The sequence below is a fragment of the Rhizobium sp. R711 genome (assembly GCF_002211365.1).
GTDB lineage: Bacteria > Pseudomonadota > Alphaproteobacteria > Rhizobiales > Rhizobiaceae > Rhizobium.
On the sequence record NZ_LOKZ01000035.1, the window covers coordinates 1 to 54924 of the forward strand.

60 protein-coding genes and 2 tRNA genes are annotated in these 54924 nt (G+C 61.1%); 28 read left to right on the plus strand and 34 right to left on the minus strand.

Annotation, left to right across the window (positions count from 1 at the left end; all coding sequences use genetic code 11):
* Positions 1 to 233 precede the first annotated feature (233 nt).
* Positions 234 to 1055 carry a bifunctional allantoicase/(S)-ureidoglycine aminohydrolase gene (locus tag ATY80_RS22235; RefSeq protein ID WP_088694487.1) on the minus strand — a complete coding sequence of 274 codons (822 nt, stop codon included), beginning with the start codon at positions 1053 to 1055 and terminating at the stop codon, positions 234 to 236.
* A 126-nt stretch (positions 1056 to 1181) separates the two neighbouring features.
* Between ATY80_RS22235 and ATY80_RS22240 the strand changes: the two genes are divergently transcribed.
* Positions 1182 to 1397, plus strand: coding sequence for a hypothetical protein (locus tag ATY80_RS22240; protein ID WP_088694488.1), 216 nt, complete (start codon positions 1182 to 1184; stop codon positions 1395 to 1397).
* 98 nt (positions 1398 to 1495) lie between these two features.
* On the opposite strand, the gene ATY80_RS22245 is transcribed toward ATY80_RS22240, so the two are convergent.
* Positions 1496 to 1572, minus strand: a tRNA-Pro gene (locus ATY80_RS22245).
* A gap of 271 nt (positions 1573 to 1843) precedes the next feature.
* Here ATY80_RS22245 and ATY80_RS22250 point away from each other — a divergent pair.
* A complete protein-coding gene (locus ATY80_RS22250; protein WP_088694489.1) occupies positions 1844 to 2257 on the plus strand; it encodes a hypothetical protein in 414 nt (137 codons plus the stop codon).
* Positions 2258 to 2401: 144 nt separating this feature from the next.
* Here the strand turns inward: ATY80_RS22250 and ATY80_RS22255 are convergent.
* A tRNA-Gln gene (locus tag ATY80_RS22255) sits at positions 2402 to 2476 on the minus strand.
* Between the two features lie 160 nt (positions 2477 to 2636).
* Here ATY80_RS22255 and ATY80_RS22260 point away from each other — a divergent pair.
* Genes ATY80_RS22260 through ATY80_RS22270 form a run of 3 tightly spaced genes read left to right on the plus strand, consistent with a single transcriptional unit; the run spans position 2637 to position 4305 of the window.
* Positions 2637 to 2933, plus strand: a complete 297-nt coding sequence (locus ATY80_RS22260) for a cupin domain-containing protein (protein WP_088694490.1) — start codon at positions 2637 to 2639, stop codon at positions 2931 to 2933.
* Positions 2934 to 3851, plus strand: coding sequence for an MBL fold metallo-hydrolase (locus ATY80_RS22265; RefSeq protein ID WP_088694491.1), 918 nt, complete (start codon positions 2934 to 2936; stop codon positions 3849 to 3851).
* Positions 3852 to 3855: 4 nt separating this feature from the next.
* The gene (locus ATY80_RS22270; RefSeq protein ID WP_088694492.1) at positions 3856 to 4305 is read left to right on the plus strand and encodes a DCC1-like thiol-disulfide oxidoreductase family protein; all 450 of its coding nucleotides are present in this window, start codon (positions 3856 to 3858) and stop codon (positions 4303 to 4305) included.
* A gap of 41 nt (positions 4306 to 4346) precedes the next feature.
* On the opposite strand, the gene ATY80_RS22275 is transcribed toward ATY80_RS22270, so the two are convergent.
* A complete protein-coding gene (locus ATY80_RS22275; protein WP_088694493.1) occupies positions 4347 to 5255 on the minus strand; it encodes a DUF1499 domain-containing protein in 909 nt (302 codons plus the stop codon).
* A gap of 219 nt (positions 5256 to 5474) precedes the next feature.
* On the opposite strand from ATY80_RS22275, the gene ATY80_RS22280 reads away from it, so the two are divergent.
* A complete protein-coding gene (locus ATY80_RS22280; protein ID WP_088694494.1) occupies positions 5475 to 5861 on the plus strand; it encodes a hypothetical protein in 387 nt (128 codons plus the stop codon).
* A gap of 17 nt (positions 5862 to 5878) precedes the next feature.
* Here ATY80_RS22280 and ATY80_RS22285 read toward each other — a convergent pair whose 3' ends face one another.
* Entirely contained in the window at positions 5879 to 6124 is a 246-nt protein-coding gene (locus tag ATY80_RS22285) for a hypothetical protein (RefSeq protein WP_088694495.1), read from the minus strand.
* Positions 6125 to 6313: 189 nt separating this feature from the next.
* Here ATY80_RS22285 and ATY80_RS29785 point away from each other — a divergent pair, with 189 nt between their 5' ends.
* A complete protein-coding gene (locus tag ATY80_RS29785; protein WP_088694700.1) occupies positions 6314 to 6589 on the plus strand; it encodes a hypothetical protein in 276 nt (91 codons plus the stop codon).
* Here ATY80_RS29785 and ppdK read toward each other — a convergent pair.
* The 4 genes from ppdK to ATY80_RS22310 form a co-directional block, all read right to left on the minus strand.
* Positions 6522 to 9239: a pyruvate, phosphate dikinase gene (ppdK, locus tag ATY80_RS22295; RefSeq protein WP_088694496.1), complete on the minus strand. Its 2718-nt coding sequence runs from the start codon at positions 9237 to 9239 to the stop codon at positions 6522 to 6524. The genes ATY80_RS29785 and ppdK overlap by 68 nt on opposite strands.
* Before the next feature lie 396 nt (positions 9240 to 9635).
* Positions 9636 to 13097 (minus strand): chromosome segregation SMC family protein, encoded by a 3462-nt coding sequence (locus ATY80_RS22300; RefSeq protein WP_088694497.1) that lies wholly within the window; start codon positions 13095 to 13097, stop codon positions 9636 to 9638.
* A 78-nt stretch (positions 13098 to 13175) separates the two neighbouring features.
* Positions 13176 to 13868: a DsbA family protein gene (locus ATY80_RS22305; protein ID WP_088694498.1), complete on the minus strand. Its 693-nt coding sequence runs from the start codon at positions 13866 to 13868 to the stop codon at positions 13176 to 13178.
* Between the two features lie 160 nt (positions 13869 to 14028).
* Entirely contained in the window at positions 14029 to 14517 is a 489-nt protein-coding gene (locus ATY80_RS22310; protein ID WP_088694499.1) for a DUF721 domain-containing protein, read from the minus strand.
* A 97-nt stretch (positions 14518 to 14614) separates the two neighbouring features.
* Between ATY80_RS22310 and mutY the strand changes: the two genes are divergently transcribed.
* From mutY to ATY80_RS22325, 3 genes are read left to right on the plus strand one after another with little or no spacing between them, the layout of a single operon-like run.
* Complete coding sequence (gene mutY / locus ATY80_RS22315; RefSeq protein WP_189637239.1) at positions 14615 to 15706, plus strand: A/G-specific adenine glycosylase; 1092 nt, start codon at positions 14615 to 14617, stop codon at positions 15704 to 15706.
* Between the two features lie 3 nt (positions 15707 to 15709).
* Positions 15710 to 16318, plus strand: coding sequence for an HAD family phosphatase (locus ATY80_RS22320; protein WP_088694501.1), 609 nt, complete (start codon positions 15710 to 15712; stop codon positions 16316 to 16318).
* A 2-nt stretch (positions 16319 to 16320) separates the two neighbouring features.
* Positions 16321 to 16686 carry a nuclear transport factor 2 family protein gene (locus tag ATY80_RS22325; RefSeq protein WP_088694502.1) on the plus strand — a complete coding sequence of 122 codons (366 nt, stop codon included), beginning with the start codon at positions 16321 to 16323 and terminating at the stop codon, positions 16684 to 16686.
* Here the strand turns inward: ATY80_RS22325 and ATY80_RS22330 are convergent.
* From ATY80_RS22330 to ATY80_RS22345, 4 genes are all read right to left on the minus strand, one after another.
* Positions 16671 to 17141 carry a DUF6790 family protein gene (locus ATY80_RS22330; RefSeq protein WP_088694503.1) on the minus strand — a complete coding sequence of 157 codons (471 nt, stop codon included), beginning with the start codon at positions 17139 to 17141 and terminating at the stop codon, positions 16671 to 16673. The two genes, ATY80_RS22325 and ATY80_RS22330, sit on opposite strands and share 16 nt — an antisense overlap.
* 175 nt (positions 17142 to 17316) lie before the next feature.
* On the minus strand, positions 17317 to 18447 hold the full coding sequence (locus ATY80_RS22335) for a site-specific DNA-methyltransferase (protein WP_088694504.1): 1131 nt from the start codon (positions 18445 to 18447) through the stop codon (positions 17317 to 17319).
* Between the two features lie 160 nt (positions 18448 to 18607).
* The gene (locus ATY80_RS22340) at positions 18608 to 18961 is read right to left on the minus strand and encodes an antibiotic biosynthesis monooxygenase (RefSeq protein WP_088694505.1); all 354 of its coding nucleotides are present in this window, start codon (positions 18959 to 18961) and stop codon (positions 18608 to 18610) included.
* Positions 18958 to 19287 carry an NIPSNAP family protein gene (locus ATY80_RS22345; protein ID WP_088694506.1) on the minus strand — a complete coding sequence of 110 codons (330 nt, stop codon included), beginning with the start codon at positions 19285 to 19287 and terminating at the stop codon, positions 18958 to 18960. The genes ATY80_RS22340 and ATY80_RS22345 overlap by 4 nt, the downstream gene beginning before the upstream one ends.
* A 72-nt stretch (positions 19288 to 19359) precedes the next feature.
* Here ATY80_RS22345 and ATY80_RS22350 point away from each other — a divergent pair, with 72 nt between their 5' ends.
* Both ATY80_RS22350 and ATY80_RS22355 read left to right on the plus strand, forming a co-directional pair.
* Positions 19360 to 20046: a helix-turn-helix transcriptional regulator gene (locus tag ATY80_RS22350; protein WP_088694507.1), complete on the plus strand. Its 687-nt coding sequence runs from the start codon at positions 19360 to 19362 to the stop codon at positions 20044 to 20046.
* A 119-nt stretch (positions 20047 to 20165) separates the two neighbouring features.
* Positions 20166 to 20855 (plus strand): HAD family hydrolase, encoded by a 690-nt coding sequence (locus ATY80_RS22355; protein ID WP_088694508.1) that lies wholly within the window; start codon positions 20166 to 20168, stop codon positions 20853 to 20855.
* Positions 20856 to 21015: 160 nt separating this feature from the next.
* Here ATY80_RS22355 and ATY80_RS22360 read toward each other — a convergent pair whose 3' ends face one another.
* Both ATY80_RS22360 and ATY80_RS22365 read right to left on the minus strand, forming a co-directional pair.
* Entirely contained in the window at positions 21016 to 21936 is a 921-nt protein-coding gene (locus ATY80_RS22360) for a diacylglycerol kinase family protein (RefSeq protein ID WP_088694701.1), read from the minus strand.
* A gap of 55 nt (positions 21937 to 21991) precedes the next feature.
* Positions 21992 to 22639, minus strand: coding sequence for a hypothetical protein (locus ATY80_RS22365; RefSeq protein WP_189637245.1), 648 nt, complete (start codon positions 22637 to 22639; stop codon positions 21992 to 21994).
* 228 nt (positions 22640 to 22867) lie between these two features.
* On the opposite strand from ATY80_RS22365, the gene thrC reads away from it, so the two are divergent.
* The 4 genes from thrC to ATY80_RS22385 are packed head-to-tail and all read left to right on the plus strand — an operon-like array spanning position 22868 to position 29146.
* On the plus strand, positions 22868 to 24268 hold the full coding sequence (thrC, locus tag ATY80_RS22370; protein ID WP_088694509.1) for a threonine synthase: 1401 nt from the start codon (positions 22868 to 22870) through the stop codon (positions 24266 to 24268).
* Positions 24269 to 24294: 26 nt separating this feature from the next.
* Positions 24295 to 25593 (plus strand): pitrilysin family protein, encoded by a 1299-nt coding sequence (locus tag ATY80_RS22375; RefSeq protein ID WP_088694510.1) that lies wholly within the window; start codon positions 24295 to 24297, stop codon positions 25591 to 25593.
* A gap of 29 nt (positions 25594 to 25622) precedes the next feature.
* Entirely contained in the window at positions 25623 to 26237 is a 615-nt protein-coding gene (locus ATY80_RS22380; protein WP_088694511.1) for a GNAT family protein, read from the plus strand.
* Positions 26234 to 29146 carry a sensor domain-containing phosphodiesterase gene (locus tag ATY80_RS22385; RefSeq protein ID WP_088694512.1) on the plus strand — a complete coding sequence of 971 codons (2913 nt, stop codon included), beginning with the start codon at positions 26234 to 26236 and terminating at the stop codon, positions 29144 to 29146. Before ATY80_RS22380 ends, ATY80_RS22385 begins: the two co-directional genes overlap by 4 nt.
* Here ATY80_RS22385 and ATY80_RS22390 read toward each other — a convergent pair.
* Positions 29143 to 30240 (minus strand): putative zinc-binding metallopeptidase, encoded by a 1098-nt coding sequence (locus ATY80_RS22390; RefSeq protein WP_088694513.1) that lies wholly within the window; start codon positions 30238 to 30240, stop codon positions 29143 to 29145. The two genes, ATY80_RS22385 and ATY80_RS22390, sit on opposite strands and share 4 nt — an antisense overlap.
* Before the next feature lie 121 nt (positions 30241 to 30361).
* Positions 30362 to 30967 (minus strand): YqgE/AlgH family protein, encoded by a 606-nt coding sequence (locus tag ATY80_RS22395; RefSeq protein WP_088694514.1) that lies wholly within the window; start codon positions 30965 to 30967, stop codon positions 30362 to 30364.
* A gap of 139 nt (positions 30968 to 31106) precedes the next feature.
* Between ATY80_RS22395 and ATY80_RS22400 the strand changes: the two genes are divergently transcribed.
* The 5 genes from ATY80_RS22400 (at position 31107) to ATY80_RS22420 (ending at position 35273) form a co-directional block, all read left to right on the plus strand.
* Positions 31107 to 31943 carry a protein-disulfide reductase DsbD domain-containing protein gene (locus ATY80_RS22400; RefSeq protein WP_088694515.1) on the plus strand — a complete coding sequence of 279 codons (837 nt, stop codon included), beginning with the start codon at positions 31107 to 31109 and terminating at the stop codon, positions 31941 to 31943.
* 62 nt (positions 31944 to 32005) lie between these two features.
* Entirely contained in the window at positions 32006 to 32491 is a 486-nt protein-coding gene (locus ATY80_RS22405; RefSeq protein ID WP_088694703.1) for a peroxiredoxin, read from the plus strand.
* A 256-nt stretch (positions 32492 to 32747) separates the two neighbouring features.
* A complete protein-coding gene (locus ATY80_RS22410) occupies positions 32748 to 33488 on the plus strand; it encodes an ABC transporter ATP-binding protein (protein ID WP_088694516.1) in 741 nt (246 codons plus the stop codon).
* Positions 33485 to 34357, plus strand: a complete 873-nt coding sequence (locus ATY80_RS22415) for a metal ABC transporter permease (protein ID WP_088694517.1) — start codon at positions 33485 to 33487, stop codon at positions 34355 to 34357. Before ATY80_RS22410 ends, ATY80_RS22415 begins: the two co-directional genes overlap by 4 nt.
* A 16-nt stretch (positions 34358 to 34373) precedes the next feature.
* Positions 34374 to 35273, plus strand: coding sequence for a zinc ABC transporter substrate-binding protein (locus tag ATY80_RS22420; protein WP_088694518.1), 900 nt, complete (start codon positions 34374 to 34376; stop codon positions 35271 to 35273).
* A gap of 37 nt (positions 35274 to 35310) precedes the next feature.
* Here ATY80_RS22420 and ATY80_RS22425 read toward each other — a convergent pair whose 3' ends face one another.
* Positions 35311 to 35619: a Dabb family protein gene (locus ATY80_RS22425; RefSeq protein WP_088694519.1), complete on the minus strand. Its 309-nt coding sequence runs from the start codon at positions 35617 to 35619 to the stop codon at positions 35311 to 35313.
* 237 nt (positions 35620 to 35856) lie between these two features.
* Between ATY80_RS22425 and fdhA the strand changes: the two genes are divergently transcribed.
* Positions 35857 to 37047, plus strand: a complete 1191-nt coding sequence (gene fdhA, locus ATY80_RS22430) for a formaldehyde dehydrogenase, glutathione-independent (protein WP_088694520.1) — start codon at positions 35857 to 35859, stop codon at positions 37045 to 37047.
* Positions 37048 to 37118: 71 nt separating this feature from the next.
* On the opposite strand, the gene ATY80_RS22435 is transcribed toward fdhA, so the two are convergent.
* From ATY80_RS22435 to ATY80_RS22460, 6 genes are all read right to left on the minus strand, one after another.
* Entirely contained in the window at positions 37119 to 37922 is an 804-nt protein-coding gene (locus tag ATY80_RS22435; protein WP_088694521.1) for an endonuclease/exonuclease/phosphatase family protein, read from the minus strand.
* A 90-nt stretch (positions 37923 to 38012) separates the two neighbouring features.
* Positions 38013 to 38453, minus strand: coding sequence for a ribonuclease HI (gene rnhA / locus ATY80_RS22440; RefSeq protein ID WP_088694522.1), 441 nt, complete (start codon positions 38451 to 38453; stop codon positions 38013 to 38015).
* Positions 38450 to 39415, minus strand: coding sequence for a homoserine kinase (locus ATY80_RS22445; protein ID WP_088694523.1), 966 nt, complete (start codon positions 39413 to 39415; stop codon positions 38450 to 38452). The genes rnhA and ATY80_RS22445 overlap by 4 nt, the downstream gene beginning before the upstream one ends.
* A 109-nt stretch (positions 39416 to 39524) precedes the next feature.
* Positions 39525 to 40526 (minus strand): 4-hydroxy-3-methylbut-2-enyl diphosphate reductase, encoded by a 1002-nt coding sequence (gene ispH, locus ATY80_RS22450; RefSeq protein ID WP_088694524.1) that lies wholly within the window; start codon positions 40524 to 40526, stop codon positions 39525 to 39527.
* 62 nt (positions 40527 to 40588) lie between these two features.
* Positions 40589 to 41338: an SURF1 family protein gene (locus ATY80_RS22455; RefSeq protein ID WP_088694525.1), complete on the minus strand. Its 750-nt coding sequence runs from the start codon at positions 41336 to 41338 to the stop codon at positions 40589 to 40591.
* Positions 41331 to 41714: a DUF983 domain-containing protein gene (locus tag ATY80_RS22460; RefSeq protein WP_088694526.1), complete on the minus strand. Its 384-nt coding sequence runs from the start codon at positions 41712 to 41714 to the stop codon at positions 41331 to 41333. The genes ATY80_RS22455 and ATY80_RS22460 overlap by 8 nt, the downstream gene beginning before the upstream one ends.
* Positions 41715 to 41845: 131 nt before the next feature.
* Between ATY80_RS22460 and ATY80_RS22465 the strand changes: the two genes are divergently transcribed.
* A complete protein-coding gene (locus ATY80_RS22465; protein ID WP_088694527.1) occupies positions 41846 to 42487 on the plus strand; it encodes a chloramphenicol phosphotransferase in 642 nt (213 codons plus the stop codon).
* 60 nt (positions 42488 to 42547) lie between these two features.
* On the opposite strand, the gene ATY80_RS22470 is transcribed toward ATY80_RS22465, so the two are convergent.
* The 7 genes from ATY80_RS22470 to ATY80_RS28730 form a co-directional block, all read right to left on the minus strand.
* Entirely contained in the window at positions 42548 to 43426 is an 879-nt protein-coding gene (locus tag ATY80_RS22470; RefSeq protein WP_088694528.1) for a cytochrome c oxidase subunit 3, read from the minus strand.
* 58 nt (positions 43427 to 43484) lie between these two features.
* Entirely contained in the window at positions 43485 to 44090 is a 606-nt protein-coding gene (locus ATY80_RS22475) for a cytochrome c oxidase assembly protein (protein WP_088694529.1), read from the minus strand.
* Entirely contained in the window at positions 44087 to 44227 is a 141-nt protein-coding gene (locus tag ATY80_RS29090; RefSeq protein ID WP_028747883.1) for a hypothetical protein, read from the minus strand. The genes ATY80_RS22475 and ATY80_RS29090 overlap by 4 nt, the downstream gene beginning before the upstream one ends.
* Complete coding sequence (locus ATY80_RS22485) at positions 44227 to 45183, minus strand: heme o synthase (RefSeq protein WP_088694530.1); 957 nt, start codon at positions 45181 to 45183, stop codon at positions 44227 to 44229. Before ATY80_RS22485 ends, ATY80_RS29090 begins: the two co-directional genes overlap by 1 nt.
* Before the next feature lie 69 nt (positions 45184 to 45252).
* Positions 45253 to 46956 carry a cytochrome c oxidase subunit I gene (gene ctaD, locus ATY80_RS22490; RefSeq protein WP_088694531.1) on the minus strand — a complete coding sequence of 568 codons (1704 nt, stop codon included), beginning with the start codon at positions 46954 to 46956 and terminating at the stop codon, positions 45253 to 45255.
* An 18-nt stretch (positions 46957 to 46974) separates the two neighbouring features.
* Positions 46975 to 47868 carry a cytochrome c oxidase subunit II gene (gene coxB, locus ATY80_RS22495; RefSeq protein WP_189637240.1) on the minus strand — a complete coding sequence of 298 codons (894 nt, stop codon included), beginning with the start codon at positions 47866 to 47868 and terminating at the stop codon, positions 46975 to 46977.
* A 35-nt stretch (positions 47869 to 47903) separates the two neighbouring features.
* Positions 47904 to 48206, minus strand: coding sequence for a hypothetical protein (locus ATY80_RS28730; RefSeq protein ID WP_141105584.1), 303 nt, complete (start codon positions 48204 to 48206; stop codon positions 47904 to 47906).
* Here ATY80_RS28730 and ATY80_RS22505 point away from each other — a divergent pair.
* From ATY80_RS22505 to ATY80_RS22515, 3 genes are all read left to right on the plus strand, one after another.
* Positions 48205 to 48792 (plus strand): invasion associated locus B family protein, encoded by a 588-nt coding sequence (locus ATY80_RS22505; protein WP_007793136.1) that lies wholly within the window; start codon positions 48205 to 48207, stop codon positions 48790 to 48792. The two genes, ATY80_RS28730 and ATY80_RS22505, sit on opposite strands and share 2 nt — an antisense overlap.
* Positions 48793 to 48877: 85 nt before the next feature.
* Positions 48878 to 50293, plus strand: a complete 1416-nt coding sequence (gene tldD / locus ATY80_RS22510; RefSeq protein WP_088694534.1) for a metalloprotease TldD — start codon at positions 48878 to 48880, stop codon at positions 50291 to 50293.
* A gap of 19 nt (positions 50294 to 50312) precedes the next feature.
* Positions 50313 to 50810: a GNAT family N-acetyltransferase gene (locus tag ATY80_RS22515; RefSeq protein ID WP_088694535.1), complete on the plus strand. Its 498-nt coding sequence runs from the start codon at positions 50313 to 50315 to the stop codon at positions 50808 to 50810.
* A 3-nt stretch (positions 50811 to 50813) separates the two neighbouring features.
* On the opposite strand, the gene ATY80_RS22520 is transcribed toward ATY80_RS22515, so the two are convergent.
* Both ATY80_RS22520 and ATY80_RS22525 read right to left on the minus strand, forming a co-directional pair.
* A complete protein-coding gene (locus ATY80_RS22520; RefSeq protein ID WP_088694536.1) occupies positions 50814 to 51122 on the minus strand; it encodes a pyrophosphatase in 309 nt (102 codons plus the stop codon).
* 58 nt (positions 51123 to 51180) lie between these two features.
* Positions 51181 to 52467 carry a D-alanyl-D-alanine carboxypeptidase family protein gene (locus ATY80_RS22525; protein ID WP_088694537.1) on the minus strand — a complete coding sequence of 429 codons (1287 nt, stop codon included), beginning with the start codon at positions 52465 to 52467 and terminating at the stop codon, positions 51181 to 51183.
* A 225-nt stretch (positions 52468 to 52692) separates the two neighbouring features.
* Between ATY80_RS22525 and ATY80_RS22530 the strand changes: the two genes are divergently transcribed.
* Entirely contained in the window at positions 52693 to 53745 is a 1053-nt protein-coding gene (locus ATY80_RS22530) for a polysaccharide deacetylase family protein (protein ID WP_088694538.1), read from the plus strand.
* Between the two features lie 21 nt (positions 53746 to 53766).
* Here the strand turns inward: ATY80_RS22530 and pdxH are convergent, their stop codons facing one another.
* Positions 53767 to 54387: a pyridoxamine 5'-phosphate oxidase gene (pdxH, locus tag ATY80_RS22535; protein WP_088694539.1), complete on the minus strand. Its 621-nt coding sequence runs from the start codon at positions 54385 to 54387 to the stop codon at positions 53767 to 53769.
* A 66-nt stretch (positions 54388 to 54453) separates the two neighbouring features.
* Between pdxH and ATY80_RS22540 the strand changes: the two genes are divergently transcribed.
* Entirely contained in the window at positions 54454 to 54912 is a 459-nt protein-coding gene (locus ATY80_RS22540) for an RT0821/Lpp0805 family surface protein (RefSeq protein ID WP_088694540.1), read from the plus strand.
* Positions 54913 to 54924 lie beyond the last annotated feature (12 nt).

The following is a 54924-nucleotide window of genomic DNA, read 5'->3' on the forward strand; positions in this document are numbered from 1 at the left end:
GCCCGCTCGCCCTGGTCGGCACCGCCTCATATCCGGTTCTTATTCATCGGCCCGCAGTTGCGATCCACGCTTCCTCCCCACGGTCGGTCGCCCTTCCGCAGTTGCGCTTCTCTTCGCTCGCCATGACCAGCTTACGGTGGGACTTCCACCCACAAGAGTGCGCTCATGCTGGGCGCACAACGAAAACGGGGCCAAATCGGCCCCGTTTCTCATTCTAGTTCGTCGCTCTGCGCCTACCACAACGGCATGTGACGGTTAACGTCCTTGTAGAGCAGGTAGCGGAAGCGGCCGGGACCGCCGGCATAGCAGGCCTGCGGGCAGAAGGCGCGCAGCCACATGAAGTCGCCCGCTTCGACCTCGACCCAATCCTTGTTGAGACGATAGACGGCCCTGCCCTCAAGCACATAGAGGCCGTGCTCCATGACATGCGTTTCCATGAAGGGAATGACGCCGCCAGGCTCGAAGGTGACGATGGTGACGTGCATGTCGTAGCGAAGGTCGGCTGGATCGATGAAGCGGGTCGTGGCCCAGGCGCCGTCCGTATCGGGCATCGGCTGGGGCGGATGCTGTTCCTCGTGCGTGAAGATCGCCGGTGGCGGCTCCTGCCGTTCGACCTCCTGGAAGGCCTTGCGGATCCAGTGGAACTTCACCGGTGCCGTGCCCTTGTTCCACAACGTCCAGCGGGAACCGGCGGGCAGGAAGGCGAAGGAGCCCGGGCGCATGGCATGCGACGCGCCATCGAACTCGACGATCATCTCGCCCTCTACGACGAAGAGCACGCCTTCGGCGCGCTTTTCCGGCTCCGGCCGATCGCTGCCGCCGCCCGGCTGCACTTCCATGATATATTGCGAGAACGTCTCGGAAAAGCCGGTCAGTGGGCGCGAGATCACCCAGGCACGCGTGCCTTCCCAGTGCGGGAAATAGCTGGTGACGATGTCAGTCATCACGCTGCGGGGGATGACGGCATAGGCTGTCGTGAACACGGCCTTGCTGGAGAGGAGTTCGGTCTGCGGCGGCAGGCCGCCCATGTTGGAATAGAAGTTCGAGCTGCTCATTGGTTCACTTTTCACCGGCCGGGATTGTCAATCTGCTTTAAGCGCCGCATCTCTTCTAGGCAACCTTTTGATTGCCGCGACCACGCGGCAGAATGTCCGCGGCGGCAGGCCGCCCAGGAGGACACGATGAGTCTGGAAAAACTTCGGGAAGACTATGTTCAGAAGGTCAAGGAATACGAGGACAACCTCAAATCCATGACCGAGAATGACGTGAAGCACTTTCGCGCCGAGGGAGCCGGGCCGCTCTCCGATATCACCGAGCAGATCCGCAACGAATACTACCGGCATATCGAGACCTACGGCGCGTTGATTGCGGAGATCGATGCCATCCTCGGCGTATAGGAGCAAACGCAGGCACCGGCGCGGGCCTCCGCTCAAATGGCCACAATGAAGATCGACGGCGGCAAAAGAAAAAAGCCCGCTTTCGCGGGCTTTTCGGCTGGTCGGAGTGGAGTGATTCGAACACTCGACCCCCACGTCCCGAACGTGGTGCGCTACCAGACTGCGCTACACTCCGTGACCAGCGGCGCCTCTATAGAACGGCTCATCCGGTTGCGCAAGCACCAAAATTCAAAAGCCGGCGCATTTTTTTCGAGCACGGCGGCGCAACCCCTAGCAGGCCTAAGTGGAACAAAAAGACACACTTGCGGCAAATTTTGCGTTTGCGAAGGTGGGCCGATTTTCTTTTGCCGGGTTCCGCGCTAAAGCGCTCGACGGGACAAGCGGAAACCGCTGCAGGCCAGCGATTCCCGCCGTCGAATGCGCGACAACTTTTCAGGGACGATAGAATGAAACTCCGCACCTTTGCCGCGGCTGGGCTTGCCATTGCGCTTGCCGGCTGCACGACGATTCCAACTTCCGCCGATCCGATTTCCAGCCGCTGGGTTGGCCAGTCGGCCGGCAAGTTCTTCGCCGCCTTCGGCCCGCCGATCAACGACGTCGAGAGCGGCTCCGGCGTCACCTACACCTGGAAAGGCGGCTACAAGACGGTTCGCGTCCCGGCGCAATACGCAGACGGTGCGGACGGCAAGCGCGGCAAGCAGATCTCGGCGGCCCGCACGCAGTACTTCCGCTGCCAGGCCGAAATCGTCACCAGCTCCGACTACACGATCCGCAGCATCCACGTCGTCGGCGATATCCCGGGTGTGAACGGCCCGTCCTATTGCGCCGAGTTCCTGGCGCCGGCACAGCCCGCGCAGTAAGGGGCGTCAGAGCAAGCAATTTGGAAGGCGGCCCATTGGTCGCCTTTTTTGTATTAAGTGCGCTGAGTTGATCAGGGCGCTGCTACGCGGCCTCGGTTCGCAGGGCTAATCCCTGCGGCAAAGGGCCTTCATCGTTGAAAAGAGTGGCTGGGGCGCCAGGATTCGAACCTGGGAATGCCGGTACCAAAAACCGGTGCCTTACCGCTTGGCGACGCCCCACCAGAGCTTGAAAAGCGGAGACCGCTTGCCAAATCGACGCCTGCTTAGCAAAGCTCGCCTGACGTCACAATCATTAAGTTTCGGGCCATTGCATATTTCTGTGCGCTTTTTGCGTCACCATGCTAGGTCTCGCGTCAGCCGTCAGCACGATGGAGTAACGATGAGCCAGTACCTCGCCCGCCCGCCTGCCCTCGCAACGCTGCTGCTCGACGATGCCGTGGTTCGGATCACGCGTTGGGACTTCGAGCCGGGCGCCGATACCGGTGTCCATACGCATGGCATGGGCTATGTCGTCGTGCCAATGACCGATTGCCAGTTTCTGCTGGAGGAAAAGGACGGCAGCCGCAGGGTCGATATCGCCAAGGGCGCGGCCTATCGGCGCGATGCCGGCACCGAGCACAATGTTGTCAATGCCGGCGATCAGCCGATGTCCTTCATCGAGATCGAATACAAGTAAATGGCAAGTCCCGAGTTCAATCTGGCGTTCGAACCTTCTTACGGGCAGGCCGTGCCTGTTACGCCAGGCGTGCAGCGCATCACGGTCAACAATCCGAGCGCCTTCACCTTCCACGGCACCAACAGCTACATCGTCGGACACCATTCCGTAGCGGTCATCGATCCTGGCCCCGAGGACGAAGCTCATTTCCAGGCATTGATGGCGGCGCTCGATGGACGCGAGCTCACCCACATCTTCGTCAGTCACACCCATCGTGACCACTCGCCGCTGTCGCGCCGTCTGCAGTCGGCGACCGGGGCGCAGATCGTCGCGGAGGGACTGCACCGCGCCGCCCGCCCGCTGCACCAGGGCGAAATCAATCCTTTCGCCGAGAGCTCGGATCTGGATTTCCGGCCCGATATTGCAATCGGCGACGGCGAGACGATCGAAGGCGACGGATGGAGGCTGACGGGCGTGTTGACGCCCGGGCATACCGCCAATCACGCGGCCTTCGCGCTCGAGGGAACGGGAATCCTGTTTTCCGCCGATCATGTCATGGGATGGGCCACATCCATCGTCGCGCCGCCCGATGGCTCGATGTCCGACTATATGACTTCCCTCGACAAGCTGATCGAGCGGCACGACCGTATCCTGCTCCCGGGGCATGGTGGTCCGGTCCGCAAGCCGATCTCGTTCATGCGGGCGCTCAAAACCCACCGGCGGATGCGCGAACGCGCCGTGCTCGACCGCATCCGCGCCGGCGACAGGAACATCCCCGACATGGTGAAGGTCATCTATCGCGAGACTGATCCGCGCCTGCATGGCGCCGCCGCTCTCTCGGTCCTTGCCCATATCGAGGATCTGTTGGAACGGGGCGAGATCGAAACGGACGGACCACCTGCCCAGCTCGGCTCGTACAGACCGGCGACACAGAGGTAGCGTCATGGATGGTCCCTACAGCTATCGTGCAGATCCCGACGTACCTGAATTTACCGATGACAAGCCGCTCATCGTTTTCGATGGCGAATGCGTGTTCTGCTCCGCCTGGGTCCAGTTCGTCCTGAGGCATGACAAGGCGAAGCGCTATCGCTTCCTCGCTGCGCAGTCGCCGCTCGGTGAAGCGCTCTACCGGCACTATGAGCTGGATGGGGGCGACTATGAGACCAACATTCTGATCGAAAACGGGCGCGCCCACTTCAAGTCGCGCGGGACGATCCGCATGGCTGCGGGCCTCGGCTTTCCCTGGTCCCTGGTGAAGGTCCTTCGGCTGCTGCCGCAAGGACTTGCCGACAGGGTTTACGAATTTATCGCCCGCAACCGGCTTCGCATTGCCGGTCGACGCGCGACCTGCTTCGTACCTACACCCGAGCAGAGGGATCGCTTCTTGGGATAGAGGCGCGACGGCGGTTCACCAACGGCCAAAGACGGACGCGGCTAGCTACCGGCGATGCCCAGCAGCTCGGAATCGAGAGCCTTCAGATAATCCTCGGCGATATCCGCGCTGAGGCCCAAATCGTGCGGGCCGTAGCGCGAGGCGACGCGAACATCGACGAGGGTGGTTTCCGCTTCTTCACGCAAGCGGATGACAACGTCGAAACGTAGGCCGAGGACGAGGGTGCGGGTGTCACCCTGCAGCGTCACGCCATTGGCCCGGCGAATCAGCAGCGCCACATCGTCGTCATAGGGTCGCGGCGTCGGGATCGGCACGGCCTCGGGTGCCTCGGCAACCGCGCCGTCGTCCGGCTCGGGCTTCGCAGGACGATCTTCGAGATCGCGGCTTGGCTCGCTGTCGCCGTCGGCTCGGGTGATGCGGATTCCGCTTTGCTTGGCGACCTTCTTCACGGCCTCCAGCACGCGGTCGATCGCGCCGTCATAGCGGCGGCCGGTGAGTTCCGGATAGGCTTCGAGCTGCTTTTCGCGATCCTCGGGCGTTACATCAGGTTCGCGCTTCAGCCAGTTCTGATCGGCGTTCGGCGTCTTCAGCCAATCCGGCGCGGAGACGAGATCGGTCGACACGTCATAGATGGCTGGCAGCGTGAAATAGCGCTCGGCCGCAATCCCGCTGATCGCGAGCGGAAGTGCCGCAAAAATCAAAGCTTTCAATGCGTCCAGCCCGCCTTCGGCGCCTGTCAGCCACAGACTGCGCAGCCCTGCAATCGCAAGCAGGGTTGCAAGCAGCGCGAAGCCCGCGGAGACGAGCAGAACCAACACCAGATAGGGCGTGACAAGGCCGGCGAAGCGGTGACCAACCAGAGCCGCAAGGCAGAGAACCAGTGCAAATGCGCCGAAGCGCCGCGAGAAGCGGGCAGCATTTGAAACAGGGCGGTCGAAACGGATTGCCATCAAACTTACCGGTTACTCGCAAGCGGCGCGTCCCGCATGAACGCGCAAAATCGCCCTCGACTTGTTTAGTGCAAGATTCGCCTAAATTGAAACTGTTGTGTCGATCCGAGGCACGCAATCCACGAAGAAGACGACAATGGCGTGCGTGAGCATTTTCTGATATTCCTTGATTTGCAGTTGTGTGGTTTGCGTCGCACACCGACCAACAGGAGAAGGGCAATGATTGCACCGGAGCTCGCATCGGGCACCCAGGCGCCATCGCTGGGGACAGCCGATCATGCAGATCCGCTTCTGCCGATAGAGCTTCTGGAACTGGAACTGTCGCTCGACGGATATGATGGCAAATCCGACTTCTGCGAAACGGTCCGCGTTGCTTCGGCCAAGGCCGGCGGAGAGTTTCTCTTCGATCTTCCCGCCGAAGGATTGATGGACGACTGCAAGCGGATCGCTGTGCTTCGCATCCCCTCGCCCGGCGAGCAGATGCGCGTTGTTCTTGCCGTGCTGGACCACAACGGCACGGAAATCCGCATGGAAGCGCCCGATCCCGCGACAGCCCACCTCGTCCGCTTCGCCGAAGCCTTCGTCAAGGTTCTCGAACGGTTCTGACCTAGCGTCTTTCGGGGCTAGTCGCGCTGAGCGGCTGCTTCCGCCAAACTGCGGAACGGGAATTTGCGCCCGCATTCGCACTTGATCATGCTGGTCTCCTGGTGATTGGAGGCGCGCTGGATGAAGAAGCCGCGCGGCAGATGATCGACGCTGAAACCGGGATGCTTGCGCTTCGGATCGTCGATCTCGGAGGCTTCGGCAAAGCCGCTATTGCCGCATTGCGGGCAGGTCAGTTTTTTCGAGAATCGATCACGCAGTGCCATGCTTGCTTTCCAATGTCGTCCGAACCGCCTTCTTACAGACGATCCTCCGCGGACGGAAGCCACCGACATCCAGCCATCTTGTAAACATCCAAGACCACAATCCTTCGGCGCAAGTCATTCTTTTTGTTGACTGTAAGCGGCGATTGGCGTCATCTGATGGTGCAGAATTTCGATTGCAAAGACACGCCGATGCGTATGTTCTTTTTACCTCTCGCGCTTGCCGCTGCATCAATCGGCCTTTCGGCCTGCCAATCAATGACGCCCGAAGAGCGACGTGCAGCCGATGAGGCACAATGCCTACACTATGGCTTCAGACGCGGCACGGACGCATTCGCAGGCTGCCTGCAGCGCATAGATCTCGATCGCCGTGCGCAGTCACGCTACAATAGTGACATGCTCATGTTGCAGATGTCCTATGATCTCGACCATCCTTACTACGGCCGCCGATACGGACGCCATTGGTGATGACCGCCTGCGCCGCGGCTAGCCGGGCGATCGGCACGCGGAAGGGCGAACAGGACACGTAGTCCAATCCGATTTCCTCGCAGAAATGGATGGAAGCGGGATCGCCGCCGTGCTCGCCGCAGATTCCGAGCTTCATATCATTGCGCGTTCGCCTGCCGCGCTCGGCGGCGATCCGGATCAGCTCGCCGACACCATCGAAATCCAGCGAAATGAAGGGATCGTGCTCGATGATCCCCTTACGCTGATAGGTCGGAATGAAGGCGGACGCATCATCGCGTGAGATGCCGAAGGTCGTCTGCGTCAGGTCGTTGGTGCCGAAGGAGAAGAACTCGGCCGCTTCCGCGATGATATGGGCCCGTAGAGCCGCGCGCGGCAGCTCGATCATCGTGCCGACCAGATAGTCGATCCGCATGCCGGCCTCCGCCGTGACATCCCGGGCGATGGCGTCGATGCGCTCCTTGACATAGTCCAGCTCCGAGCGGAGCCCGACGAGCGGCACCATGATCTCAGGCACGACGGCAGCACCGGTTTCATGGGCCGCCGCGACCGCCGCCTCGAAGATGGCGCGCGCCTGCATCTCGACGATCTCGGGATAGGAAATGGCCAGTCGGCAGCCGCGATGGCCGAGCATCGGATTGAATTCATGCAACGCATCGACGCGCTGGCGCAGCACCGCGGCGTCCATGCCCATCGCGGCGGAAACGTCAGCGATCTCCTCGTCCGTCTTCGGCAAGAATTCATGCAGCGGCGGATCAAGCAGGCGAATCGTCACCGGCAGGCCGTGCATGACGTTGAACAGGCTGGTGAAATCATGCCGCTGCACCGGCAGCAGGCTGTCCAGCGCGGCGCGACGGCCGGTTTCATCCTCCGCCAGGATCATCTCGCGCATCAGATGAATGCGGTCGCCCTCGAAGAACATGTGCTCGGTGCGACAAAGCCCGATGCCCTCAGCACCGAAGGAGCGTGCTGCGCGCGCGTCAGCCGGCGTATCGGCGTTGGTGCGCACGGTCATGCGGCGCGCCCGATCGGCCCATTGCATGATGCGCCCGAAATCGCCCGAAAGCTCGGGCTGGATCATCTGCACGTCGCCTTTCAGGACCTGTCCCGCAGAACCATCGATGGTGATGACGTCGCCCTTCTTCAGGGTGACGCCGACGCCGATCAGCCGCTCGTTGCGGGCGTCGATCCGCATGCTGCCGGCACCGACGACGCAGGGGATGCCCATGCCGCGGGCGACAACGGCGGCATGGCTGGTCATGCCGCCACGCGTCGTCAGAATGCCCTCGGCCGCGTGCATGCCGTGAATGTCTTCCGGGCTTGTCTCGACGCGCAGCAGGATGACCTTGCGTCCCTCCTCCGAGGCTATCACGGCTTCCTCGGCCGTGAAGACGATCTCGCCGGTTGCCGCGCCTGGCGATGCCGGCAGACCAGTACCGATGATCTCGCGCGACACGCGTGGATCGATCGTCGGGTGCAGGAGCTGGTCCAGCGACGAGGGCTCGATGCGAAGCACGGCCTCCTCTTCCGTGATGACCTTCTCGTCCACCATGTCGACGGCGATCTTCATCGCCGCGCGCGTCGAGCGCTTGCCGGAGCGGGTCTGCAGCATCCAGAGCTTTCCGCGCTCGATGGTGAACTCGATGTCCTGCATGTCGCGATAATGCGCTTCGAGCTCGGAACAGATGCGCGACAACTCCTTGAAGGCATCCGGCATCAGCTTTTCCATCGACGGTCGCTCGGAACCGGAGCTGATGCGGCCTTCTTCAGTGATGCTCTGCGGCGTGCGGATGCCGGCGACGACATCCTCTCCCTGAGCATTGACGAGGAATTCGCCGTAAAGCGACTTGTCGCCCGTCGACGGATTGCGGGTGAAGGCAACGCCGGTCGCGGATGAATTGCCGTGGTTGCCGAAGACCATCGCCTGAATGTTGACTGCCGTACCCCAGCCTTCGGGAATATTGTGAAGCTGGCGATAGGTGACGGCGCGGGCGCTCATCCAGCTGGCGAAGACGGCCCCGACCGCGCCCCATAGCTGCACCTCGGGGTCCTGGGGAAACTCCTCGCCCAGTTCCTCCTCGATGATGCTTTTGTAGAGCGAGACCACGTGCTGCCATTCGCTGGCGGTCAATTCCGTGTCGAACTCGTAGCCGAGGCGCGCCTTCTCGTCCTCGAGGATTTCCTCGAACACCTCATGATCAAGCCGCATAACGACGTCGGCATACATTTGGATGAAACGGCGGTAGCTGTCCCAAGCGAAACGCGCGTCGCCGGCGTCGTGGCCGAGCGCCTGCACGGTTTCGTCGTTGAGACCGAGATTGAGGACGGTGTCCATCATCCCCGGCATCGAAACGCGCGCTCCTGAGCGCACGGACAGCAGCAGCGGTCGATCACCCGCGCCAAACCGCCGACCGGTGATTTCCTCGATACGTTCGATGCCCGCGCGGACTTGTACTTTCAACTCTTCGGCAATCTGCCGCTCATTCTTGTAGTAGGCAGAGCAGGCTTCGGCGATGATCGTCAGACCCGGGGGGACCGGAAGACCGAGATTGCACATCTCCGCGAGGTTTGCGCCTTTGCCACCCAAGCGCTCGCCGTCGAGGGCGCCGCCCTCCGCCTCACCGCTGCCAAATGTATAGACCCACTTGGTCATATTCCCCCCAACACCAAATCCGGATCAACTTAATCCGTTGGTGTTGAAATGAAAATCGACAAATGCGGCCGAAATGTTGCAACGCACAATAACTGCGACAGACTGAAGCGGTTGAAGCGAGAAAAAGCTTTGCGGGACTGCAACAAAGTCCCGCAAAGCCTTATGTCCGTCCGGCCAGGAAAACCAGACGGGGGGTTCCGTCCATGCGAACCGTCAGAGCCAAAGCATATTGCTCCGAGCGCACCGCACAAGAAACTTTGCAGCCGATACCCTTTCGCGGTAGTTCGGCGGCGACATGAAGCAATCTCTAATACAAGATCGGTAGGAAAACATTAGCAGAATGGTGGAGACGGCCTATTCCGACAGACTTTTTTTGGGCGTTTCTCAGCCGCCTGTTCAGGCGATCTCACGCAGTTGTTCAGCCGTCTGCAGATCGACCGACACGAGCTGCGATACGCCCTGCTCCGCCATCGTCACGCCGAACAGCCTGTTCATGCGCGCCATGGTGATCGGATTGTGGGTGATGATGACGAAACGCGTTTCGGTGGAGGCGGCCATTTCGTCCATCAGGTTGCAATAGCGCTCGACATTGTGGTCGTCGAGCGGGGCGTCCACTTCGTCCAGCACGCAGATCGGGGCGGGATTGGTGAGGAAGACGGCAAAGATCAGCGCCATTGCCGTCAGTGCCTGCTCGCCACCCGAAAGGAGCGTCATCGTCTGCGGCTTCTTGCCGGGCGGGCGGGCGAGAATTTCCAGGCCGGCTTCGAGCGGATCGTCGGATTCGATCAGCTGCAATTCGGCAGTGCCGCCGCCGAAAAGATGGGTGAAGAGGCGCTGGAACTGGCCGTTGACCACGTCGAAGGCGGCGAGCAGGCGCTCGCGGCCCTCGCGATTGAGGCTCTGGATCGCACCACGCAGCTTGCGAATCGCATCGATAACATCGTCGCGTTCCTTGATCAGCGCCTCGAGCTTCCCCGTCAGTTCCTTCTGCTCCTCCTCGGCGCGCAAGTTGACCGCGCCAAGTCGCTCGCGCTCTATCTTGAGTCGTTCGAGTTCGCGCTCGACCTCACGAAGGTCAGGCGCGGCCTGCATTGCCTCCAGTCCGGCAAGCCGAAGGGCCTCGTGTGGCGCAACGTTTAGTGCCTCACGTATTCGGGCTTCGGTTTCCTGTCGTTTCTCCCGCGCCGAGACCAGCCGCTCTTCGGCGCGACCGCGGCGCTCGCGGCTTTCGGCGAGCTCGGAGAGAGCCGTCGCCGCCTTGTGGTCGGCGTCGCGCTGGACGAGCTCGGCTTCGGCTAGCACATCGGCCGCATGGCGACGCGCTTCCTCAGCCTTCTGGAGTTCGGTCAACAGCGCGCGGCGCTTGTCGTCAAACTCATCGGGAGCCATTTCGAGCTCGGCTGCTTCCTCCCGGGCTTCCTCCTCGCGGTCGCGAAGCGTCGCGATGTGATCCTCGGCGCTGGCAGCGCGCAGGCGCCAAGTCTCCCGCTCCTGCCGGATGGCAATGATGCGGCGCTGACGAGCCTCGTTCTCGCGGTTCAGGCTTTCATGGCGAGCCCGCGCTTCGGCGAGTACTCCGCGGTCGGTCGCCACTTCGGCCTGCTGCGACCGAAGCCGTTCGTCGATCGCCGTCAGATCAGGGGCATCTTCCAGCTCGATCCGGGCGTTCTCTTCCTGCACCGAAAGATCCTCAAGCTGGATCTGAAGCTGGCTGACAGCTTCCGCAATGACATCGCGGCGACGGACGAGATCGCCGGAAGCCCGCTCGGCCGCTGCCAGCGCTTCGCGCGCCTCGGCGAGTTGCCGCGCGGAGATGCGGCTCTTCTCGCGCGCCTCGGCGAGGCGCTGTTCCCGAAGGCGGATGGCATCGGCCGCGACCGCCAGGCGTTCTTCTGCTTCATCGAGTATGTCGCGGGCAAGCGCCGCTTCGCTTTCCAGTTCGGCGAGCCGGTTCTTCTGCGCCAGCTTCAGTGCGGCCGCACTCGGTGCATCGGCACCGGTGACGTGACCGTCCCAGCGGTAGACGGCGCCTTCCTTCGTCACGAGACGCTGGCCGGGCTTCAGGTCTTTCATCAGAGCTGCAGCATCCGCACCGGAGACAAGGCCGATCTGTTTCAGGCGGCGCATCAGCGCCGTAGGAGCGCGAACGTAATTGATTAGTGGCGTCGCACCGGCCGGCAGCGCCGGGTCCACGGCACCGTCACCAATGCCGGACCAATGAACCGGCGCTTTGGGATCAAGCGGGGATTCGATGTCGTCACCCAAGGCAGCACCGAGCGCCGTTTCGAAGCTGCGATCGACGCGAAGCTCATCGGCAACCGGCGCAAATTCGCCTGCGGCTGCGCCGGCGGCCAGCATGCGCGAAATGGTCCGGGCTTCCGTTTCGATGGCGTTCAGCTTTGCGCGCGCCTGATCGACCGGCGATCGGGAGAGAGCCTCGGTCTGGCGGGCAGCGGCCAAGGCCTGCTCGACGTCCTGGATTGCGGCTTCAGCCTCGGCAAGCGCCTGCTCGCCCGCCTCGACCATGGCCCGCTTCTCGTCTGGATCAGGCAGAGCGGACATCTTCTCGCCGATAGCCGACAGCTCGCGGTTGGCTTCGTCCATCTGCCGTTCAAGACGCATCTTGCGATCGGCAAGGTCGCGAATGGCGCGCTCGAGCTGGTTGCGCCCAGCCGCAGCCTCGGCACGTTCAGCCGTCAGCGCGGTGAAAATCCGTTCGCTGTCGGCGAGCTTTGCGGTAGCCTCCTCGAAAGCCTCGCGTGTTTCTTCGGCTAAGCGGCCAGAGTCGGCAAGGATCTCGGTGATCTCCGCCTGTTCGGCATCCAGCCGCGCCAGGATTTCGGCGTTGTCTGCAACCAGCCGCTCCTCGCGGCGGATATCCTCGCCGAGCTGCGCAAGGCGGCGGGTCAGCTCGTCGCGACGGCGCAGGATGCGGTTAGCATCCTCCTCCAGCTGTGTCTTGGCGATCTGCAGGCGCTGCAGCGCGGCAGCTGCACGCGCTTCGCCCTCGCGCAGTTCCGGCAGCTTGAGGCTGGCAACGCCCTGAGTCTTGGCGGCCTCCATCTGCATCTGCGCCTTTTCGGCGACGACGACAGTGGCCTGATTGAGCGCGCTGTCGGCCTCGGCTTCCGCCTCCTTGGCCTGAACCCAGCGGATATGCAGAAGCAGCGCCTCGCGGGCGCGGATATCGGCAGACAGCGACTTGAAGCGGCTTGCCTGACGGGCCTGACGCTTCAAGCTTTCGATCTGGCTTTCGAGCTGCGAGGTCACGTCGTCGAGGCGTTCGAGATTGCTCTCGGCGGCACGCAGACGAAGCTCAGCTTCGTGACGGCGCGAATGCAGGCCTGATATGCCGGCGGCCTCTTCGAGCAACTGGCGGCGGGCCTGTGGCTTTGCCGAGATCAACTCGCCAATACGCCCCTGCCCGACCATCGATGGTGAACGGGCGCCGGTGGAGGCGTCGGCGAAGAGAAGCTGCACGTCCTTGGCGCGGCTTTCCTTGCCGTTGATGCGATAGATCGACCCCTGCTCGCGCTCGATGCGGCGCGTGACCTGGATCTCGTCGCTATCGTTGAAGTCAGCAGGCGCCGTGCGCTCTGCATTGTCGAGATAGAGTGCAACTTCGGCGGTGTTGCGGGCGGGACGATTGCCGGAGCCGGAGAAAATGACGTCGTCCATGCCGGACGCGCGCATGTTCTTGTAGGAGTTTTCACCCATCACCCAGCGGAGCGCTTCGACGAGGTTCGACTTGCCGCAGCCGTTCGGGCCGACGATGCCAGTCAAGCCGCGCTCGATGATGAATTCGGTGGGTTCGACGAAGGATTTGAAGCCGACGACGCGAAGCTTGTTGAACTTCATGCCGCGTCCCCGCGCCTGATAAAGCAAACGACGGGCGCACGACTTCGGCCGTCGCCCGTCGATCGGATACGGTTCAGTTTAGAGCAGGCTGTCGATAAGGGCCGACATGGTGTCAACCGACATGTCTCCAGAATAGCGCTTCCCGTTGATGAGGAACGTCGGCGTGGCGTTGACGCCAAACTCCTTGGAACCCCTTTCCCGCGTTGCATTCACTTGATCCAGCAGCTTCTGGTTCGTCAAGCACTTCGTAAAGCTATCCTCAGTAAATCCAGCAAGTTTGGACATCTGAAGCAATGCAGCGCGGCCATCGTCCGCGGCAGCCCAGTTTTGCTGCTGCTTGAACAGCATCGAAACCATCGGGAAATACTGTTCGGCCGTGCTCAATTCTTCCGGCTTGGCAGCGTTGCAGCGGGCCAGCATGAAGGCGGCAGCCGCACGCGGATCAAACGGAAATTCGCGAATGATAAAGCGTACCTTGCCGGTGTCGACGTACTTCTTCTTGATCTCGTCGAAGGTCGTCGTGTGGAAGTGAGCGCAATGGGGGCAGGTCATCGACATGTATTCGACGATCGTGACCGGGGCATCTTCCTTGCCGAGTACCATTTCCGGCAACTCGCCCGGCTTCAGCACGGCAGCCATGTCGACGTCGCCATCGGGCTTCGGCACTTCGGTCGCGGCATGCGCGGTGCTGAAAACCGCCAGGGTCGCGGTCGCCGCAGCCACGCCGCCCAGAAGCTGGCGTTTCGTCAGTTGCATTTCGGAAATCGACATGAAGTTCCCCATAAATGAGTGTAGTGGCTAACAGTGCGATATAACGGCTCGAAGTCCCGAACAAGGCACGCTTCACCAACTTTCTTCAAAGAATTGTGACCTTGGTTGGACCGCCAGATTAAATTGCGGACAGAATTGCCGTGGCAATACTTGAGAGGCGCTAGCGGCCGCGCTTTCCCAACACCGCCGTGCCGAGACGCTTCACCGCTTCACGCAGCTTGTCGCCCTCGATCCCTGCCATCATCTCGTCGAGTTTTGCGGCGGCCGCACCCTTCAGCGGCGGAGGTGTACGGGAGCGCTTAGCCGCCTGATAGACAGGCTTCTGGACGATGCGGATCTGGTGAACGGCGGCGAAGCCGAAGAAGCTGTTGACCCGCTGGATCAATTCGTTCTGTGCATGCGTCAGAAACAAAGCGCGGGCACCCTCGCAGGCAATGGTGAGCACGCCGGGACGAAAGCTGCCGTCATCGTTACCCCTCGCCCAGGCTATCTTTTCCGGCCGCGTGCAATCGGCAAACTCCTCGCCGGCGATCTCGTCCCATGATCCGAGCAGCGCCGTGTTGATGCCGGCGCGCTTTGCCAGCACCGGATCGATCAACCCATTGGTCAATTCGGAGATCTGCTTTTCACCTTTGCGTGGATAACTCATCGAAACCTTCACATCGCGCTGCCTTCAGGCGCCACTGCCTTGATCGCGCGGCATTGCTTCGCCAAGTATAAGGCACTTCCCCTGACGACGGCAAATGATGACATCGACGACACTGGACGCGCCCGCCGCCAAACCCCTTCTTAGCTGGTATGACCGGCACCATCGCGATTTGCCCTGGCGCGTCTCGCCACCTATGGCGGCGCGCGGCATCAAGGCCGACCCCTACCATGTCTGGCTCTCCGAAGTGATGCTGCAGCAGACCACAGTACCGGCGGTGAAGCCCTACTTCGCCAACTTCCTCGCACGCTGGCCGACCGTGCGGGATCTCGCCGATGCGCCCAGCGAGGACGTGATGGCTGCCTGGGCCGGGCTCGGATATTACGCGCGCGCCCGAAACCTCAAGAAATGCGCCGAAGCGGTGGCGGGCGAACACGACGGCGTCTTTCCTGACAGCGAGGACGGGCTGAAATCGCTTCCCGGTATCGGCGACTATACGGCAGCCGCGGTAGCGGCGATCGCCTTCAACCGGCAGGCGGCCGTGATGGACGGCAACGTCGAGCGTGTGATCTCGCGGCTCTACGCGATTGCCACGCCCCTACCCGCAGCCAAACCGTTGATGAAGCAGAAGGTGGCTCTTCTGACCCCGAAGGACCGACCGGGCGACTTCGCGCAGGCGATGATGGATCTCGGCGCGACGATCTGCACACCGAAACGCCCTGCCTGTTCTCTCTGTCCGTTCAATGGATCCTGCGAGGCGCTGCGCCTGCACGATCCGGAACGGTTTCCGGTCAAGGCTGCCAAGAAGGAGAAGCCGATCCGTCAAGGTGCAGCCTTTATCGCGGTCACTGCGGATGGCGATGTTCTCTTGCGGCGACGCATCGAAAGCGGCCTGCTCGGCGGCATGACCGAGGTGCCGACGACAGGCTGGACGGCACGGCAGGATGGAGAGACGTCAGCCAATGCCGCGCCTTTCCTTGCAGCCTGGGAGCCCTGCGGGGCGGTGACCCACGTCTTCACCCATTTCGAGCTCAGGTTATCGATCTACCGCGTCGCGATCCCTTCGCGAATTCAAGTGGATAACGGTTGGTGGGAGCCGGTTACAAATCTTGAATCGCAGGCGCTACCGACCGTCATGAAAAAAGCAATCACCGCGGCTATCCCGCTCGCGTTCAAACATGCCAAGGATTGATCGATGCCCATCGAGCATATTGTTTTCGACATCGGAAAAGTTCTCATCCATTACGATCCGAATATTCCATTCAGCCGCCTCATTCCCGACGAGGCCGAACGCAAATGGTTCTTCGACAATGTCTGCACCCACGACTGGAACATCGAACAAGACCGCGGACGCACCTGGGCCGATGCCGAGGCCCTGCTGATCGAGGTTCATCCTGAACGTGAGGAGCATATCCGCGCCTTCCGCAAATACTGGCACGAGATGGTTCCCCACTCCTATGACGACAGCGTCGCCATCATGGAAGGCTTGATTGCCGACGGCCAGGACGTGACGATGCTGACCAACTTCGCATCCGATACCTTCCGCGAGGCGCAAGTCCGCTTCCCGTTCCTGACCAAGCCGCGCGGCGTGACGGTTTCCGGCGATGTCGGCCTCATCAAACCCGACATTGCTATCTACGAAACGCACGCCAAGAGCTTCGACCTCGATCCGGCCGCGACGATCTTCATCGACGACTCCGCCCCTAACATCGAGGGCGCGAAGGCGGCCGGCTGGGATGCGGTTCTTTTCACTGGCGCCGACAAGCTGCGTGCCGATCTTGCAGCGCGCGGCGTGAGGCTCTGACCATGGCATTCGATCCCGTTGAGGAAATCAAGCGTTTCCACGGCGCAATCAACGCGCTCGATTTCGATACGATCGAGAACTATTTCGCGGAAGACGCGACCTATGTCTCGAACGGTGTCGGGAGCCTGTCCGGGCGAGCCGACATCATGGTCGCTTTCCGCAAGTATTTCGACGACTACCCGGACCAGACGGCAATGGACACGCTGGTCGAGAAGGTGAGCCCCAAAGCCGGCCGCGCCGTGTGGTCGGTTCGCGCGACGCACAGCAAGACGGGCAACCCCTTGGTGCGGGAGGGCGAAGAAACGATCACCTTCAACGAAGATGGTCGTGTCACCCACGTCGAGGTGACGGATTATCGGGCGTTCTGAAAGAACGCTGCGGAGAGATAAAAGGCGAGCACGAAAAAGAGCCACAGGTCGGAAACCATCGCGACGGCCCTCGACCTGTTCCTCCCCGGCTCGAGAAGGTGCTTGAGACCGGCAAGACCGAAGAACAAGCAACCGGTGATCGCGGCAGGGACGACCCACCGCGGCTCGAAGAAGCTGAGCACGCCAAGCATGCCGATCGACAGGTTGCCGAAGCCGATCTCCTGCACCAATGACAGAGCCTTGTGATCGGTCACACCGAAGATCGTTTCCGCCGTGAAGGCCGGATTGATGATCTGCTTCAGGCTTGCCACAAGCAAGCGCAGGCCGACGCCCCAGAAGACGAACCATTTTCCGATCAGGAACACGAGGTTGGCATCCGCGCTCGAATGCGCTTCCGCAACGACCGAGCCCAGCGGCAGAACAAGCATCAGCAACAGTATGATCGCAAGATACATGGCCTTCCCTGCCTGTTCGGATCATCAGTCAGCGATACATGCCACGGAACTGCGCCACCGCGCGAGCCAAAATGAAGAGCGCCCGGGGTGTTGATCCCCGGGCGCCAGGCCTTCTTCCGTAACTGGAGGTACAAAACACCGGAAGAAGGAAGTCTCGATCAGGTCGAGGCGCGCGTCATTCCGCCTTTGCCAGATCACCGCGGATCACGGACCGCAATTCATCGATCGGGCGCAGGGACTGCCCGTCGTCGAAATGCCAGAATGTCCATCCGTTGCATGCATCAAGGCCCTGGACCTTTGCCCCAAGGCGATGAATGGAACCGGCCTCGCCGCCGGAGGCCACCGTGCCGTCGGCGCGAACGATCGCGCTGTAGCGGCGGCGGGCATCGGTCAGCACCTGGCCGGGCTTGATCAGGCCGCTTTCGACCAGCACGTTGAAAGCCACGCGGACTTCCTGCTTCTTGCCGGTCATCACGGTGAGTTCAGCCTTGCCGAGCGGCTCGACCGCTTCGATGCGGGCGGAGGCCGCGTCGATGTAGTCCTGCTCGCGCTCGATACCGACGAAGTGGCGGCCGAGGCGCTTGGCGACAGCGCCTGTCGTACCGGAGCCGAAGAACGGATCGAGGATGATGTCGCCGGGCTTGGAGGAAGCCATGATCACGCGGGCAAGCAATGCTTCGGGCTTCTGCGTCGGATGCACCTTCTTGCCGTCGTCGCCCTTCAGGCGCTCACCGCCGCTGCAGATCGGGAACAGCCAGTCGGAGCGCATCTGCACGTCGTCGTTTGCCGCCTTCATGGCATCGTAGTTGAAGGTGTAGCCCTTGGCCTTGGCGTTCGGGCTCGCCCAGATCATCGTCTCATGCGCGTTCTGGAAGCGGCGGCCCTTGAAGTTCGGCATCGGGTTGGTCTTGCGCCAGACGATGTCGTTGAGGATCCAGAAGTTCAGGTCCTGCAGTGTCGCGCCGACGCGGAAGATATTGTGATAGGAGCCAATGACCCAGATCGTCCCGGTCGGCTTGAGGACGCGACGGCAGGCGAGCAGCCAGGCGCGAGTGAATGCATCATAAGCTTCGAAGGAGGCGAACTGATCCCACTCGTCATCGACGGCATCGACCAATGACTGATCCGGGCGATGCAGCATGCCGCCGAGTTGGAGGTTGTACGGCGGATCGGCGAAGATAACGTCTACGGAGTGGTTCGGCAGGGCTTCAAGAGCAGCAACGCAATCGCCCTTGATGATCGTGTCGATCCAGGAGTCCGGTTTTGCGGAGGCCTTGAGATCGGCAAGCGGAAATACTGACGCCATCTGGAAACTCGCTCATACACATTACACTTTTACTGTCCGTTATGGTTACTCAGTTTGGTTACCAAAGCCTGAAGGCATGAGCGATTTCGGGAAAATAAGTCGCCGCACGTGTTTAGACGCCGAAGGGCGGGCAGCAACCCTGCCCTTCCAGCCGCTCTCGTTAAGCCGCCACGTCATGCACTTCTTTGCTATCCTCCGGTGCCTGGGCCCGGTCGTTCATGCCGTAGTCGCGGACGATGTAGCCGATGCGCAGGCGATAGTCAGCGAAGACGCCGTTGCGACCGGCGTGCTGGGCGGCGCGGTGCGCCTCCACGTTTCGCCAGGCTTTGACCGCCTCCTCGTCACGCCAGAAGGAAAGCGAAAGCAGCTTGCCTCGATTGGTAAGGCTTTCGAAGCGCTCGATCGAAATGAAGCCGTCGATCTTTTCCAGCTCACTCCGAAGTTCGCCGGCGAGATCGAGATAGGTGTGGCGTTCGCCCATGTAGGGCAGGACTTCGAAGATAACAGCGATCATGGCATCACCAGCTTTGCGTGAGGAAGGGAAGCGTTCTTGAGGAAGATGCGGTCTTCCCTGAGGATGAAACGCTCGCGTTTGGCGAATTCGTAGTTTTCCTTGCCGAGCGGATCGGCGGCAAGGCGGGCGCGATAGGCTTCATATGCGGCGAGGCTTTCGATGTTGTAGACGCCGTAAGCCGTCGTTGCCGAACCTTCATGCGGCGCGAAGTAACCGATCAGATCGGCGCCGTTGCGCGGGATCGCCTGGCCCCAATTGCGGGCATATTCGGTAAAGGCGTCCTTCTTGAATGGATCGATCTCGTAGCGGATGAAGCAGGTAATCATCGTCGTCTCCTTGTTGTCTGGAAACAGTTTTCGCACATTGCTGGACGAGGATGCTTCGGTTAGGATCGAAGTATGAAAGAAGGACCTGACATAGCCCAGATCGGCGCACTGATTGGCGATCCCGCCCGAGCCAACATGCTGACGGCGTTGATGGGCGGCAAGGCGCTGACCGCGACGGAGCTTGCAGCAGCCGGCGGCATTACCGTGCAGACGGCGAGCACGCACCTCGCCAAGCTGGAGGCAGGCAATCTGCTGGCACAGCGCAAGCAAGGCCGCCATCGCTATTTCACGCTGGCGGATGACAGCGTTGGCAAATTCCTGGAAAGCATCATGGGTTTTGCGGCCGGACGCGGCCACCTGCGCCACAAGCCGGGGCCGAAGGAGCCGGCCTTGCGCAAGGCCCGCATCTGCTACGATCACCTTGCCGGCGATTATGGCGTGCGAATGCTGGACAGCCTGATCGCCCGAGGCGCGATCGATTCGATCGGCGACGGCCTCGCCCTAACGGAGAGCGGCGAAACGGCACTCAAAGATATCGGCATCGATGTCCATGCCCTGAAATCGTCGCGTCGGCCGCTCTGCCGCTCCTGCCTGGACTGGAGTGAACGGCGTGCGCACCTCGCCGGCAGCCTCGGCAAGGCTCTGCTTTCGAATTTCCTCGAGAAGGGTTGGGCCCGTCGCGCGGCGGAAAGCCGCTCAGTGGTCTTTTCCCCCGAAGGCGAACGGCAGTTCCTTGCCCTCTTTCCAGCCACCAAATAGCTGCGAACACACGTAAAATCCAAGCCGCCCGCGGCACGCAATCCAGCCATGCCCTGCTATCGGTTGAGGTTCGGCGAGGCATCGTGTAAAGGGCATCATCCCAAACAAGGCGCGAGTAAATGGACGGCTTCGACCTCATCATCTTCGACTGCGACGGCGTTCTGGTCGATTCCGAAATCATCGCTGCGGATGTCGAATCCAAGCTTCTCACAGAAGCAGGCTACCCGATCAGCATCGAGGAAATGGGCGAGCGCTTCGCCGGCATGACGTGGCAGAACATTCTCTTCCAGGTCGAGCGCGAGGCCAGCATCCCGATATCGGCATCGCTGCTCGACAAGTCCGAAAAGCTGCTCGATCTTCGTCTAGAACAGGACGTGCAGGCGATATCGGGCGTCGAAGCCGCCCTTTCGCGCCTGAAGCTGAAGCGCTGCATCTGCTCGAACTCCAGCAGCGCGCGGCTTGACATGATGCTCGGCAAAGTCGGCCTGACGCCGCTTTTTGCACCGCATATCTTCTCAGCCAAGGACCTCGGCGCGGATCGCGTGAAGCCGAAGCCGGATATCTTCCTGCACGGCGCCAAACAGATGGGCGTTTCGACGGACCGCGTCGTTGTGGTCGAAGACTCCGTTCATGGCGTCCATGCCGCGCGCGCTGCGGGCATGCGTGTCGTCGGTTTTACCGGTGCCTCGCACACCTATCCGTCACATTCCGACAAGCTGACCGATGCCGGCGCTGAAACCGTCATCTCCCGCATGAGCGATCTGCCCGGCGTCGTCGCCGCACTCGCCGAGTGGGAAGGCGTTCTGTAAGGCTCGTTCTTCCTTGAAAAGGCCGCGCTCGTGCGGCCTTTTGTTTTTCAGCCCGCCCTCGGCGCTAGCGTGCATCTTACCGATCGCCTCCGAGACGGAAGACAATGCGCAAGCCGTCTTGCAAGCGTCTTTGCTTACGCTCGCGATTCCATCGCAATCGTTAGATTCTCAGGCTTAGCGCGCCGGCCACGATCTCGAAGCGTGCCGGAAGCTGCCCGGGCGCCTCGCCGTCGCTGTCGATCGGCACCCCGACCTTGCCTATCGGCCATGCCTCGACGAGTCGCGCGCGATGGATGCTGACAAGCGGGCTCTTGAGATGACCGCCGCTGTAGATGCTGTTCATCAACGTTATGACCTTCAGCCTGCCGGCGCCGCGGATGATGACCACGTCGAACAGGCCATCGGCGACATCGGCATCCGGAGCCACTTTCATGCCACCGCCGAACCAGGCGCCGTTGGCAACGGCGACCGCGGTGACCGGCCCTTCATAGATATCCTCGCCATCCAGCCTGAGGCGGATGTCCCGAGGCTTGTAGCGCAGGATCTGAAGCAGGCTATGGAAGAAGAAGACCATCGGCCCGGGTAGACGTCTGCCATTACGCGCCTCGTCGACGGCACGCACGATATGGCCCGACACGCCGAAGCTCGCGATGTTGGCGAAGTGGCGGCTGACCGTGTCGCCGTCCTCGTCGTCGCAGGTCAGCAATCCGGCATCGATCTGCCGGACGGACGGAGAGGTCAGACGGTTGGCGATCGTGGCAGGATCACGCGATATCGAAAAATTGCGGGCAAAATCACATCCAGTGCCAGTTGCGATGAAAGAGAAAGCCGTGCTCGGCCGATGCGACTTCAGAATGCCGCCAGCCACCTCGCCGATCGTCCCATCGCCACCGACGGCGATCACCAGATCGGCCCCGTCATCCGCCAACTCGCGCCCGAAGCGTTCGGCATCGCCGAAGCCCTTGGTTTCACGCAGGCTGAGATCGGTGACTCTCGCCTCGATGGCGCGCCGCAGCGTCGACCAGAACAGCTTCTTTCCGCGCCGCCCCGACGCCGGGTTCAATACGATGCCGATTTTCAAGCGATCTGCGCTCCCGGCGCCGGCCAGCATGGCGATGCGGAAACAAGGGCGTTTTTCAGGCCTTCTTCTTTTTCGTCGACACCGGTCCCTGATCGAAACCGATGTTTACGCGCACCAGCGCGCCAGACCCGACCGGAAGCTTGATTCCGTCCTTGCGGAACAGGGCCTGCGTGGCTCCGGAGCCGACCTCGACCGGGAAATTCGTGACTTCCGAATAGAGCGCATCCTCGCCGTCATAGACCGTGATGCGAACTGGGAGCGTGACCTTGCCGGAAGAGCCGGCCGGCCCGGCAATAACACGGAGCTGCGCCACCACGGTCATCGTCAGGTTCGTGTCGTTGAGGCTGCATTGGCGGGTATAGTCGCCGATCGATGCCTGATAGGCGAGTTTCTGCGGATCGCCGGTCTTCGCACCGCCGGCATAAGTCCGGAAGATCGCGGCGCTGTCTTTCATGAACATCTGCGGGCACGCGCCCTGAACGACGGGCGCGGCGGTACCCGAGGCCGTCTTGGCGGTCCCGATCGATGCGTCGTTGGACGACGGGTTGGACGGCGCCAGCGGCATGATCTGCCCATTGCCATTCGATTGGGCTGGTGCGGTTGCGCTGTCTGAGCCCCCGCCGACGCCGAGTGAATTGCAGCCGGCAAGAATTGCCGCGAACGAAGCCGAAACGATGAGACGCGAGACCTTGCCAAGCACGATTATTCCACCCTCTCCACAAAGTTTTTTGGCAGGCCTAATCACTTGATGGCAGGCCTTTCGTGACAGTTTGCGATGGTCTATATCAGCGGCGCAAACAAAAATCGATTGGGTAAGAACCGTTTTGATGCACATTTCGGGATCGCAGCCGACGGCCGGCAGGGTAAGCGAGATGCAGCGCGAGGCATACTTTCCCTCCAACCCGGATCTTCTCCGGCCGGCACATCAAGGATGACGACAGTGGATTATATCTCGACCCGCGGCGAAGCCCCTTCCCTCGGTTTCTGCGATGCATTGCTGGCGGGTCTGGCGCGCGATGGCGGCCTCTACGTGCCGCGCAAGTGGCCTCATTTCACGAAGAAGGAAATCCGGGCGCTTCGCGGCAAGAGCTATCAGGAAATCGCCTTTGCGATCCTGTCGCCTTTCACCAACGGCGAAATTCCGGATGAGACCTTCCGGTCCATGATCGACGAGGCATACGCCACTTTCCGCCACCCAGCGATCGTCCCGCTCGTGCAGACAGGTCCGAACAGCTTCGTTATGGAGCTTTTCCATGGCACGACGCTGGCGTTCAAGGATGTCGCCATGCAGCTGCTGGCCCGGCTGATGGACTATGCGCTCGAAAAGCGCGGCGAGCGCGCAACCATTGTCGGCGCAACCTCCGGCGATACCGGGGGAGCGGCAATCGACGCCTTTGCCGGTCGCGAACGCACCGACATCTTCATCCTCTTTCCGAACGGCAAGGTCTCGCCGGTGCAGCAGCGCCAGATGACGACCTCCACAGCCTCCAACGTTCACGCGCTTGCCGTCGAAGGCAATTTCGACGACTGCCAGAACCTCGTGAAAGCGATGTTCAACGACGCGCCCTTCCGCGATCGCGTTAAACTCTCCGGCGTCAACTCGATCAACTGGGCTCGCATCATGGCCCAGATCGTCTACTACTTCACGACGGCGATCGCGCTCGGCGGACCGGACCGTAAGATTTCCTTTACCGTGCCGACGGGCAATTTCGGCGACATTTTCGCCGGCTACTGCGCCAAGCGCATGGGCCTGCCAATCGGCAAGCTGGTGGTTGCCACCAACGAGAACGATATCCTTGACCGTACGCTGAAAACCGGCCGCTACGAGATGAAGGCCGTCAAAGCTACGACCTCTCCGTCGATGGACATCCAGATCTCCTCGAACTTCGAACGTCTGCTGTTCGAGGCCTACGATCGCGATGCATCGAAAGTTCGCGCGGCGATGGACAGCCTGAAGCAGTCCAACGGTTTCGAGATTTCAAAGGACGCCCTCGCCTTCATCAAGAAGGCCTTCCGCGCCGGCCGCGCAAGCGAGAAACAGGTCGCCCAGACGATCAAGAAAACCCATGCCGAAACCGGCTATCTTCTCGATCCGCACTCGGCGATCGGCGTCTTCGTTGCGGACAAGCACGAGAAGCCGAACACACCGATGGTGACGCTTGCCACCGCGCACCCGGCGAAATTCCCCGCCGCCGTAAAATCCGCCTCCGGTATTGACCCCGCGCTTCCGACGTGGCTTGCTGATCTGATGCACGAGGAGGAGCGCTTTCAGATTGTGAAGCCTGAGCTCAAAGCCATTGAGACCTTCATCGGCGAGCATACTCGGGCCTAAGTAACGCAGGCGCAGAAAGATAGCCAATGACAGTTGAGTGCACCCGGCTCAAATCCGGGCTGACAGTAGTCACACAGACCATGCCGCATCTGGAAAGCGTTGCGCTGGGAGTTTGGATCAAATCGGGGTCGCGCAACGAGACGACAGACGAGCATGGCATCGCTCACCTGCTCGAGCACATGGCCTTCAAGGGCACGGCACGTCGCAGCGCGCGTGAAATCGCCGAAGAGATCGAGGATGTCGGCGGCGAGGTCAATGCCGCGACATCGACGGAAACGACCTCCTACTATGCTCGCGTTCTCAAGGACCATGTCCCGCTCGCTGTCGATATTCTGGCCGATATCCTGACGGAGTCAGCTTTCGAGGAGGAAGAACTCGAGCGTGAGAAGCAGGTTATCCTGCAGGAAATCAACGCGGCAAACGACACGCCTGACGACGTCGTTTTCGACAAGTTTTCCGAAACGGCCTATCGCGACCAGACTCTCGGACGGGCGATCCTCGGCACGCCGCAGACCGTGGTGTCGTTCACGCCGCAACAGATCCGCGGCTATCTTAGCCGCAATTACACGACCGACCGGATGTTTGTCGTTGCGACCGGCGCCGTAGAGCACGGCGAGTTCGTCCGTATGGTCGAAGAGCGTTTTGCGAGCCTTCCCACCGCGCCATCGGCAACGCCCGTTATGGAACCGGCGAAATATATCGGCGGCAATGTCCGCGAAACGCGCGACCTGATGGACGCCCAGATCCTGCTTGGTTTCGAAGGCAAGGCCTATCACGCCCGCGACTTCTACTGTTCGCAGATCCTCGCCAACATCCTCGGCGGCGGCATGTCGTCCCGCCTGTTCCAGGAAGTGCGCGAGATCCGCGGCCTCTGCTACTCGATCTACGCCTTCCACTGGGGCTTCTCCGATACCGGCATCTTCGGCATCCACGCCGCGACCGGTGGCGAGAACCTGCCGGAGCTGGTGCCGGTTATCATCGACGAACTGCACAAGTCGGCGGCGACGATCGAGCAGAAAGAAATCGAACGCGCCCGCGCCCAGATCCGCGCGCAACTGCTGATGGGCCAGGAAAGCCCCGCCGCCCGCGCCGGTCAGATCGCAAGGCAGATGATGCTTTACGGCCGCCCTATCTCCAACCAGGAGATGATGGAACGGCTCGAGGGCATCACGGTCGACCGCCTGACGGATCTTGCCGGACGCCTGTTCTTCGATACGGTGCCGACCCTCTCAGCCATCGGCCCGCTCGAGCATCTGGCGCCAATGGAAGACATCGCCGCGTCTCTTTCCTCGCCCGATCACCAGGGCAAACAGGCCCTCGTCTGATCCCACGTCCATCCTGCGGGGAGTGATCGATGCCAAAATCGGTTTTTCGGTTCCTGTCGCGACAGCCGGATTCGGTGGAGCTCGAGAACGAGCACTATGTGCTGCGCCTGCCGCGCTACCAGGACTTCAACCAGTGGCACAAGCTGCGGGCGGCCAGCCGGCAGTTCCTGGAACCCTGGGAGCCTACATGGCGTCGTGATGAATTGACGGAGGGCGCCTACCGCGCCCGCGTCATCCGCGGCAAGCAGGAGTATGCCTCGGGCCAGGCAATCCCGCTCTTTCTGTTCCACAAGCAGAACACAACGCTGCTCGGCGGCATTACGATCGGCTACATCAGGCGCGGGGCGGCACAAAGCTGCATGATCGGCTACTGGATGGGCGAGGCCTATGCCGGTCAGGGCCATATGTTCGCCGCACTTCAATTGGTTATACCCTACATCTTCACAGGGCTTGAGTTGCACCGTATCGAAGCAGCCTGTATTCCAGACAATGCTCGGAGCATCCGCCTGCTTGAAAAAGCCGGGTTTCAGCGGGAAGGCTATCTGCGCGGATACTTGAAAATCAACGGTCAGTGGCACGACCACGTGATGTTCTCATTGCTCGCCACGGACACGGATAAAGGCAGGATAACCGACAGCCGATGACTAACAATCGCATGCTGCTCTCATCACCGGCCGGACAATTGATCGCGGTGATCGCAGCTCTCTTGCTGTCGGCCTTCATGCTAGCGCCAGGTCATGTTCAGGCAGCCGAACCGGTCAAGATCTCACGCGACGATACTGCGCTCGATCTGACTGCCACCACGGAAATCTACGCCAACCAGGGTGAAGCCTTTCAGGTTTCTACCGCTGCCGGCGCCGATGGCATTCGCCGCCGTATTGAGGTACGTGCCAGCTCCGAAAACCACCAGGGCGATTGGGCAGTCTTCGCGCTCGCCAACGTCTCCGACGAGCAACTCGAGCGCGTGATCGTGGCGCCCCATTTCCGCCTCGTGAATTCCAAGCTGTTCTGGCCAGACCTCGGCTCGCAGCGCATTATCGCGATCACGCCGAGCGAAGGCTTTGCACTCGACCGGCAGCCGAGCGACGAGGCGGATGTCTTCCGCATCACGCTCAACCCCGGCGCTGTCATCACCTTCGTCGCGGAGCTGACGACGCCGGAATTGCCGCAGATCTATCTCTGGGAACCCGACGCCTATAAGGACACAATCAACGCGTTCACGCTTTACCGCGGCATCGTACTCGGCATTGCCGGCCTGCTTGCGGTGTTCCTGACGATCCTGTTCGTGGTCAAGGGCACGTCGATGCTGCCGGCAACGGCCGCGCTTGCCTGGGCGGTGCTTGGCTATATCTGCGTCGACTTCGGCTTTCTCGGCAAACTCATCAGCATCGCTTCGACCGATCAGCGCATATGGCGCGCCTGTGCCGAGGTCGCGCTTGCCTCCAGCTTCGTCATATTCCTGTTCACTTACCTCAATCTCAACCGATGGCACACGCATCTCGGCTACCTGACGCTCGCCTGGGTGCTCGGCCTGGCGTTGCTCTTCGGCGTCGCGATCTACGATCCGGCAATCGCCGCCGGCATCGCGCGTCTGTCCTTTGCGCTGACCGCGACGATGGGCCTTCTGCTGATCGTCTATCTCGGCCTCAATCGCTATGACCGCGCGATCCTGCTGGTGCCTGCCTGGGCGCTGATCCTCGTCTGGATCTTCGGCGCCTGGCTGACGATTACCGGCCGGCTCGACAACGACATCATCCAGCCGGCGCTCGGCGGCGGCCTCGTTCTCATTGTCCTGCTGATCGGCTTTACCGTCATGCAGCACGCCTTTGCCGGCGGCGCGTTCCAGCAGGGGCTGTTCTCCGACCTCGAACGGCAATCGCTAGCGTTGACGGGCTCGGGCGACATGGTGTGGGACTGGGACGTGGCACGTGACCGCGTCGTTACGATCCCGGATGTATCCGCTAAACTCGGCCTTCCTCTCGGCACGATGCATGGCGCTGCCCGCAACTGGCTGCCGCGGCTCCATCCCGACGATCGCGACCGCTTCCGGGCGACGCTCGACGTGTTGCTCGAACATCGCCGTGGCCGACTGAACCACGAGTTCCGCATTCGCGCGGAAGACGGTCATTTCCACTGGCTCCTCATCCGCGCCCGACCGGTGCTTGGCTCGAACGGCGAGATCATTCGCTGCGTCGGCACGATCGTCGACGTCACCGAACAGAAGAATTCGGTCGAACGGCTGCTGCACGACGCACTGCACGACAATCTGACCGGCTTGCCAAACCGGCAGCTGTTCCTTGATCGCCTACAGGCCGTGCTTGCATTGGCGCCCGGTGGCGAGACGCTGCGCCCGACGGTAATAGTGATCGATATCGACCGCTATAAGCTGGTGAACGACACGCTTGGGATCGCCGCCGGCGACAACATCCTGATCGCGCTCACGCGCCGCCTGCGCCGGCTGCTCAAGCCGCAGGATACGCTTGCACGCCTTTCCGGCGACCAGTTCGGTTTAATCCTGACCTCCGAGCGCGATCCGACGAAAGTGGCCGACTTTGCCGATGCGATCAGCAAGGCAATCATGGTGCCGATCAATTTCGCCAATCGCGAGATCATCCTGACGGCGTCGATCGGGCTTGCCTCCTTCGTCGATCAGCAGGAAAGCGCCGCCGGTATGCTCAGCGACGCGGAGCTTGCGATGTACCGAGCCAAGCGCGCTGGCGGCAATCGCGTCGAACCGTTCCAACCCGCCTTCCGCGATTTCGGTGCCGACCGGCTGCAGCTCGAGTCCGACCTGCGTCGTGCCATCGAGCGCAAGGAACTGTCTATGGTCTACCAGCCGATCGCAGGGCTGGAGAGTGTAGAGATTGCCGGCTTCGAAGCCCTGATGCGATGGGAGCATCCGAAACGCGGCAGCATTCCGCCTTCGGAATTCATTCCGATCGCGGAGACATCCGACATCATCGACATGCTCGGTCTCTTTGCCCTGGAGCAGGCGACAAACGACCTGATGGGTTGGGAGAACCAGACCGGCGAGCTGCCGATCTTTGTCTCGATCAACCTTTCGAGCGCCCAGCTGCTCAATAACGAGCTCTACGACGACGTCCGCTCGGTTCTGGCGAAGACCCATTGCGATCCTGCGCGTTTGAAGCTCGAGCTGACGGAGTCCATGGTCATGGAGAATCCGGAGCAGGCGCGCCTCGTGCTCGAGAAGCTCCGGGAAATGGGCCTTGGCCTTGCGTTGGACGATTTCGGAACCGGCTATTCGTCGCTTGCCTATTTAACGCGCTTCCCGTTCGACACGATCAAGCTCGACAAAACGATGGTGTGCGACGCGAGTGACAAGAAGGCGACCGTGCTTCGCTCGGTGATCGCCATGGCGCGCGAACTGGATATGAAGGTGGTTGCCGAGGGGATCGAGTCCAACGAGGACGCGATCGAGCTTGCCAAGATGGGCTGCACCTTCGGGCAGAGTTACCTCTTCGGACCGCCAATGGCATCGGAGTCCGTCTTGCGGCTGCTGAAGGAACGCTTCCCGTTGACGAAGCGCGCTTAAGCGACCCGACTCAAGCTATTCTGCCCCTGTGGCGGCGTAGCGGCTCCCGCTATCAGCCGATGCATGTATTCGAGCTTGGCGACCACCGGCGCCGACAGCACGAATGGGTAGGAATCGGGCTGCCCCATGCTGCGCTGTATCGAGTTGATCGCAACGCTGAGCGGCACCCACTCGTCGACAAGCTGATCGGCACTTGCTGCCCTGTAGGGGTCGAAATCGACCTCTGCCGCCATCTCTTCGTGACCGCGGGGATCAATTGCAACGCCGAAGGCTCGCGCAGTCTCCAACGTGTCGACGATGTGGAGATAGTGAGCAAAGCATTCGGCGAAGTCTTCCCAAGGATGTGCGCTGGCATAAGCGCTGACAAAACTCTCCTGCCAGCCGAGCGGAGCGCCATTCTCGTAGTGCTGCGCAAGGGCTTCGCCGTAATCCCGGCGCTCATCGCCGAACACTGCCCGGAACTCATCGAAGGCGTTCCTGTCGCGCACGAGGCGGTTCCAGATAAAATGGCCCGTCTCATGGCGGAAATGGCCGAGCAGCGTCCGGTAAGGTTCGTTCATCGAGGTGCGCGCCTGTTCGCGCGTGAGGTCGTCGGCCTCGGCGGCCCGAATTGCGATCAGGCCCTCCTCGTGTCCCGTTATCGCCGGGACGACGCTGCCGTCATCCTGAACTGTATCTTCAAGGAAATCGAAAACAAGGCCGCCTACGGGATCCAGCGTGCGGTCCGGGTGCGGCAGGCGCCAGCGCAAGAGCGAGTAGAAGAGATGTCGTTGCGCCTGGCTGATGCGACGCCACCGGTCCACGCCATCCTGCGTCGCTGAATTCGGCACAAGCCGATTATGCCGGCAGGCGACGCAGTAATCACCCGCGTCGCCGTCCTCTACGAGCCAGTTGCAGATGTCGAGGCCGGCATTGGCGCAGAAGCGTACCAGGTCCGGCTGAGCAGCGTATTGCCAGAGATCCCCGTCCTGCTGCTGAACAGCATGCATGCGCAGGCCATTCGGCTGGAAGCCAAGGCGATGACCGCACCGGACGCACTGGCGATTGTCGAAATGAACAACCTGGTCGCAATTGTCACATGCAAAGAGCCTCAACGCGCGCCTCCTCGATGACAGGGTCAGACCCGCTATGCAAAATGGACGGCGGGCAATTTCCAGCCGTGGCTTGTTGCCCGCGCCAGCAGAGAACGCGTTTTTTTGCAGATCGTTCCGCCAATTAGGCGTGGCCGGCCTCGGCCGAAAGCATGGCGGCATTGATGCCCATCGTGGCCAGCGCGCGCTCGTACTTGTCGTCGAGGCTGCGATCGAAGATCAGCTCCTCATTCGCGGCGCATGTGAGCCAGCCGTTGTTGCCGACTTCAGCTTCCAGTTGACCCGCGCCCCAGCCGGCATAGCCGAGCAGCATGGTGGCCCGCTTCGGTCCCTTGCCCTTGGAAATCGCGCGGATAATGTCGAGCGTGGCCGTCATGCAGATATCGTCGCTGACGGGAATGCTGGAATCGCAGAGATAGTCGTCGGAGTGCAGGACGAAGCCGCGGCCGCTTTCCACCGGCCCGCCGGTCTGGATCGGGCAATCGCGCGCATGCGGCGGAAGCACGATGGCCTCCTCGTCCTTGATCATTTCGAGATGCAGGAGAACATCGGTAAAGGTCAGGTTCTGCGGACGGTTGATCACGAACCCCATCGCGCCGGCATCCGAATGGGCGCAGATATAGATCACCGTGCGGGCGAAGTTTCGATCCTCCATGCCCGGCATGGCAATGAGAAACTGGCCATCGAAGAAGCCACGTTCTCTTTTGTTTTTCAGGGTCGCCAAGGACATCATTCCTCCTCTGCCAGACCGCACGAGGCCCCGACACCATGAGCATGAGCCAATGTCACGGATCAATCAACTGAAAATGAAAACTAAAATGGTGGCGAGTTCTAGCCGGGCATGGGGATTTTCAATAGAGCGTTGATCCATGCAAACTATTTCACGCGTCACCCGCCAATTCTGTTCCGCTTTCTGCCTGCTCGTGGCCGTCGTTCAGCTTTCTCATCCTGCCAGGGCGGAGATGAGTGCCTGGGCCAACAACGAGGGCGGTCGAATGCGGCTGATCGCGCTGCCACCTGATGCAAGCGGGACTATTCGCGCCGGACTGCAGATCGAGCCGAAGCCAGGCTGGATTACCTATTGGCGGGAGCCGGGGAACAGCGGCATCCCGCCTCAAGTCAGTTTATCTTCTGAAGGCGTCTCGTTCGACAAGATGAGCTTTCCTATCCCGAAGCACATTGCCGACGACAAGGTCGATGAGGTGGCTTACGACGCGTCGGTGACCTTCCCGCTGCAACTGACGGCGAAAGACCCGGCTCTCAGGGAACTCAAGGCAAACGCCTTTATCGGCATCTGCAAGGAAATCTGCATCCCCTTCCAGGCAGAGCTGTCGCTGACCTTTGAACCGTTGGCCAGTTCGCGCCCTGACGAGGAAAAGATCCTCCGGGATGCCGAGGCTGCTTTGCCGGAAACCGCCTCGTCTACATTCAAGGTGGACGACCACACGCTGTCGGCCGACATGAAGGAACTTTCTCTCCGCATTACCCTTCCGGAGAGCGGCGAGAGCGCGCCGAAGGTGATCGTCGCAGGCCCGAGCGGGCACGTCTTTACCAAGCAAATGGCGACCCATCGCGACGGCAACAAGTTCACGACGACGCTGTCCGTCGGCAAGCTGCCGAAGGCATACGACATCCATGGAAAGACGTGGAGCGCACTCGTCATCGACGGTTCGCGCGCTATCGAGACCCCGCTTGCCTTTGAGTGATCGCGTTCTATAGTCGCGCCGAAATCGCGGCATTTGTGCCGCCTCATGACAAGGAGACGTCCATGACCATCGCAATCGGCGACAAGCTTCCTGCGGCTACTTTCAAGGAAAAGACGGCGGATGGCCCGGTCGAAATTTCGACAGAGCAGCTTTTCAACGGCAAGCGCGTCGTCCTCTTTGCGGTCCCTGGTGCGTTCACGCCCACCTGCTCGCTGAACCATCTACCGGGTTACCTCGAAAACCGCGACTCGATCCTTTCCAAGGGCGTCGATGATATCGCCGTTGTCGCCGTCAACGATTGGCACGTGATGGGTGCCTGGGCCCAATCCTCCGGCGGCATGGGCAAGATCCACTTCCTCGCTGATTGGGACGCAAGCTTCACCAAGGCGCTCGGTCTCGATGCCGATCTATCGGCCGGCGGTCTCGGTGTCCGATCGAAGCGCTACTCCATGCTCGTCGAAGACGGCGTCGTGAAATCGCTGAACGTCGAAGAAAACCCAGGTCAGGCCACGGTTTCCGGGGCAGCCAGGATGCTGGAGCTGCTGTAAGGCTTCACACCTCGACCATCTGAAGCGGCCCATGCGGCCGCTTTTTTATTTCCACGTTTAAGTTCGCAGCGCGCCACGTTTTTGCCTTATTTGTTATAACATAACGGTAATGTTATTACATTTGGTGCGATATGTATTTCTCGAAGTTTCAACACTCTAGGGGCCTGATGGCGCTTTCTGCTGGCCGTCGTGTTTTCTACGTCGCATTGATTGGCATCCCACTCTGGGCAGCGATCCATTGGGCGACGCTGCTGCCATGAGCGCCGTTGCGATCGAGCTTGAAGACCTGACGGTCGCCTATGAGCGGCATCCGGCCGTGCATCATGTTTCTGGAATCGTTGCGGTCGGAAGCCTTACCGCAATCGCCGGTCCAAACGGAGCCGGCAAGTCCAGCCTGCTGAAGGCGATCGTCGGAGAACTCCGTCCATCCTCCGGCACCATAAGGCACCGATTGAGGCGCACGGATTTCGGCTATCTGCCGCAAGCGGCCGACATCAACCGCCGCTTTCCGATCTCGGTGCTCGACACGGTTCTGTTCGGAGCCTGGCGGCAGTCCGGAGCTTTCGGACAGATCTCATCGGCGGAGCGGCAGAAAGCGCGCGACGCGCTCGCCATGGTTGGCCTCGAAGGCTTTGATCGGCGCGGCATCGGATCGCTGTCAGCCGGGCAGTTCCAGCGCGTACTCTTTGCCCGGCTGCTCCTGCAGGATGCGAGCGTCATCCTTCTCGACGAGCCGTTCACGGCCATCGATGGTCGCACGACGGGGGATCTCTTGGAGATCGTCGCGGATTGGCATCACGAGGGACGAACGATCCTCACAGTCCTTCACGATTTCGAGCAGGTCCGTGCCCACTTTCCGCAGACACTCCTGCTTGCGCGCGAAGTTGTCGGTTGGGGAGCAACGGCGGATGTCATGTCCCCGGGGAACCTCCGCAAAGCGCGAGCGATGGCCGAGCAGTGGGACGAAGGCGCCGGCATTTGCGAGCCAGCGAGATGACCGCCTACGACCTCCTCCTCGCGCCTTTCGCGGATTATGGCTTCATGCGCCGCGCGCTCGTCGCCTGCCTGTGCCTTGGGCTTGGCTCCGGGCCGATCGGGGTCTTCCTTATGCTGCGGCGAATGAGCCTCGTCGGCGACGCGATGAGCCACGCCGTTTTGCCTGGCGCTGCGATTGGCTATCTTGTCGCCGGTTCGCTCTCCTTGACGGCGATGGGGCTCGGGGGGCTCGTTGCCGGGCTTTCGGTTGCACTCCTCTCCGGCATGGTCAGCCGTGTAACATCCTTGCAGGAGGATGCGAGCTTCGCCAGCTTCTACCTCTCCTCGCTGGCGCTCGGCGTGCTCATCGTTTCCTTGCGCGGCTCGAATGTCGACCTGTTGCATGTCCTCTTCGGCACCATTCTCGCGATCGATGCTCCTGCCCTTTATGAGATCGGCGTCATCAGCGCCGTGACACTGACAGTCCTCGCGATCATCTACCGACCGCTGGTCGCGGAGTGTTTCGATCCGGGTTTCCTCAGGGCTATCGGCGGACGCGGACCGATCTATCATTTTCTCTTTCTGCTGCTGATCGTGCTCAATCTGGTCGCCAGTTTCCAGGCATTGGGAACGTTGATGGCGGTTGGTCTGATGATGCTGCCGGCTGCGATCGCGCAGCTCTGGTCGCGTAGTCTCCCTTCGATGATGGCGATCGCAGCCGCGAGCGCTACTGCCTCCGGCTATCTCGGGCTCATTGCCTCCTACCATCTCGGACTCGCCTCCGGACCGACGATCATCATGACGGCGGCACTGCTTTACGGCCTTTCGATCTTCCTCGCCCCGTCGGGCCTCGCCCGGCGGTATTTCCCTCGCCCGCACCTGAAGGGCTGACAACCCGGAGACCCTCATGATTTCCCGCAGACTGCTTTTCTCAGTGATGCTCCCCGCGCTCGTGGCGCTTTCGACGACGTCCGTATCTGCCGCGCCCCTCAAGGTGGTGGCATCTTTCACCGTTCTCGCCGACGTGGTCCGCCAGGTCGGCGGTGACCGCGTGACTGTCACAAGCCTCGTTGGCCCGAACGGCGATCCCCATGAGTTTGAACCGTCGCCAAGCAACGCAAGGAACCTCAATGCGGCGCAGGTCGCCTTCATCAGCGGCGAAGGGCTGGAGGGCTGGATGGACCGCCTCATCAGCGCCTCAGGCTACAAGGGAAAGCCCGTCGTCGTCTCGGAAGGGATAGAGTTCCGCGCGATGGACGAGGACGGGCAGACGGTCACCGATCCGCATGTCTGGAACAGTCCCGTCAACGTCAAGGTCTGGGTTGCCAACATCGAACAGGCGCTTGCGAAGGCTGCTCCGGCCGATACTGCGGCGTTCAAGACCAATGCCGAGACCTATCTGAAGCATCTCGACGCGCTCGATGTCTATGCGCATTCGAAGCTCGATACCATCGCTGCCGACCATCGCAAGGTGCTGACCAGCCACGACGCGTTCGGCTATTTCGGTCGTGAATATGGCGTGAAGTTCCTCGCCCCGATCGGCGTTTCGACAGAGAGCGAAGCCTCCGCCGCGGATGTCGCCAAACTGATCGAACAGATCAAGACCGAGCACGTGAAGACGTATTTCTTCGAGAACTCCAACGATCCGCGCCTCGTCAGGCAGATCGCGAACGCGACGGGTGCAGAACCCGGCGGCGAACTCTACGTCGAGTCTCTTTCCGACGCCAAGGGGCCAGCATCGACCTACGAGAAGATGTTCCGCTACAACGTCGACCAGCTTGTGGCGGCGATGGCGAAAGCCAGCTGACGACGACGGCTGGGTCGCGCAATGGTGCGGCCCAGCCTCAATAATTGAGATCGAACACGATCAGGCCACCCAGACCACCATCCGTCGAGGCGACAATGCGCTCGCCGACGCCCACATGCTCCGGATGCACGAGGTAGGCATCGCGCGCTTCGGCGCTTTCAAAGGTCACGGCAAAACCGTCGACATAACCGGCGTGCAGCCCCTCCGGCGAGACGTTCGGGCCGTATTTGATGTCGATGATGCCGGGGAACACCTGCTTCAGCGCGACGATCGCTTCGAACAAGGACTGCTTCTCTTCGACCGTCATCGCGGCCTTCAGCCGCATCAGTACGCAGTGCAGGATCATATGGCATCCTCCCAATGACATTGGCTGCAAGCATAGAGAGGGAAGCGTGGGCCGGGCAACAACAAAGGCCGCTCTCAACAGGAAAGCTGGCAGTCAATGCCCGACGGCCATTTCGACCCCTCAAACCGTCGCAATCGGAACAACGCTGTGGCCATTCTTCTTTAGTCTGTTGTCAACGGCCGGATCAGGTTGAGGAGCCAAGGACGGTCGACAGCATTTTCAACGGAGGAGATGAAAATGAGCAAGAACCGAGGCGTCGTCTACATGCGGCCCGGCAAGGTCGAAATCCACGACATCGACGATCCGAAACTCGAGGCCCCCGACGGCCGCAAGATCGAACACGGCGTCATCCTGAAAGTGATCTCCACCAACATCTGCGGATCGGACCAGCATATGGTTCGGGGCCGCACGACGGCGATGCCCGGCCTCGTCCTCGGCCACGAAATCACCGGCGAGGTGATCGAGAAGGGCGTCGATGTCGAGATGCTTCAGATCGGTGATATCGTCTCCGTGCCGTTCAACGTCGCCTGCGGCCGCTGCCGCTGCTGCAAATCGCAGGACACCGGCGTCTGCCTGACGGTCAACCCGTCGCGCGCCGGCGGTGCCTACGGCTATGTCGACATGGGCGGCTGGATCGGCGGCCAGGCGCGTTACGTGACCATTCCCTATGCCGATTTCAATTTGCTGAAATTCCCCGATCGCGACCGCGCCATGGAGAAGATCCGCGATCTGACCATGCTCTCCGACATCCTGCCGACCGGCTTCCATGGCGCGGTGCGCGCCGGTGTCGGCGTCGGATCTACCGTCTATGTCGCCGGTGCCGGCCCGGTCGGGCTTGCAGCGGCTGCATCCGCCCGCATCCTCGGCGCTGCGGTGGTGATGATCGGCGACTTCAACAAGGATCGCCTTGCCCATGCCGCCAAGGTCGGCTTCGAGCCGATCGACCTGTCGAAGAGCGACCGGCTCGGCGACATGATCGCGCAGGTGACCGGCAGCAACGAAGTGGACAGCGCAATCGACGCCGTCGGCTTCGAAGCGCGCGGCCATAGCGGCGGCGAGCAGCCGGCGATCGTTCTGAACCAGATGATGGAGATCACCCGCGCGGCGGGCTCTATCGGCATTCCGGGCCTCTACGTGACCGAAGACCCGGGTGCGGTCGACAATGCCGCCAAGCATGGCAACCTGTCGCTTCGCTTCGGTCTCGGCTGGGCAAAGGCGCAGTCCTTCCACACGGGTCAGACTCCGGTGCTGAAGTATAACCGCCAGCTCATGCAGGCGATCCTGCACGACCGGCTGCCGATTGCCGATATCGTCAACGCCAAGGTCATTCCGCTGGAAGACGCGGTGCAGGGCTATGAAAGCTTCGACCACGGCGCGGCCACGAAGTTCGTCCTCGACCCGCATGGCGAAGTCGCCAAGGTAGCATAGTCGACAAGCCTCCCAAGGCTCGGCGCAGCGGATGCCACCTGCACCGCTGCGCCATCCGGCAGTGCTCTCCCCTACGAAATCTCCAGCAATAGCGCCCGATGATCGGAAACCTCGGGCTCTTCAACGACGTCGAACGCTGCGACATTGATGTTCGATGTGACCAGCATATAGTCCGCGTAGCGGCCTTCCTTCGCGTAGTGCGAGGTCCGCGTATCCATGTGGCCGCGCGAGGTCACGAGGTCGGTAAGACCGAGTTCGGCAAGCGCTCCAAACATTTCACTGTCGGGGAGCACGTTGAAGTCGCCGCAGACGACGAGCGGCTCGCCCTCGCGCCATATGCGGCGGATGAGAGCGACCAAGGCATCCGCCTGCCCGCGACGCGCTGGTGTGTCTCCCTTCCCGGCAAGGTCGCGCAGACCGTGCAGCTGGGCGATGGTGATCGGGCGATTGGCGCGATAATCGAACAGGCGAAGGCACTGCGTATTGCGCGCACGGGGGTGCGCGCCATAGCCATCAGCCGAGAAGTCGCCATGCACGAAATCCATGGCCTGGCCGATAATCGGGTGAGATGGGCGCACGAAGGTCGCAAGACCGAATTCCGACATGACAGAGGTCCCGCCTTCAAATAGTTCGCCCCGCGCGGTCGGCGCGAAGAAGGCGTCATAGGCGGGAAGGACCGCCTTGATCTCGGAAAACAGATTGGCGCGCTGCGGCAGGATGTGGCTGCCGTCGCGGTATACCAGCCAGTCATTGGAAACGGTCACCGAGCGGGTGATCTCCTGCAGGCAGAGAACATCCGCGTCGATCCCGGCGAGGTAGGGAATGAGGGGCGCATGCAGCTTTCCGCCCCATGCATTCAACGAGACAATCCGCATGACATCCCTCCAGTCTGCGCCAAGCGCTTCCTTGCAGATTCAGGGAAACGCTCGATGTCCGTGTTTCTGCGACATTCCGAGCGACAAGCTCTAGCGCTTCTTGAACGGCTCCATTCCCTTGCGGGCGAGTTCGTCGGCGCGCTCGTTTTCAGGATGGCCGGCGTGGCCCTTGACCCAGTGCAGAGTCACCTTGTGCTTGTTTCGGGCTTCCTCAAGCGCCTGCCAGAGCTCCGCGTTCTTCACCGGCTTCTTGTCCGCGGTCTTCCAGCCGTTCTTTTTCCAACCGAAAATCCATTTGGAGATGCCGTCCTTGACGTAGACGCTGTCCGTGTAGAGGTCGACTTCGCAGGGCGTCTTCAGCGCCGTCAAGGCGGAGATCGCCGCCAGCAGCTCCATACGGTTGTTGGTGGTTTCGGGCTCGCCGCCGAAGAGTTCCTTTTCCGCCTCGCCGTAGCGCAGCACTGCCCCCCAGCCGCCGGGGCCGGGATTGCCCGAGCAGGCGCCGTCCGTGAAGATATCGACGTGCTTCATACCGCAAGCCCATATTCGGCGGCTGAGCCGATCTGCCGGTGGAAGCGCAGCTTGCGCAGATATTCGAGCGGGTCCTTCTTGGTGACCAGCGCGCCCTCCGGCGTCGTCAGCCAATCGTAGAGGCGCGTCAGGAAGAAGCGCAGCGCCGAACCCCGCGAGAGGATTGGGAGCGCTGTCAGTTCGGCATCACTGAGAGGCCGGACACTCTGGTAGCCCTCCAGCATCGCCATGCCCTTGGTGATGTTGTAGGCGCCGTCCTTCTCGAAGCACCAGGCGTTCAGGATGATCGAAACGTCATAGGCAAGCAGGTCGTTGCAGGCGAAATAGAAATCTATCAGGCCGGACAGTTCGTCACCGAGGAAAAAGACGTTGTCCGGGAACAGATCGGCGTGGATGACGCCATCAGGCAGGTCCTTCGGCCAATGGGCCGCGAGGAAATCGAGCTCCGTGCGGATCTCGTTCTGCAGTCCCTTCTCCACCTCATCGGCGCGAGCCTCGGACTTCTCCCAAAGCACCTTCCAGCCATCGACGGACAGCGCATTGGGACGCTTCAGCTCGAAGCCTTCGCCGGCAACATGCATCTGGGCGAGCGCCTTGCCCACCTCACGGCAATGCTTGGCTTCGGGCTTGCGCAGCCACATGCCTTCCAGGAAGGAGATCAAAGCTGCCGGACGATCGGACAGCGTGCCTAGCAAGGCCCCGTCCTTACGCGGCAGCGGCAGCGGGCAGGACAGGCCGCGGGCCGCCAGATGCTGCATCAGCCCCAGGAAGAACGGCAGATCGTTCTTCTCGACGCGCTTCTCGTAAAGGGTGAGGATCAGCGGGTCCTTGGTGGTGTGCAGCAGGAAGTTCGAGTTCTCGACGCCTTCCGCAATGCCTTTGTAGGAAAGCAAAGTCCCGGCATCGTACTCCGTCAGGAACCACTTCAAATCGTCTTCGGAAATATCGGTGTAGACTGCCAATTTACGTCCCGCGAAAATGTTTGATCAATTGAAGACTGCGCCTACCCGGGCGCCAGTGGCCGCCGCAATCGTCCCCTCGACGGTTGCTCCCGCAAAGCGGAATTGCGGTTTACCCGTTTACGAATGCCATGTCTGCCGTCGTCAGCTCTATGTTGCGCAGTTCGCGGTTGACGAGGAAATGCTCGTTTTCCTGAACCGTCTCGGCGAGCTCGACCTTGGCGTCGAAGCGAGCGCGGAAGGCCTCGATAATTTCGTTGACGATCACCTCCGGCGCCGATGCACCGGCGGAAAGTCCAAGCGTGGAGATCTGACCGATCTCATCCCAATCAAGTTCCGAGGCGCGTTGCACGAGGAGCGACTTCTTGGCCCCTGCCCGCAGCGCCACCTCGACCAGTCGCTTGGAATTCGACGAGTTCGGCGCTCCGACGATGATGAAGAGATCGCAGCCGGGAGCAGCCTGCTTGACCACTTCCTGACGGTTGGTGGTCGCATAACAGATCGAGTCAGCGGCTGGCGCCGTCAGATTGGGAAAGCGCTCCTGCAGGCGCGCGATGACGCCGGCCGTGTCGTCCACCGACAGCGTCGTCTGCGTCACGTAGCCGAGATTATCGGGATCGACGGGCTGATAGGCGTCGGCGTCCTCGACCGTCTCGATGAGGGAGACAGAGCCCTCCGGCAACTGACCCATCGTGCCGATGACTTCAGGGTGACCGGCATGACCGATGAGCACGACATGACGGCCGAGCCGGCTGTGGCGCATCGCCTGCTTGTGGACTTTCGACACCAGCGGACACGTGGCGTCGAGGTAGAAGAGATTGCGAGCGCTCGCATCTTCAGGCACGGATTTCGGAACGCCGTGAGCGGAGAAGACGACCGGCTGGGCACGATGCTCTTCCGGGATCTCGTCGAGCTCCTCGACGAAGACTGCGCCCTTGGCTTCGAGGCCTTCGACCACATAGCGATTGTGGACGATTTCATGGCGGACATAGACCGGCGCCCCGTAGGATTTCAGCGCCAGCACGACGATCTGGATGGCGCGGTCGACGCCGGCGCAAAAGCCGCGCGGTCCGCAGAGCCTGATCGTCAAGGGTGGTTTCGCCGCAATATTCATGTCTGTTCCGGTGTGTGAAGATAGCGCTCTCTAGCCCAATATAGGCAAGAATTGAAGCGATACTATTGCGCCGGCCCCCGCTTACGGAAACGGGCGACCACAACGATGATCACGAGCGTTGCCGCAAGCCCATACCATGTGAAGGCATATTGCAGATGGTTGTTGGGCAGATCGACATCGGTGACACCGCCGATCGGCAGCCCCTTCGGATTGGGGGTATCGTCCGCGTCCACGAAGAAGGGAACGACTTGAGCCTGGTCGAGCCCGACACTGGAGGCCATCACATCGAGGTCCTTCCAGTAGAAGATGTTCTTCGCTACATCATTGTCGGGCACGACCCAGGATGGCTTGCCTGCCAGTTTTGCGCGGGCGAGACCGGTGACCGTCTGCTGATCGGTCAGCTGCCCCTGCATGCGCATTTCCGGTTCCTTGTTCTCATAGGGAACGAAACCTCTGTTGACGAAGAGATAGCGGCCGTCGGCAAGCTGCAGCGGGGTGTAGACATAGAAGCCTGTCTGGCCATGCCAGGTCGCGAAGAAGTGCCGCTCCTTGCTGTTGACGTATTCGCCGGTGACCGTGATGTGACGATAGTCGACGTCCTCGCTTTTCGATGCCATGCCTTCGATATCGGCAAGCGATGCCGGCGGCGCCTGCCGGCGCTCGGCGATGTCGGCGAGCAGCTTTTCTTTCCAATGCAGCCGCTCGACCTGCCAGGTACCGAGCGAGAGAAGAATCGCCAATGCGATCAGCACCGCCGTTCCGGTGAGGATCGACCGCTTCCGGCGAGACGCCGAAACATGAACTTCAGTCACGAGAGATGCGCCCCTCGCTGGCGTTATGGCGATACTGCATCGCGATCAGGATCCCCTTGCACCAGCGCAGGGCAAACAGGGAGAGAATGACGGTTAGAGGGCCGAACAGCAGAATGTGCAGCCAGATCGGCGGCGCGTAGTTGACCTCAAGCCACAGCACCGAGCCGATGATGATGAAGCCGACAATCAGAATCACGAAGACCGCGGGACCGTCGCCGGCATCGGCAAAGGCGTAATCGAGACCACAGGCCGAGCAGCGCGGCCTCAGCGCCAACAAGCCGTTGAAGAGCTTTCCCTGGCCGCAGCGTGGGCAGCATCCCTTAATGCCTGTCTTCACCGGATCGACCGGCGGGAAATGTGCGCTGTCCTCGTTCATGCCATCCTTCCAATTGCCTATGGCCAACCAGGGCCTCTGCCTTAACTCACCCATAAAGTATTCGCAGAGGGAAAGGAAATACCTGCGCTCTTTCGCCTCAGCGATTCGCGCCAAACAGAAGAAGAAAACTGATGACCTACGACAGCTCGGCCGGACAGATCGTCATTCTGAACGGCGCCCCGCGCAGTGGAAAATCGTCGATCGCCAACGCGATCCAGGAGCACTTCGATGGCCCCTGGATGAACCTCGGCGTCGACACCTACAACGACATGACACCGGAGCGCTATCTGCCTGGGATCGGGCTGCGCCCAGGCGGAGAACGCCCCGACCTCGAGGAGATGGTTCCGTTTCTCTATGCCGCGCTCTATGAGTCGATCGCCATTCATGCCGGGCTCGGCCTCAATGTGGTGGCTGACCTCGGCCATCACGACAGCTACTCTCAGCCGCTCGGCATTCTCGCCGATTGCGCGCGCCGGCTTGAGGGATTGCCGGTGCTTTTCGTCGGTGTCAGATGTCCGATCAAGGTCATCATGAAGCGGCGAAACATCCCTGTACCCGGGGGACATACGCTTTATGTGAAGGCGACCGAAAACGACGCGGTCCCCCATCCCGTCCAGCTCTGGCAGGAGCAGGTCCATATCCCCGGTATCTACGATCTTGAGGTGGACACCTCGGTGTTGACGCCGCTCGAATGCGCCGAAGCAATCCGGCAACGCCTCGACCTCGGCATTCCCGAACCCTCCGCATTCCAGCGCATCGCCGCCATGCGATGATCCAGAAAACAAAAAGGGCGGGTGCCGTGGCACCCGCCCTTTTTAATCCATGACCTCGGCTCAGCCCGCAGCCAGCGGCGCGCCCCAGCCGCCCCAGACGTAGATGCAGAAGAACAGGAAGAGCCAGACGACGTCGACGAAGTGCCAATACCAGGCCGCTGCCTCGAAGCCAAAATGCTGTTTCGGCGTGAAGTCGCCGCGGATCGCGCGCAGCAGGCAGACCAAGAGGAAGATCGTACCGATCAGAACGTGGAAACCATGGAAGCCGGTCGCCATGAAGAAGGTCGCGCCGTAGATCGAATTCTTGAAGGCGAACGGAGCGTGTGCGTATTCGTAGGCCTGTACCGTCGAGAACAGGATGCCGAGCAGGACGGTCAGCGTCAGGCCCTGAATCAGGCCCCTGCGGTCGTTATGCAGCAGCGCATGGTGGGCCCAGGTGACTGTCGTGCCGGACAACAGCAGGATGACCGTGTTGTAGATCGGCAGGTGCCAGGGGTCGAGGACTTCGATCCCCTTCGGCGGCCACTGACCACCGGTAAAGGCAAGGCGGGAGGCCTGAATCGCTTCGTTCGGGAAAAGGCTGGCGTCGAAGTAAGCCCAGAACCAGGCGACAAAGAACATCACTTCCGACGCGATGAACATGATCATGCCGTAGCGAAGGTGCAGCGAGACGACGCGCGTATGGGCGCCTTCATCTGCTTCCTTCACGGTGTCCGACCACCAGCCGAACATGACGTAGAGAATGATCGCAAGGCCGATGAAGAACAGCCACGGATGGGCCCACTCGACGCCGAAGAGGTGCAGCGAGCCACCGTTGAGATAGCGCATGAAGCCGACGCCGCCGAACGTGATGACGAACGCGCCGATCGAAGCCAGCAGCGGCCACGGGCTTGGGTCGATGATGTGGTAGTCGTGATGTTTCTGATGAGCATCAGCCATGTAAGCTATCCCCGGATCTCTTCCTCTCCGCTCCGGCATAGCCGGAAACGAACCTCAATCAAAGTTTCTTTTCAAGCTTTACCGTTCCACCCTCATTCGAAGCCACCGGCTTCGGACCCTCTTTCGGATAGAACGTATAGGACAAGGTAACGGTGTGGATATCCTTCGATTCCACAGCCTTGGTAATATCAGGATCGATATAGAACACGACCGGCATCTCGAGCTTTTCGCCCGGCTTCAAAACGGTCTCATTGAAGCAGAAGCACTGCACCTTGTTGAAATAAACGCCCGCCTCGCCAGGGGTCACGTTAAACACTGCCTGACCGCGCTGCGGCTCGTTCGACTTGTTCACCGCGGTGAAATTCACCTGAATGGTTTCGCCGATGCGCGGGTTGACCTCGCGCTCGACCGGCTTGAACTCCCAGTCGAGACCCGGCGCAACGTTGGCGTCGAAAGTGACTCGCATCTTGCGGTCGAGGATCACGCTGGAAGCCTGCTCGACGCGCTGCGTCGTGCCGTTATAGCCGGTGAGCTGGCAGAACATCCGGTAGAGGGGAACAGCAGCATAGCTGGCAGCGCCCATCCCGAAGACGAAGGCAAGGCACATGAAAACGACGGCACCGTTGTTACGCGGCTTTCTCGGCGTGCTCTGCATCTCGCTCATCCCATGTGCCCCGACGTAAACTTCACGATCGTGATCGCGTAGAACAGCACGACCAGCCCGGCAAGGACCAGACCGAGAGCGACATTGCGGTTGCGGCGCGACTTGCGCTGCGCTTCCGTAAGCTTGACGACGTCCATCAGAAAATGCCTCCCGCGTGTGAAACGAGCACAGCCGCAAGCCGGTCGAACATCAGGGCGGAGAAGATCGCGAAGAGATACAGGATCGAGAAGCCAAAGAGCTTCTTCGCCGGGATCATCTTCTCATCGCCGTCCGGCATCCGCCAGACGGCGATGGAACAGTAGATAAAGATTGCGCCGAGTGCTGCGGCCACCAGGCCGTAGCCGAGGCTCGCAAAACCGAGCGCCGTCGGCAGTACGCCGCACACTGCCGTCAGCACGGCGTAGGCAACGATCTGATGCTTGGTGGTACGCTCGCCCGATACGTTGGGCAGCATCGGGACACCGACTGCCTCATAGTCTTGCATCTTGAACAGCGCCAGCGCCCAGAAGTGAGCTGGCGTCCACAGGAAGATGATCATGAAGAGCACGAGGCTCTCGATGGTGACGGTCCCGGTCACGCAGGCCCAACCGATCATTGGTGGAAAGGCACCGGCTGCACCGCCGATGACGATGTTCTGCGGCGTCGAACGCTTCAGCCACATCGTATAGATCACAGCGTAGAAGAAAATCGTAAAGGCGAGGATCGAGGCTGCGAGCCAATTGACGGCGAGCCCGAGGATAATCACCGAAAAACAGGAAAGCACCAGACCGAATGCCAGAGCCTCGCGCGGAGCGATACGGCCGGCCGGGATCGGACGCTTGGCGGTGCGGGTCATGATCGCATCGATATCGGCGTCGTACCACATGTTGAGTGCGCCGGAAGCGCCCGCGCCGATGGCGATGCAAAGGATGGCAATGAGACCGAGAACCGGGTTGATGTGGCCCGGGGCCAGAACGAGACCGGCAAATGCAGTGAAGACCACGAGCGACATGACGCGCGGCTTCAGGAGCTCGAAATAATCGCGCGCACTCGCTTCCGACAGGCGGAACTCGCCGTCGTGTGCCAGAGCTTTGCGGTTGCCGATTACTGTCATTCTCTTGTCCTGCAAACTTGTAAGCCGACCGCCGCACTGTAACACGCGGCGGTCGCAATTTCTCGCATCTTACTTGATGCGCGGGAGCTGTTCCCACTGGTGATACGGCGGCGGAGAAGACAGCTGCCATTCGAGCGTCGTTGCGCCCTCACCCCACGGATTGTCCCCGGCAACGCGCTTCTTGGCGAAGGCTTCAAAGACGCCGATCAGGAAGATCAATACGCCGACGGCCGAAATGTAGGAGCCGATCGAGGAAACATAGTTCCAGCCGGCAAATGCATCCGGGTAGTCGATGTAGCGGCGCGGCATGCCCGCGAGGCCAAGGAAATGCTGCGGGAAGAACACCAGGTTGACGCCGATAAACATGACCCAGAAGTGCAACGTGCCGATGAACTCGTTGTACATGTAGCCGGTCATCTTCGGGAACCAGTAGTACCAGGCAGCGAAGATGGCGAAGACTGCGCCGAGCGACAGAACGTAATGGAAGTGGGCCACAACGTAGTAGGTGTCATGCAGCGAACGGTCCAGGCCGGCATTGGCGAGCTGAACACCCGTGACGCCGCCAACGGTGAACAGGAAGATGAAGCCGATCGCCCAGACCATCGGCGTGCGGAAGCTGATCGAGCCGCCCCACATCGTCGCGATCCAGGAGAAGATCTTCACGCCCGTCGGAACGGCGATGACCATCGTTGCGAACACGAAGTAGCGCTGCGCATCGAGCGACAGACCGACGGTGTACATGTGGTGAGCCCAGACGACGAAGCCGACGGCACCGATCGCGACCATGGCGTAGGCCATGCCGAGGTAGCCGAAGACGGGCTTCCGCGAGAAGGTCGAGATGATGTGGCTGACGATGCCGAAGCCGGGCAGGATCAGGATGTAGACTTCCGGGTGACCGAAGAACCAGAACAGGTGCTGGTAAAGGATCGGGTCGCCGCCGCCCTCAGGCACGAAGAAGGATGTGCCGAAGTTGCGGTCGGTCAGCATCATGGTGATGGCGCCGGCGAGAACCGGAAGCGACAGCAGCAGCAGGAAGGCGGTGATCAGCACCGACCAGGCAAAAAGCGGCATCTTGTGCAGTGTCATGCCCGGAGCGCGCATGTTCAGGATCGTGGTGATGAAGTTGATCGCACCGAGGATCGAGGACGCACCAGCGATGTGGAGCGCAAAGATCGCAAGATCGACAGCAGGCCCCGGCGTACCCGAGCTCGACAGCGGCGGATACATCGTCCAGCCGCCGCCTGCGCCGTAAGCGCCGGCAGGACCTTCAACGAACATCGACAGGATAAGCAGCAGGAAAGCCGGAACGATCAGCCAGAACGAGATGTTGTTCAGACGCGGGAACGCCATGTCAGGCGCACCGATCATGATCGGCACCATCCAGTTGGCAAAGCCGCCGATCATCGCCGGCATGACCATGAAGAAGATCATGATCAGCGCATGCGCTGTCGTGAACATGTTGAACATCTGCTTGGCGCCGTCGATAGCGGCGTCGCCTTCATAGCCGTAGACCATCGATGCCAGACCGTGGAAGATCTGGATGCCCGGCTCCTGCAACTCCATGCGCATGGCAACGGAGAGCGCGCCGCCGATGATGCCGGCGATGATCGCGAAGATCAGGTAAAGCGTGCCGATGTCCTTGTGGTTCGTCGAAAAGAACCAGCGATTGACGAAGCTCGGCTTGTGCGAGTGATCGTGGTGGTCGTCATGGGCGTGCGCGCCATGAGAAAGATCATGCGAGTGATGATCGTCGTGTGCGGAAGGTCCAGCCATGTCCCGTTCCCTCTTCCCTTACTTAGCCACGTTTTCGGCAACGTTGACGGTCCCTGCGGCACCATCGGTTGCGGCCATGAGTGTTTTGTACGCGCCCGGCAGATCGGTAGCCGCACCGGCGAGCCACTGCTTGTACTTGTCCTCGGAAACGACGCGGATGGCGATCGGCATGAACGCATGATCCTTGCCGCAGAGCTCGGAGCACTGGCCGTAGAATAGGCCTTCGCGCTCGGCGCGGAACCAGGTTTCGTTCAGGCGACCCGGAACGGCGTCGATCTTGACGCCAAAGGACGGCATGGCGAATGCGTGAATGACGTCGGTCGGGGCAGCGGTCACGAGAACGCGGACAGTCTTGTTGACGGGCAGAACAAGCTCGTTGTCGACAGTCAGCAGGCGCGGATAGATCGCCTTGTCTTCCTTGCCGGCGGCTGCGCGGTCGGCATCCTTAAGCAGGAAGGAATCGAAGGCGAGCGGGTTTTCGCCCGAGCCTTCATATTCGTAATTCCACTGCCACTGCGTCGCGGTCGCCTTGATGGTGACGTCAGGATTTTCCGGCAAGGTCAGCTGGGCGGTCAAGAGATTGAACGAAGGCACAGCGAGGAAGAGAAGCACGAGGACCGGTCCCACGGTCCAGGCAACTTCGATCATCGTATTGTGGCTCGTTTTGGACGGCACCGGGTTTGCGCCGGCGCGGAACTTGAGACAGACGACGATAAGAAGGACCAAAACGAAGAGCGTGATCGGAACGACAAACCACAGGGTATATTGTTCGAACCAATGAATGTCCCGCATGATCGGCGTGGCTGCCGGCTGCAACGTCGCCTGCCACGGCATCGGTTGGTCGGCATAGCTGCCGGAAGCAAAAAGCAGACAGACCAGCGCGGTCAGAGCTGCATAAGCCTTCTTAATCACGTTAAAATCTCCCTCGAGCGCTGATCTGCGCAAAATCACGCACAGAATCCTTGCCATCTCAGCGCTTCAAACCACAGTTTGTCATTGATCGCAACAGCCCAAAGCGTTTGTTCGTGCGGCATTTTCGCTTTCAGCCAGGCTGATCCAACCATAACGAAACATTCCATCTTTTCGTTATAATCGGTGAAATATCGCTTGCGACCGTGCCATCCCACCAACATTCTCGGATAAACGTCCCATTTCCGCCGTAGTCCCCGGCTTTTCAGCGCATGGGGCTTTTCATTTTTGGTGGCGCGCCCCAACTTAGCGGCACTGATTCGAATTGCAGAGGTTTTCATGGGTTTCCGTTCCCTCGCACGGCCGTTCGTGCTGACAGCGTGCATTGCGGCCGCGGCGACTGCTCCCGCTTTCGCCCAGCAGCAGCCCGCGCCGGCACAGCCCGCGCCCCAAGCTCCGGCGACGCAGGCAACGCCCGGCCAGACGCAGCCGCAGGCACCCGGCACCGTAAAGTCGAACCACGGCGCATGGTCGGTGGTCTGCGACAAGCCGGCTGGCGCCTCGACTGAGCAGTGCGCCTTGATGCAGAACGTCATCGCCGAGGATCGGCCTGAAGTCGGTCTCTCCGTTGTCGTGCTGAAGACCGCGGACCGCAAGTCGAAGATCCTGCGCGTTCTGGCACCGCTCGGCGTTCTCCTGCCGAACGGCCTCGGCCTCAATGTCGATGGCAAGGATATCGGCCGGGCCTATTTCGTCCGTTGCTTCGCCGATGGCTGCTATGCAGAGGTTGTTCTCGAGGACGAACTGCTGAAGACCTTCCGCAGTGGTGCCAGTGCGACTTTCATCGTCTTCCAGACCCCGGAAGAAGGGATCGGCATCCCTGTCGATCTGAAGGGCTTCGCCGAAGGCTACGACGCCCTCCCCTGACCTTCTCATTTTTCGGGGCTTGCTCGAACCGTCCACCGGACCTACATCGGCTGAGAGCATTCCTGCTTCAGCGGAGCATAAAGACATGAATACGGATCTCCTCACGCTTTTCGATGCCGACGAAGCGAAGATGCGCTCGCTCGTTGCCGAGGCGCTTTCGGGCGCTGATGACGGGGAGCTCTACATCGAACACGCCCAGGCGGAATCGCTGATGTTCGACAATGGGCGCCTGAAGGGCGGCAGTTTCAACACCGAGCAGGGTTTTGGCCTGCGCGCGGTTGCCGGCGAAGCCGTCGGTTACGCGCATGCGGGCGACCTTTCGGTTGCCGCCCTGAAGCGAGCGGCCGATGCGGTTGGCGCCGTCACCCGCGGTCATTCCGGCAGCTATGCGGCGGCTCCCCAGCGGACCAACAAGAAGCTCTATTCCGACGAGAACCCAATCGGCACGCCGACCTTCGAGGAGAAGGTCAAGGTGCTGCAGGACATCGACGCCTATCTCCGCGGCAAGGACGCCAAGGTGCGCCAGGTCACCGCGTCGATCGCCGCCAGCTGGCAGGTCGTCGACATTCTACGCGCCGACGGTCACTGCGTTCGCGATATCCGCCCGATGACTCGCATCAACATCTCGGTCATTGCGGGCGAAGGCGATCGTCAGGAGAGCGGCTCCTACGGCAGCGGCGGCCGCATCGGCTTTGGCGATTTCATCGCCGAGGACAACTGGCAATACGGCGCCGACGAAGCCTTGCGGCAAGCGCTGGTAAATCTGGAGGCGATCGAGGCGCCGGCTGGCACCATGGACGTCGTGCTCGGTTCCGGCTGGCCAGGCGTCATGCTGCATGAAGCGGTCGGCCACGGGCTCGAAGGCGATTTCAACCGAAAGAAGACGTCGGCCTTTGCCGGCCTTCTCGGCCAGATGGTCGCGGCACCCGGCGTGACCGTCGTCGACGACGGCACGATCGACAACCGCCGCGGCTCGATCACTATCGATGACGAGGGCACACCGTCCGGCTACAACGTGCTGATCGAAAACGGCAAACTCGTCGGCTACATGCAGGACCGGCAGAATGCCCGCCTGATGGGTATGGCCCCGACCGGCAACGGACGTCGACAGGGCTACGCACACGTTCCGATGCCCCGCATGACCAACACCTACATGCTGGGCGGCGACAAGACGCCGGAGGAAATCATCTCCTCCGTCAAGAAGGGCATCTATGCCGTCTCGTTCGGCGGCGGTCAGGTGGATATCACGTCAGGCAAGTTCGTATTCGGCTGCACAGAGGCCTACCTGATCGACAACGGCAAGATCGGCGCCCCAATCAAGGGCGCGATGCTGATCGGCAACGGGCCCGAGGCCATGAAGCGCGTTTCGATGGTCGGCAATGACATGCAGCTCGACACCGGTATCGGCAATTGCGGCAAGGCCGGTCAATGGGTTCCTGTCGGGGTCGGCCAGCCGCACCTCAGGATGGATCAGATCACCGTGGGCGGCACGAAGGCTTAGTCGAGAACGAGAAGCGGCGATGAGCGAAATTGAAATCAGACCTTTCGTTGGTTCCGATGTCGATGATGTTTTCTCGGTGATCCTGCCGATCCAGCGCGAAGAATTCGGGATAGAGATCACAGCCGACGATCAGCCGGACCTCTCCTCCATCTCTGACTTCTATCAGTCCGGGAAGGGTCAGTTCTGGGTCGCCGTGCGCAACAGTCAGATTGTCGGCACGATCGGGCTGAAGGACATCGGCAACGATCAGACGGCACTGCGCAAGATGTTTGTCGCGGCCGACGTACGCGGCCACGAACACGGCGTCGCGGCAAGGCTTCTGGCGGAACTGCTGGCACATGCGGAGACCGAGGGAATCAAGGACGTCTTCCTTGGAACCACGGACAAATTCCTTGCAGCACATCGGTTCTACGAAAAGAACGGATTCGGCGAAGTTTCGAGAGGCGAGCTGCCGCGGTCGTTTCCCCTGATGGCTGTGGACAGCAAATTCTATCGACGCAGCATCATTGCGGCCTAACGTCTAGGCCTGCTCCGGCTGGAAGAGCCATTTGCGCTTGATCGCCGCCGAGAGATCCAGATCGTTCCTGTGGGCAAAAAGAAGGACGTGGCCCAGCACGTCCGCCGCCTCGTCAGCGAGATCGCGCACCAGTTCCTCATCCGATCGGCCCTTCCGGCGTCCTCTACCGCTGACGCGGTTCCAAGCCTGGGTAAGCTCGCCGATTTCCTCCTGAAGCTTCAGCAGAAACCAGTCTGCGTCGCGCTCGATGCCGTTGGCATCGGCATAGTTCCGTGAAGCACGCTCGAACTTTTCAGCGAGATCATTCAGCATGATGTTCTCCTTCTGTTTACAAAGGAGAACCCTGATTCTGTCGGAAAGTCGAGATGGATCAGCCGTGATCGGGCAGCAGCATGCAGTCGTAGGAACGCTGCTTCAGGGCGTCACAGGCAGATGCAGCCGCCTCTCGGCTCTGGAAGCCGATGAAGCGAGCGCGATAGACCTTGTTCGCGCCATTGCCGACAGCCTCGGTATAGGGCGACGCGGCTTTCAGGGCCGCACCACCCTCGGCCTTGGCCTGGGCAAGAAGGGCGCGGGCGGCATCGTCGCTCGATGCCGCTGAGATCTGAATCTGCCAGTCACCGGAAGCCGCCGGCGCACCAGCGGATTTAGCGGCGGGCTTGCCGACACTGGCAATGCCGGCAAGAGCGGACGGACGCTCCATCGGTACTGTCGTTTCGCTCAGATAGCCCAGCGCCTTTGGCGACAGCTCATTGGTGCGGGGCGCGGTTTCCGGGACCGGCATGTCGCTATCATCCGCTGCGGAAGCGACTTCCACCGACTGGCGAGCGTTCGTGCTTGCGACGAGCCGCGCGCCGCCGGACGAGGACGCACGGCCGAGATACTTGTCGAGCAAACCGGCCATCTTGTCGTCGCGGCTGCGGGCGGTGCGGCCGCCGAGCACGACACCAACGACGCGGCGGTCGCCATCCTTCACGGCGCTGACCAGATTGAAGCCCGAGGCATTCGTATAGCCGGTCTTGATGCCGTCCATGCCCTGGTAGCGGTACATCAGATTGTTGTGGCCGCGGATCGTGCGCCCACGGAAAGTGAAGCTCGCGGTCGAGAACAGTCGGTATTCGCTCGGGTAATTCCGCATGAGCGCCACGGCGAGCGTGGACATGTCACGTGCGGTGGTAACCTGCCGGCCATCCGGGAGACCCGAAGCGTTATAGAAAGTCGTGCGGCTCATGCCGAGCTGCCGTGCCTTCTGCGTCATCATGCTGGCAAAGTTGCTTTCCGACCCACCGAGCTTCTCGGCCATGGCGGCGGCGGCATCGTTGGCCGACTTGGTGATCATGCCGAGGACCGCGTCGCGAACCGTGATGGAATCACCGGCGCGAACGCCGAGTTTCGTCGGCGGACGCGAAGCGGCGTATTTCGACATGACGAGCGGCGTGTTCCAGGTGATCTTGCCGCGGTTGATCGCCTCGAAGGCCATGTAGATTGTCATCATCTTTGTCAGCGAGGCTGGATGGTTCAGCACGTCGGCATTCTCGGCGCTGAGCACCTTTCCGGTTCGGGCATCCAGGATCAGGGAGGCGCTGCCTGCCATCGCCGTCAACGGCGCCGCAACGACAAGCGTCGCGGTCATAATCGCGGCCAACAGCTTTTTCATGCAATTCCCCTCGATGAACGAATAGCCGGCGCCATTCGGATTTGTCCCGTTCCGCTACAGAAGCCGCCAATGTGGCGCGACTTTGCGGCGACTGGTATGATTTTTGACGAGTTTTATCCTTCATAGTGAAAATCGCGTAAAGAGGACACTCAAAAATCCTCATTCAGCAAGACTTAACCTCGGGCTTGCTAGTTTCGCCGCTCCGGAAACCAGCGGGCGAATGAGATGACGGCGAGCATCAAAAGGCTTGCGAAGCGGATTGCGATTGCAGGCGGTCTTGAGACTGCCAATCTCCTGCGCGCAGCTGGCGTGATGCGCGGTGCTCGCGGACTTGGCGCCATCTTCACGCTCCACCATGTCCGTCCTCACGAAGAAGCCGTGTTCGAGCCGAATGCGCATCTGGAAATCACACCGGAATTTCTCGATCTCGTTCTCGATCGCTTGAAGAGCGACGGCTATCGCTTCGTGGCGCTTGAAGAGATCCCGGCACTGCTTTCGCAAACCGGGTCCAATCAACCCTTCGCCGCCTTCACGCTCGATGACGGCTACCGCAACAATCTTGTCTACGCACTGCCCATCTTCGAAAAGCACGAGGCGCCTTTCACCGTCTTCGTCACCAAGGGTTTCGCCGAACGCACGCATACGATCTGGTGGGAGACGCTTGCAGCGCTTCTATGCAAGGAGGAGAAGATCGGCTTCGATTTCGGCAGCGGCCACGAGATGCTCGACGTCGCGACGACCGATGCAAAGGAGCGCGTTTTCGCGCGCATCGCCAACCATCTTCATCGACAGGACGAACGCGCCGCCGTCGCAGCCATCGACCTGATGGCGCGAAAACACGAAATTGACCCGGACGAAATCGTCGACGATCTCGTCATGACACCAGCGGAACTCAATCTCGTTGAGGCCAGCCCGCTGGCCTCGCTTGGTGCGCATACAATCAGCCATAGGGGTATGTCGCGTCTCTCCGACCGGGAGGTTCGCGACGAGATGCAGGCGTCCCGCGATTATGTTGCTGCGATCACCGGCGACCTGCCAGGCTCCTTCGCTTACCCCTATGGCACGCGCGAGGCGGTAATGCGCAGGCAGGCAGAGATCGCGCGCGATGTCGGTTTCGATATCGCGGTGACCACACAGCCCGGCGTCGTCACCCAGCGCTCGCTCGGCAGCATCACCTATCTGCCGAGGCTCTCGATCAACGGTCTCTATCAAAACGTACGGTACGTGTCCGGTCTCGCTTCCGGCATTCCGTTCCGATTCACACCAAACAGGCCTTGAGCGCGCCTGCTCATGCCCCGATCAGGGATACATGCGGACCTTCGTCCAGTCGCCTTCCGGCGACGACCGACGAAACTCGATGCGATCGTGCAGGCGGAACTTCTGGTCCTTCCAGAATTCGATCGACACCGGACGGATCCGGAAGCCCGACCAATGCGCCGGACGCGGGATCTCCCCGATTGCGTAGCGCGCCGTGTATTCGGCCACAGCTTTCTCAAGCGCGAAACGGCTCTCCAGCGGCCGCGACTGCTTCGATGCCCAGGCGCCGATTCGGCTGCCGCGGGCTCGTGTCTTGAAGTAAGCGTCGGCTTCTTCGTCCGTCACGATTTCCACAGGCCCGCGCAGGCGAACCTGCCGCCGCAGCGTTTTCCAGTGGAAACACATGGCGGCTTTCTTCTGCCCGAGGATCTCCTCACCTTTCTGGCTCTCGAAATTCGTGTAGAAGACAAAGCCCTCGTGATCGAATCCCTTAAGGAGAACCATGCGGACATTGGGAAGGCCGTCCTCGTCGACCGTCGCAAGTGCTACCGCATTCGGGTCATTGATCTCGGAAGCCTCCGCCTCCTTCAGCCAATCGGCAAAAAGATCGAACGGTTCGTTTCGCTCGGTGAAGTCACCGCTTATTAACTCATTTGCCGACATATTAGCTCAAATGCCCCGGGTTTATTCAAAGTTTGCCCAGCTTTTAGCTACCGGACAGGACGCAGGGTGGAAGTCATAGCAAAGTCAGATCGTGATACAAAGGGTCTGCTGCGTCGCAGCGCGGCCTTCTGCATCGTCGGTATGGCGGTGCTCTCTCTCTCCGGCTGCGTCTCCAGCGGTCTGGATCTCTTCAGCAGCTCCAAGGTCGATCGGTCGGTCGCGACAGGCACCGTGCCGCAGCCCGCGCCGACGAGCGACTCGATCTCCGACGAAATGACCGTCGGCAACGCCGTGACCTCAGCCGACATCCAGCGGCTGGAGGGTCGCCCCCTCCCCTGGGCCAACGCTTCGACCGGCAGCGCCGGCGTCATCGATACGATCGTCGAGGATACGGATTCCGGCCAGGTTTGCCGCCAGTTCCGCACGACGCGCCACTCTTATGTCGGCATTGCAAAATTCTACGGCAAGACCTGTCTCGTCGGCGGTGGCAATTGGCAACTCATGAGTTTCCAGCCGGAAAGCTGAACGCCACACGGG

Coding starts and splice junctions, on each gene's coding strand:
- ATY80_RS22470 (WP_088694528.1), bottom strand. CDS start 43,426: ATGGCTGATGCTCATCAGAAACATCACGACTACCACATCATCGACCCA.
- pdxH (WP_088694539.1), bottom strand. CDS start 54,387: ATGTCGGCAAATGAGTTAATAAGCGGTGACTTCACCGAGCGAAACGAA.
- ATY80_RS22385 (WP_088694512.1), top strand. CDS start 26,234: ATGACTAACAATCGCATGCTGCTCTCATCACCGGCCGGACAATTGATC.
- ppdK (WP_088694496.1), bottom strand. CDS start 9,239: ATGACCAAGTGGGTCTATACATTTGGCAGCGGTGAGGCGGAGGGCGGC.
- ATY80_RS22325 (WP_088694502.1), top strand. CDS start 16,321: ATGGCATTCGATCCCGTTGAGGAAATCAAGCGTTTCCACGGCGCAATC.
- ATY80_RS22310 (WP_088694499.1), bottom strand. CDS start 14,517: ATGAGTTATCCACGCAAAGGTGAAAAGCAGATCTCCGAATTGACCAAT.
- ATY80_RS22240 (WP_088694488.1), top strand. CDS start 1,182: ATGAGTCTGGAAAAACTTCGGGAAGACTATGTTCAGAAGGTCAAGGAA.
- ATY80_RS22335 (WP_088694504.1), bottom strand. CDS start 18,447: ATGGCGTCAGTATTTCCGCTTGCCGATCTCAAGGCCTCCGCAAAACCG.
- ATY80_RS29090 (WP_028747883.1), bottom strand. CDS start 44,227: ATGGACGTCGTCAAGCTTACGGAAGCGCAGCGCAAGTCGCGCCGCAAC.
- ATY80_RS22465 (WP_088694527.1), top strand. CDS start 41,846: ATGACCTACGACAGCTCGGCCGGACAGATCGTCATTCTGAACGGCGCC.
- ATY80_RS22250 (WP_088694489.1), top strand. CDS start 1,844: ATGAAACTCCGCACCTTTGCCGCGGCTGGGCTTGCCATTGCGCTTGCC.
- rnhA (WP_088694522.1), bottom strand. CDS start 38,453: ATGAAGCACGTCGATATCTTCACGGACGGCGCCTGCTCGGGCAATCCC.
- ATY80_RS22350 (WP_088694507.1), top strand. CDS start 19,360: ATGAAAGAAGGACCTGACATAGCCCAGATCGGCGCACTGATTGGCGAT.
- ispH (WP_088694524.1), bottom strand. CDS start 40,526: ATGAATATTGCGGCGAAACCACCCTTGACGATCAGGCTCTGCGGACCG.
- ATY80_RS22505 (WP_007793136.1), top strand. CDS start 48,205: ATGGGTTTCCGTTCCCTCGCACGGCCGTTCGTGCTGACAGCGTGCATT.
- ATY80_RS22395 (WP_088694514.1), bottom strand. CDS start 30,967: ATGTCCTTGGCGACCCTGAAAAACAAAAGAGAACGTGGCTTCTTCGAT.
- ATY80_RS22300 (WP_088694497.1), bottom strand. CDS start 13,097: ATGAAGTTCAACAAGCTTCGCGTCGTCGGCTTCAAATCCTTCGTCGAA.
- ATY80_RS22270 (WP_088694492.1), top strand. CDS start 3,856: ATGGATGGTCCCTACAGCTATCGTGCAGATCCCGACGTACCTGAATTT.
- ATY80_RS22235 (WP_088694487.1), bottom strand. CDS start 1,055: ATGAGCAGCTCGAACTTCTATTCCAACATGGGCGGCCTGCCGCCGCAG.
- ATY80_RS22460 (WP_088694526.1), bottom strand. CDS start 41,714: ATGAACGAGGACAGCGCACATTTCCCGCCGGTCGATCCGGTGAAGACA.
- ATY80_RS22435 (WP_088694521.1), bottom strand. CDS start 37,922: ATGCGGATTGTCTCGTTGAATGCATGGGGCGGAAAGCTGCATGCGCCC.
- ATY80_RS22280 (WP_088694494.1), top strand. CDS start 5,475: ATGATTGCACCGGAGCTCGCATCGGGCACCCAGGCGCCATCGCTGGGG.
- ATY80_RS22305 (WP_088694498.1), bottom strand. CDS start 13,868: ATGTCGATTTCCGAAATGCAACTGACGAAACGCCAGCTTCTGGGCGGC.
- ATY80_RS22425 (WP_088694519.1), bottom strand. CDS start 35,619: ATGATCCTGCACTGCGTACTGATGCGGCTGAAGGCCGCGATGACGGTC.
- ATY80_RS22475 (WP_088694529.1), bottom strand. CDS start 44,090: ATGAGCGAGATGCAGAGCACGCCGAGAAAGCCGCGTAACAACGGTGCC.
- mutY (WP_189637239.1), top strand. CDS start 14,615: ATGACATCGACGACACTGGACGCGCCCGCCGCCAAACCCCTTCTTAGC.
- ATY80_RS22410 (WP_088694516.1), top strand. CDS start 32,748: ATGAGCGCCGTTGCGATCGAGCTTGAAGACCTGACGGTCGCCTATGAG.
- ATY80_RS22525 (WP_088694537.1), bottom strand. CDS start 52,467: ATGAAAAAGCTGTTGGCCGCGATTATGACCGCGACGCTTGTCGTTGCG.
- ctaD (WP_088694531.1), bottom strand. CDS start 46,956: ATGGCTGGACCTTCCGCACACGACGATCATCACTCGCATGATCTTTCT.
- ATY80_RS22415 (WP_088694517.1), top strand. CDS start 33,485: ATGACCGCCTACGACCTCCTCCTCGCGCCTTTCGCGGATTATGGCTTC.
- ATY80_RS22380 (WP_088694511.1), top strand. CDS start 25,623: ATGCCAAAATCGGTTTTTCGGTTCCTGTCGCGACAGCCGGATTCGGTG.
- ATY80_RS22340 (WP_088694505.1), bottom strand. CDS start 18,961: ATGATCGCTGTTATCTTCGAAGTCCTGCCCTACATGGGCGAACGCCAC.
- ATY80_RS28730 (WP_141105584.1), bottom strand. CDS start 48,206: ATGAAAACCTCTGCAATTCGAATCAGTGCCGCTAAGTTGGGGCGCGCC.
- ATY80_RS22405 (WP_088694703.1), top strand. CDS start 32,006: ATGACCATCGCAATCGGCGACAAGCTTCCTGCGGCTACTTTCAAGGAA.
- thrC (WP_088694509.1), top strand. CDS start 22,868: ATGACGACAGTGGATTATATCTCGACCCGCGGCGAAGCCCCTTCCCTC.
- ATY80_RS22355 (WP_088694508.1), top strand. CDS start 20,166: ATGGACGGCTTCGACCTCATCATCTTCGACTGCGACGGCGTTCTGGTC.
- ATY80_RS22375 (WP_088694510.1), top strand. CDS start 24,295: ATGACAGTTGAGTGCACCCGGCTCAAATCCGGGCTGACAGTAGTCACA.
- ATY80_RS22330 (WP_088694503.1), bottom strand. CDS start 17,141: ATGTATCTTGCGATCATACTGTTGCTGATGCTTGTTCTGCCGCTGGGC.
- tldD (WP_088694534.1), top strand. CDS start 48,878: ATGAATACGGATCTCCTCACGCTTTTCGATGCCGACGAAGCGAAGATG.
- ATY80_RS22485 (WP_088694530.1), bottom strand. CDS start 45,183: ATGACAGTAATCGGCAACCGCAAAGCTCTGGCACACGACGGCGAGTTC.
- ATY80_RS22520 (WP_088694536.1), bottom strand. CDS start 51,122: ATGCTGAATGATCTCGCTGAAAAGTTCGAGCGTGCTTCACGGAACTAT.
- ATY80_RS22260 (WP_088694490.1), top strand. CDS start 2,637: ATGAGCCAGTACCTCGCCCGCCCGCCTGCCCTCGCAACGCTGCTGCTC.
- ATY80_RS22285 (WP_088694495.1), bottom strand. CDS start 6,124: ATGGCACTGCGTGATCGATTCTCGAAAAAACTGACCTGCCCGCAATGC.
- ATY80_RS22530 (WP_088694538.1), top strand. CDS start 52,693: ATGACGGCGAGCATCAAAAGGCTTGCGAAGCGGATTGCGATTGCAGGC.
- ATY80_RS22515 (WP_088694535.1), top strand. CDS start 50,313: ATGAGCGAAATTGAAATCAGACCTTTCGTTGGTTCCGATGTCGATGAT.
- fdhA (WP_088694520.1), top strand. CDS start 35,857: ATGAGCAAGAACCGAGGCGTCGTCTACATGCGGCCCGGCAAGGTCGAA.
- ATY80_RS22320 (WP_088694501.1), top strand. CDS start 15,710: ATGCCCATCGAGCATATTGTTTTCGACATCGGAAAAGTTCTCATCCAT.
- ATY80_RS22275 (WP_088694493.1), bottom strand. CDS start 5,255: ATGGCAATCCGTTTCGACCGCCCTGTTTCAAATGCTGCCCGCTTCTCG.
- ATY80_RS22345 (WP_088694506.1), bottom strand. CDS start 19,287: ATGATTACCTGCTTCATCCGCTACGAGATCGATCCATTCAAGAAGGAC.
- ATY80_RS29785 (WP_088694700.1), top strand. CDS start 6,314: ATGCGTATGTTCTTTTTACCTCTCGCGCTTGCCGCTGCATCAATCGGC.
- ATY80_RS22420 (WP_088694518.1), top strand. CDS start 34,374: ATGATTTCCCGCAGACTGCTTTTCTCAGTGATGCTCCCCGCGCTCGTG.
- ATY80_RS22265 (WP_088694491.1), top strand. CDS start 2,934: ATGGCAAGTCCCGAGTTCAATCTGGCGTTCGAACCTTCTTACGGGCAG.
- ATY80_RS22400 (WP_088694515.1), top strand. CDS start 31,107: ATGCAAACTATTTCACGCGTCACCCGCCAATTCTGTTCCGCTTTCTGC.